The following is a 55,478-nucleotide window of genomic DNA, read 5'->3' as shown; positions in this document are numbered from 1 at the left end:
GCCGCTCGCCGACGTCTTCGTTGCGCTGCCTGCAGGCGACGACGCAGCCGCCGTGGCGGTCGGTGCGGCGCCGGTGCCGGACGGGTTGGCGGCCGCGTTGGTGGTGGCGAGCGGGGTCTGCGTGGCGGAAGAGAGATCGATCTGCATCATGTCGGTCCGTAATGAGTGTGTGCGACTCGCGTCGGTGAACAGGGAAAACCTTGCAACCGGTTTACGGTATTCGTCGGACAAAACTTTAGTCTCGCCTTCTGCGGTGCGCCGGCGCGGCCGCGCAGCCAGCGCCGCGCGCCATTGTCATGCGCAGGCTGCGGATTGCTGCGAAGGGGCCAGAATGACCGGCCATCCGCGCTGGTAAAATCGCCGGCTGTTTTCGGCAAGACTTGCGGGCTACCCCCGCACCGGCGCGCGCCCGATCGGGCGCGACACGCGACGCCGTCCGGCGCCGTCGCCGCGCGAGCCCCGCGCCCGCAGCGACACGACGACGCGACGGCTTCGGCGCGCATCCCCTTCATCACCCACTTTGAGGAATTCACGATGGCCCGCATCGGCGCCTTCTGCCTGACCACGTGGCTTGCGGCCGCGATTCTCTATTTCGGCCAGCATTCGGTCGCGATGATTGCGCTCAGCGGCGTGGTCGTGTTCGGCGGGTTCGATCTGCTGCGTCCGTAACGAGCACCGGTTCGTTGCAGGCGCGGCGGGCCCGTCACGAGCATCGGCGCCGCCTCCCCGCACACCCTCATCGCAAGCCAGCCAGCCCCATCCGCATCGCCAACGGCGACCCCGCAACCGCCCCACCCGCGCCACACATCAGCGCGGCAACGTCCGCAACGACGACGGCCCGCCCGACAGCGCGATCCGCTTGCCCGTATCGCGCAACTGGCCGCCTTCCACCGCATACAGCGCGAGCTGCCGCTCGACGTTGAACTGCACGATCACGTGCCGGCTGTCGGCGGTGAATACGATGCCCTGCGCGGCTTCGCCGCCCGGCACTTCACTCGTCTGCACCGCACGGCCGTTGCGGATCTCGAACAGCACGACCTTGCCGAGCTTGTGGCGGCCCGGGTTGTCGGCCGTGAGGTTCGAGCCGTCCATCGCCTGCACGGCGATCCACTTCCCGTTCGGCGAGATCGCGACGCCTTCCGGCAGCGACGGCACGTTCAGGTACTGGACCGTGCGGAACGGCGTGCGCGACACGTCGATCAGCGCGACCGAATCGGCATCGCCCGCGAGCGTGCCCGTATAGCCCGGCAGCCCCGCGAGCCCGACGTTGCTGACGACGGCCCAGTGATTGTCGCTCGACACGTCGATCGTGTAAGGCGCGACGCCCGTGCTCAGCCGCGCGCCGCTGTCGGTCACCTTGCCGTCGTCGACATTCAGCACCGCGACGCCCTGCTCGTCGCGCAGCGACACGAGCGCATGCTTGCCGTCGTGCGTGAAGCTGATCCCGGCGAGCCGCTTCTTGCCGATCTTCAGGTTGCCGTCGAGCGTCACCTGCGTGCCGTCGATCCGCAGGATCGACACGCTGCCGTCGACATTCGCCACCAGCGCGACGCGACCCGACCGGTCGATCGCGATCCCCTGCGGGTGCGTGCCGAGTTCGATGCGCGTGATCGCCGCCGGCGACGCATCGAGATTCACGACCTGCAGGAACGTGTCGTACACGAGTTGCTTCGCGCTCGTGTCGTAACGCGTCGGCGCGCCGACCAGCGCGAGTTTCGCGTCGGGCGTGATCGCGACGGCCTGCGGCGGCCCCTGGATGCCGTTCTCGACGTCGACCTGCAGCGCGACCTTCGGCGGGAACACGCTCGCATCGAGCAGCGTCAGCGTGTCGGCGGGCGGCGATGCAAGAAAGGTGTCGCGGCCTTCGACGCGCTGGTACTTGCCGTCGTTGCCGGACACGATCCAGTCGGCCGCGTGCGCGGCGACGGCGGTGGTGGCAAGCGTCAGCGCGGCGAGCAGACGGGCGCGACGAAGGCGAAAAGGATTCGAATGCATGACGGACGGTTCTCCGGATCGGTTGCGGACGCAAGGAATCGCACGACCCTGCTGCTCGACGGGTCGATGCCATCGCATGATGCCCGAAAGCACGCGAAACCGGTGTGTCGCGGCCGCCGGTCAGCGAGTGCGCGGCCCCGCGCCTTCCCACTGACGGACGTCGTCGAGCGGATACACGGGCCGCGCGAGCCGCTCGTAGCGGAACAGCTCGAAGTCCGACCCGGTCACGCCGCGGCTGTCACACTCGACGAGTGCGGCCGCGATCGGCACGAACACGGGCCGGCAATACATGCGCGACTTCAGCAGCAGGAATCGCGCGCGGCGTGGATCGATGCCGACGCTCTCGAACACGCCGAGATCCCACGGTTCCTGCGTGCGCTCGGTGACGACCAGCGTCGCCACGCCGATATCGAGCACCGCCGCGCGGCCCATGTAGGCGCGCTGGCCCGTATAAGTCGGCCCGGTAATCACGTATTCGCCGTCGGTGATGGCGCGCACGATGCCCGTCGCGCGAAACGGTGCGCGCCGCGCGCCGCCATGCGACGGCATCCGGTTGCCGACCAGCACCGTGACGGTCGCGCCCACGCCCGCGTCGATCAGCGCCGCGACGGCTTCGGGGTCGCACAGCGGCCCGCTGACGATCCCGTCGAGCCCCTGCGCGAGCGCGGCCTCGAGCAGGTCCATCGTGTCGCACGCGCCGCCCGACATGCAGTTGTCGCCGTGATCGAGCATCAGCACCGGACGGTCCGCGCCGCCCGCCAGCGCCGCGGCCTGCGCGACCGATTCCGCGAGCGGCGCGCTGCGGTACACGAACGCGTCACGCGCGTCCCAGATCTGCCGGGCGATGTGTTCGGCCACCGCGTCGGCTGCCGCGCGGTCGCCGTCGGCGACCACCACGACGCTGATACACGGCGCGGGAATATCCGCGAGCGAGAAGCCGGGCAGCACCGACACCGCGAGCATCCCGTCGGCCTCCGCCGCGCGCGCGGCCTCCACCGCGAGCCGCATCGCGCCTTCGGCGCTCGCGCTGCGCAGCGTCGACGTCATCAGCGGCGGCTGGCGCCATGCGAGCACGGGCCGCGCGCGGCCGTGCAGCCGGTCGAGCAGCACGCGTGCCGCATGCTCGCCCGTCTCGTACATGTCGACGTGCGGATAGGTCTTGAAACTGACGATCACGTCCGCGTGGTCGATCATCTTCTGCGTGACGTTCGCGTGCAGGTCGAGCGCCACCGCGATCGGTGCATCGGGCAGCGCGGCGCGCACGCGCGCGAGCAGGTCGCCCTCGCCGTCCGCGGATTGCTCGGCGACCATCGCGCCGTGCAGGTCGAGCATCACCGCGTCGCAGCCTGGCGTGGCCGCGACGATCGCATCGCAGATCGCCGCATACGCATCGGCCGCGACCGGGCCGCTCGGGTTGGCGGCCGCCGATACGGGCGTCACGATCTCGGCGCCTTCACGCTCGGCCGCATCGATGAACGCGGCCATCGCGGTGCGCATCCCGTGATTCGCGCGATACGCGTCGTCGCCCCAGTCGGGGCCGTTGCGGCCGAACGCGGCGAGCGGCGTCGGTACCGGCGAGAACGTGTTCGTTTCGTGATTCATCCGGGCGATCAGGATTTTCATCGTGCGCGGCCCTCCGCGACCCCAGCGGCGCCCAGCATCGCGTGCAGCAACACGTTGCAGCCTGCCTCCAGATGCACGGGATCGGCCTCCTCGATCTCGTTGTGACTGATCCCGTCCTTGCACGGCACGAAGATCATCGCGGTCGGTGCGACGCGCGCGAGATACACGGCGTCGTGGCCCGCCCCGCTGATCACGTTCATCGACGACAGCCCGAGCGTGCTCGCGCCCGCGCGAACCTGCTCGACGAGTGCCGTATCGAACGGCTGCGGCGGGAAGTACACGACCTGCTCGACGTCGATCGGCATGCCAGCCGATGCGCCCAGCTCGGTGCACGCCGCGCGCAGTTCGGCATCCATCGCCGCAAGCGTCGCATCGTCGGCCGCGCGCAGGTCGACGGTCAGCGTCACGCGGCCCGGAATCACGTTGCGCGAATTCGGGTGCACGTCGACCCAGCCGACCGTGCCGCGTCCATGCGGCGGATGCGCGCACGCGATGGCGTTCACCTTGCGCACGAGATCGGACGCGACGAGCAGCGCGTCGCGCCGCAGCGCCATCGGCGTCGGGCCGGCGTGCGCCTCCATGCCGTGCACGGTCACGTCATACCAGCGCTGCCCGAGCGCGCCCTCGACCACGCCGATCGTCGTGTCGTGCGCCTCCAGTACCGGGCCCTGCTCGATATGAGCTTCGAAATACGCGCCGACCGGATGAGCGCCCCGCCCGTCGCCCGCATCGCCCGCATAGCCGATCGCGGCCAGCGCGTCGCGCACCGACACGCCGTCGCGGTCGCACTGTGCGAGCGCATGGTCGAGCGTGAACGCGCCCGCGAACACGCCGGAGCCCATCATCACGGGCACGAAGCGCGAGCCTTCCTCGTTGGTCCAGACCGCGACCTCGAGCGGCGCCCGCGTGCGCACGCCCGCGTCGTCGAGCGTGCGCAGCACTTCGAGGCCCGCGAGCACGCCGTAGTTGCCGTCGAACTTGCCGCCGGTCGGCTGCGTGTCGATATGGCTGCCCGTCGTCACGGGCGGCAGGTCGTCGCGTTCGCCCGCGCGCCGCGCGAAGATGTTGCCGATCGCGTCGACCCGTACCGTGCAGCCGGTTTCCTTCGCCCATGCGGTGAACAGGTCGCGCGCCTCGCGATCGAGTTCGGTGAGCGCGAGGCGACACACGCCCCCTTTGTCGGTCGCGCCGATCCGCGCGAGACGCATCAGGCTGTCCCACAGCCGCGCGCCGTCGACGCGCAAGCCGGACGCCGCGACGCCCGGTGTCGAATCCTGAACTTGCATCGATGGAATTCCTCGCAATGAAAGGGCGCGGCGCTTACGCGACGCCGACGCCCAGGTAACGGTCCTTCACCTCGTGATCGGCCGCGAACGCCGCGTTGCTGCCTTCGTAGACGATCACGCCCTGTTCGATCACGAAGTGGCGATCCGCGAGCTGCGTGCACACTTCGAGGTTCTGTTCGACGAGCAGGATCGCGACGCCGGCTGCCTTGATCTGCTTCAGCTGCGCGACGATCTCCTCGACGATCACCGGTGCGAGCCCCTCCACCGGCTCGTCGAGCATCAGCAGCCGCGGGTGGTTCATCAGCGCGCGGCCGATCGCGAGCATCTGCTGCTCGCCGCCCGACAACTGCGCGCCGCCGTTGCGGCGGCGCTCCTTCAGGCGCGGGAAGATCCGGTAGATGTCGTCGAGCTGCCACGGCGAATCGCGGCGCGCGCCGAGCCGCAGGTTCTCCTCGACCGACAGCAGGCGGAAAATCCCGCGATGCTCGGGCACGAAGCACAGGCCGCGCGCGGCGATCCGGTGCGCGGGCTGCCCGGACACCGGCCGGCCCGCGAACGTCACCGTGCCGCCGGTCGGTGCGACAACGCCTGCGATCGTCTTGAGCGTCGTCGACTTGCCCGCGCCGTTGCGGCCGAGCAGCGTCACCGTCTCGCCTTCGTTCACGTTCAGCGAGATGCCCTGCAGGATGTGGCTCTTGCCGTAGCAGGCATGGACCTCCTTCACGTCGAGCATCATGCGCGGCCTCCCGTGATCATGTTGCCGAGATACGCGCTGCGCACGCGCTCGTCGCCGCGAATCGCATCCGGCTTGCCTTCGACCAGCACGCGGCCCTGCTGCATCACCGTAATCGTGTCCGAGATGTCCATCACGATGCCCATGTTGTGTTCGATCAGCACGACCGTGTAGTCGTCGCGCAGGCCACGGATCAGCGCCTTCATGTCGTCGAGATCGTCGATCCCCATGCCCGACGTCGGCTCGTCGAGAAAGATCGCGCGCGGCCGCGCCGCCAGCGCCATCCCGACCTCGAGCCGGCGCTGCTGGCCGTGCGACAGCACGCCGGCCGCCGTATCGGCGAAGGGCTGCAGGCCGAGCCGCTCGAGCACGTCGTCGACGATGCCGTCGTGCGCGAGCGCACCGCGCGGCGGCGCCCACGGATTCAGCGCACGCCGCGATTCGACACCCTGCGCGGCGACGCGCAGGTTCTCGCGCACGCTCAGGTTCGAAAACAGGCTCGTCACCTGGAACGAGCGCGCGATGCCGCGCCGCACGCGCTTGTGGTCGGGTTCGCGCGACACGTCGTGACCGTCGAACAGGATCGAGCCCGCCGTGATCGGCAACGTGCCCGTCAGCGTATGGAACAGCGTCGTCTTGCCCGCACCGTTCGGCCCGATCACCGAATGCACGGTGCGCGGCATGATCCGCAGATCGACACCGCCCAGCGCCGTGAACTTGCCGTAGCGCTTGACGATGCCGCGCGCCTCGAGAATCGCTTCGCTCATTGCCGCTCCCCGGTCGTCGCTGCCGTGCGTCCGCCGCGCCGCAGCGACGCCGCGACACGTTCACCCAATCCCCACAACCCGCGCTGCATGAACAGGCTGACCGCGATCAGCACGAGGCCGAGCAGCAGCAGCCAGCGCGGCCACAGCGTCGACAGCCAGTCCGCGAACAGCACGTAAAACGCCGCGCCGAGCACCGACGCGAACAGGTTGCCCGTGCCGCCGATCACCGTCATCACGAGGATCATCTCGCTCGTGTGGTAGTCGATGTTCGACAACGGCGCGATGCCCGTCATCAACGCGTGCAGCGCACCGGCGAGGCCCGTGACGGCCCCCGAGATCACGAACGCCGCGAGCTTGAAGCGCTTCACGTCGTAGCCGGCCGCAGCCGCGCGCGCCTCGTTGTCGCGGATCGCGAGCAGCGTGCGGCCGAACACCGAGCGCGACACGCGCAACAGCAGCCAGAACACCACGACGAACAGCACCGCGACGAAGCCGTAGTAGCGCCACGGCGAATCGAGCGGAACAAGCGGATGCCCGAATGCGGACAGCACGGGGCGCGGGATGTCGAGCAGCCCGTTGTCGCCGCCCGTGAGGTCCGGCGTCGTGTAGGCGAGAAAGTAGAACAGCTGTCCGAACGCGAGCGTCAGCATCACGAAGTAAGTGCCGCGCTGCCGGATCGAGAACCAGCCGACGAGCGCGGCCGCGACGGCACCGAGCACGGTGGCGGCGACCAGCGCGGCGGTCACCGACGCGACGCCGTGCGTCAGCACCAGCCCCGCCGCGTAGCTGCCGAGCCCGAAGAAGATGCCCTGCCCGAACGACAGCAGCCCCGTGTAGCCGAGCAGCAGGTTGCAGCCGAGCGCGGCGAGCGCGAACACCAGCACTTCGGTCGCGAGCGAGCCCGAGGTCAGTGCGACCGGCAGCACGCACACGACGGCCACCGCGAGCCAGCCTTCCGGCCGCTGCAGCGCGCCGCGCCGCGGCTGCGGGCGCGACGTGGCCGCCGTCCCGGGCGGCAGCGGTTTCGACGATTCGATCATGCGGCCCTCCCCAGCAACCCGTTCGGACGCAGCAGCAGCACGGCCGCCATTGCGACATAGATCATCAGCCGCGCACCTTCCGGCCACAGCGTGCTCATCAGGCTCTGCACGATGCCGACCAGCAGCCCGCCGACGAGCGCCCCGAGAAAATTCCCCATCCCGCCGACGACGACCACGACGAACGCGATGCCGAGCGCCTCGATGCCCATGAACGGGTCGACGCCGCGGATCGGCGCGGCGAGCACGCCTGCGAGTGCCGCCGTCGCCGCGCCGAGCGCGAACACGAGGCTGAACACGCGCGTCACGTTGATGCCGAGCAGCGACACCATCTCCGACGATTCGCTGCCCGCGCGCACCGTGCTGCCGAGCCGCGTGCCTTCGAGCACCCACCACAGCAACACGGCGAGCACGGCCGTGAACGCGATCACGAACAGCCGGTATTTCGGGTAGACGAAGCCGCCCCAGATCACGACGCCGTTCAGCGCGTCGGGCGGCGGCACGTTGTCGCCGAGCGGGCCCCAGGCGAGGATCGCGCACTCCTGCAGCACGAGCGCGAGCCCGACCGTCGCCAGGATGTGGAATTCGTGCTGCTGCGCGTACACGTGACGCAGCACGAGCTTTTCGACGCCCCACGCGAACGCGCCGACGACGAGCGGCACGACCGCGAGCGCGACCCAGAAATTCGCCGACCATTGCAGCGCCTGGTAGCAGAGATAGGCGCCGAGCAGGTAGAACGCGCCGTGAGCGAAATTCACGAAGCGCAGCAGGCCGAACACGATCGACAGGCCGACGGCGAGCAGGAAATACAGCATGCCCACGCCGATGCCGTTGACGATCTGCAGCAGATAGACGTTCATGGCTTCCGTGTCAGAAAGGAAGGTAACGGACGCCCGCGGCGCACGACGGCCGCGGGCGCATGCACTGCGTCACGCGAGCTTGCAGTTCGTCTTGTCGACCGGCAGGAACGACTGGCCCGAGCTGACGATGTCGGCGTAGTCGTCCGCGTTCTTCATCCGGCTCTTCGGCTTGCCCTTCAGCAGGTAGTAGTTCTTCAGCACCTGGTGGTCGCCCTTGCGGATTTCCTCCGGGCCCGTGAGGCCGTCGTACTTCATGCCCTCCATCGCCGCGACGACCTTCTTCGGATCGGCGCTGCCGGCCTTCACCATCGCGTCGACCAGGATCTTCGAGCAGATGTACGAGCCCGCGAGGCTGTAGTTCGGGTTCGCCTTGAACGTGGCGTTCGCGCGCTTCACGAGGTCGCGGTTCAGCGGCGAATCGATGTCGTGCCAGTACTGCGCGCCGAAATACACGCCGTCGCAGATGTCGGGCCCGAGCGCCTCGAACTGCTCGAGGCCGGACGCCCACGCGAGCAGGATCGTGCAGTTGCGCTTCATCCCGAAGCTGACGGCCTGGCGCAGCGTGTCCGACGATTGCGAGCCGAAATTCAGGATCAGGAGCACGTCCGGCTGCGCGGCCGCCGCGTTCGTCAGGTAGCCGCTGAACTCCTTCTCGGCGAGCGAGTGGTAGCTGTTGCCGACATGCTCGATGCCCTTCTCCTTGAAGATCGCCTTCGCGGCCGACAGCAGGCCGTCGCCGAACACGTATTGCGGCGTGATCGTGTACCAGCGCTTCGCCTTCGGCAGCATCTGGGTCAACGGGCGCACCGTCTGCTCGATCGCGCCGAAGGTCGGCACCGACCAGCGGAACGTCGCGGCATTGCAATCCTTGCCGGTGATCTCGTCTGCGCCGGCCGTCGTGATGAACACGCCGCCCGCCTTCTGGACTTCCTTGCCCATCGCCAGCGATTCGGACGACAGGATGCCGCCCGCGAAGAAACGCACGCCCTTCTGCTGCGCGATCTCCTGCACGCGCCGCACGGCGGTCGCGGGCTTGCCCTCGGTGTCGAGCGCCGTGTAGGCGAGCGGCGCGCCGAGCACCTTGCCGTACTGCTGGACGACGAGCTTCATGCCGAGATCGGCGTACTTGCCGTTGGCGGCGAACGGCCCCGACATCGGCACCGGGCACGCCAGCTGGATGGATGAACCCTGCGCGAACGCGGCACGGGACGACATGCTGCCGAGCGCACCCGGCACGGCCGACAGCGCGGCCAGTTTCAACAGTTCTCGGCGATTCAAGTTGACGCTCCTGATAAAGGGGGACACACGCGATGCGACCGACTGCCAAACCGTGCCCACGCCCTGCAGGATGCGCGCCGCCGGTTGATCCTATTTATCATGATAAATAGAATGAACCTGATGCTAAAGTTGATCAAAATTGGTGTCAATCAGGCAAAATTCCGTACCCGCGCCGGAACGGATCGTCGACGATGACGCGGCGCGCAGTCAGACAAAGGAGTCGTGAAGATGGTCATGGACCGAGCCAGGGCGGGCCTCGCGGTCGAAATCAAGCAGCCGAAGCGGGCCGACCTCGTCGCCGAGGAGATCAAGCGGCTGATCACCGAGAAGGACCTGAAGCCGGGCGACCGCCTGCCGCGCGAAGCCGAGCTGCAGCAGCTCTACGCCGTGAGCAAGAGCACGATCCGCGAGGCGTTGAAGTCGCTCGAGGTGCAGGGGCTCATCAAGGTCACGACCGGGCCGTCGGGCGGCGGGATGGTCGTCGAGGTGCCGCTCGACCGCACGCTGCAGCTCCTGCAGAACTACCTGTTCTTCAAGGACGTGACGATCGACGACATCTACACCGTGCGCAAGCTGCTCGAACCCGAGCTGGCGGCCGGTGCCGTGCCGCACCTGACCGAGCGCGACTTCGCGGCGCTGGAGGCGAACATCGCGTGCTGCGACGGCGCGTCGGGCGTGCACGACCGCGGCCATATGCTGCGCCAGCGGCAGGAGGACACGACGTTCCACGACATCCTCGCGGCCGCGAACCCGAACCCATTCCTGCGCTTCAGCTGCGAGCTGATCAACGAGATGATCCGGCAGCTGATCGAGTTCCGGAACGATACGCCGCTCGTGGAGCACAAGCGCTTCGGCGAAGCGAACGTGTCGATCCACAAGGCGATCCTGCAGGCCGCGCGCGAGCGGGATGCCGAACGCGTCCGGGCGCTGATGGTCGAGCACATGACCGAGGCACCCAAGCATGTGAAGCGGATGAAGGGCAAGCTGCGCGGGCGGTTGATCCTCGATTCCGAGATCCGCAGGCGGGCCGCCGCGGCCGTTGCGGGACCCGATGCGGGCGCACCGGATCCCGACGACGACTGATTGCCCGCGGGCGCGGCGTCGGCTCGACGCCGCGTGCTGCGCCGCGCACGGGATCGTCAGCCGCGTCGCGGATGCCGAGGCGGCTCCGGGTCGTTACGGTTGTCATGGCCGTGACGGCCGGACGCCGCGAGCGGGGTCAACACCGGCGAGTACGCATCCGGGCCTCGCTTTCCCCGGGCGGCCGGGATCATCATCTCCCGCACGCTCACGCGTACCCCGTCGTCCCCTTCGTCTCCAGGTATTCGACGAGCCCGAACTCCGCATACTCGCGGCCGTTGCCCGAGCGCTTGTAGCCGCCGAACGGGGCGGCCGGGTTCCACGGCGGGTAGTTGATGTGGACATTGCCGACCCGCAGCCGCGCCGCCACCCTGCGTGCGCGATCGAGATCCTTCGACTGCACATAGGCCGCGAGCCCGTAGACCGAGTCGTTCGCGAGCGCGATTGCCTCGTCCTCGGTCCGGTAGGTCATGATCGCGAGCACCGGCCCGAAGATCTCCTCGCGCGCGATCGTCATGTCCGGCGTGACGTTCGAGAACACCGTCGGCCGCACGTAGAAGCCGTCAGCGAGCCCCTCTGGCCGCCCGGGGCCGCCGGCGACGAGCGTCGCGCCTTCTTCGATCCCGAGCCGGATGAAGTGCTGGATGCGGTCGAACTGCGTGCGGCTGACGACCGGTCCGATGTCCGTTTCCGGCGAACGCGGATCGCCGACGACCGTGCGCGCCGCCTCGGCACGCGCCGCTGCCTCGGCCGCGGCCAGCTGGTCGACATGCACGAACATCCGCGTCGGCGCGTTGCACGACTGCCCGCTATTGCTGAAGCAGCTGCGCGCGCCGCGCGTGACGGCATCCTCGATGTCGGCATCCGGCAGGATCAGGTTCGGACTCTTGCTGCCGAGCTCCTGATGCACGCGCTTCACCGTGTCGGCGGCCGCCTTCGCGACCTCGACGCCCGCACGCGTCGACCCGGTGAACGACACCATGTCGACATCCGGATGCCGCGACAGCGCGTCGCCGACTTCATGCCCGTAACCGTGCACTAGGTTGAACACGCCCGGCGGCACGCCGGCCTCGTGCAGGATCTCCGCGAACAGCACCGCGCTGAACGGCGCGATCTCGCTCGGCTTGAGCACCATCGTGCAGCCGGCCGCGAGCGCCGGCGCGACCTTGCAGACGATCTGGTTGATCGGCCAGTTCCACGGCGTGATCAGCGCGCACACGCCGATCGGCTCGTGCGACACGAGCAGCGAATCTGTCTGCGTGCTGAACCGGAACGCCTGCAGCGCACGGATCGTCTGTTCGAGATGCGCGGTGCCGACCGCGGCCTGCATCGCGCGCGCGAACGCGATCGGCGCACCCATCTCCTGGCTGATCGTGTGCGCGACTTCGTCGTAGCGGCGCTGGTAGATCTCGAGCACGCGCCGCAGCAGCGCGACACGCTCGTCGACCGTCCAGCGCGAGTACGTATCGAAGGCCTGCTTCGCCGCGCTGACCGCCCGGTCGACGTCGGCCGGCCCGCCGATCGCGAGACGCGCATATGGCCTGGCGGTCGCCGGATCGATCACGTCGATCGCGCGCGCGTCGACCGGGTCGACCCACTGCCCGGCGATATAGCTCTGTTGCGAGGTTCGCATCGAATGCTCCTGGGATAACGAATGCCCGTGCCGTGCTCAGCGCGTCGCACGTGCGTAGGTATCGACGAGGATGTCGCGGATCTGTGCGACGAACCACACGATCTCGTCGCGCGACATCACGAGCGGCGGCGAGAACTGCACGATCGGCGTGCCTTCGTGATCGACGCCCGCGCGGCACAGCAGCCCCGCTTCGAAGATCGCGGGCGCGAGCAGCGTCGACACGAAGGCCTGCGCGCCGATGCCGGCCGCCCAGCGGCGCGCGGTCTTGTCGGTCACGAGTTCGAGCGAGTAGTGGTAGCCGTCGCCGCGCACGTCGCCGACGCACGGCAGCTCGAGCAGGCCGTCGAGCGTCTGGCGGAACACCGCTTCGTTGCTGCGCACGTTCTCGAGCACGCCTTCGCGCTCCATGATCGCGAGGTTCGCGAGCGCGGCCGTGCATGCGACCGGGTGGCCGCCGTACGTCGCACCGTGCAGGAACATCTGCTGCGGGCCGTCGAGCACGGTGTCGACGACCGCGTCGCTCGCGATCACGCCGCCCAGCGGCACGTAGCCCGACGCGATGCCTTTCGCGAACGTGATGATGTCCGGCTTCAGCCCGTAACGCGTCGACCCGAACCATTCGCCCAGACGCCCGAACCCGCAGATCACCTCGTCCGCGACGAGCAGCACGCCGTGCCGGTCGCACAGTGCGCGCAACCCTTGCGCATAACCGGCCGGCGGCGTCAGGCTGCCGCCCGCGTTCTGCAGCGGCTCGACGACGATCGCGGCGACGGTGTCCGGCCCTTCCTGGACGATCAGCGACTCGATCTCGTCGAGCAGATGGCGCGTGAACTGCGCTTCCGTCTCGCCTTCCGGCCGCCCGTAGCGCTTCGTGTTGCTCACGTGCCGCACGCCCGCCATCAGCGGCTCGAAATGCTTGCGGAAGTTGGTCATTCCGTTCAGCGCGAGCGCGCCGAACGACGTGCCGTGATACGCGACGCGCCGCGCGATGAACTTGCGCCGCTGGGGCTCGCCGCGCGCCTGGTGGTACTGGCGCACCAGCTTGATCGCCGACTCGTTCGACTCCGAGCCGCTCGACGTGAAGAACACGCGGTTCAGGCCGTCCGGCGCGAGCGCCGCGAGCTTGTGCGCGAGACGGATCGCCGGTTCGTGGCCGTAGCCCCAGTTGGTCGCGAACGGCAGCCGCACCATCTGCTCGCGGATCGCGTCGCCGATCTCCGCGCCGTGGCTGTAGCCGACCTGCACGCAGTACAGCCCGGCCAGCGCGTCGAAGTAGCGCTTGCCGTTGCGGTCGACGAGCCAGCAGCCTTCGCCGCGGTCGAACACCGTCAGCGCCTGCTCGCGATAGGCATCGGCGTGCGTGAAGTGCATCAGCAGGTGGCGCTTGCCGAGCGCTTGCAGGTCCGCATCGAGATTGACGTCAACACCGTTCATGGGTCACTCCTCCTTTTTGCGTTGCGACGCCGGCGACCGGACGCCGCCGGCCGGTCATTCAGTTCATCGACAGCGTCGGCGCCGGACGCGTGAAACCGCGCGTGAGCCACAGCAGTTGGCAAAGCCCGAGCGCGAGCCAGCCGAGGCCGACGTAGAAGGTCTGGCGCGACAGGCCCGACCACAGCCATACGTTCATCGCGAAGCCGAGCGCGGGCACCACGCCGAACTTGATCCAGCACGCGAAGCGGCGGTGTTCCAGGCGACCGAGGTAGCTGCGCATCACGCACAGGTTCACGACCGCGAACGCGACGAGCGCGCCGAAGCTGATCATGGTCGACGCGAGATCGAGCGTGATGAACAGCGCGGACAACGACACGGCGCCGACCGCGAGCGTCGCGCGCACCGGCGTGCGCAGCCGCGCATGCAGGTGGCCGAACACGCGCTCGGGCAGCACCTGGTCGCGGCCCATCGCGAACAGCACGCGCGTCACGCTCGCCTGGCCGGCCATCGCGCTCGCGAAGCAGCCGGCCACGTAGACCGCGACGAACGGCGCCGACAGCGTGCCGCCGCCGATGCGTCGCATCAGTTCGAGGCTCGCCGAATCGAGATCCCTGAATGCATGCCAGTCCGGAAACACCACCTGCCCCGCATACGCGATCAGCATGAACAGCAGGCCGCTCGCGAGCGTGCAGAGCAGGATCGCGCGCGGCACCGTACGGCGCGGCTCGTGCGTTTCCTCCGACAGCGTCGACACCGCGTCGAAGCCGAGGAACGACAGGCACAGGATCGCGGCCCCGGCGAGGATCGCGCGCGCGTCGCCCGACGATGGCAGCGCGAGCGTCGTCGTCAGCCCCTCGCCGGCCGCGACATGCGCGGCCGCCGCGACGAACACCGCGATGAACACGAGCTGACTCGCGATCAGGATCAGGTTCACGCGATTGACGAGCCGGATGCCGACGATGTTCAGCCCGGTGATCAGCGCGATGCTCGCGACGATCCACACGCTCGCCGGCACCGCCGGAAAGAGCTGCTTCATGTAGATTCCGATCGCGAGGTAGCTGATCATCGGGATGAACAGGTAGTCCATCAGCAGCGCCCAGCCGACCATGAAACCGGCCGACGTGCCGAAGTTACGGCTCGCGAACGTATAAGCGGAACCGGCGCTCGGCATCAGCCGCGCCATGTGGCCGTAGCTGTGCGCGGTCAGCAGCATCGCGACCAGCGTGACCGCATACGCGATCGTCAGATGGCCGTTGGTCTCGCGCGTGACGATTCCGTAGGTCGTGAACACCGTCATCGGCAACATGTACGCGAGACCGAAGATCACCAGCGTGAACAGCCCGAGCGAGTGCGCGCTGCGTGGTCCCGCCTGGGCGTGCCCGTTCGCATGCGTTTGCACATCGTCTGTCGCGGCGCTGGGCGCGCGCTGCTCCGGCCTCGTGTCTTTCATGCTGTCCTCGCGTGGATGTCGTCCATGACGTCAACACTCGTGTCGTCGGCAATGCCGCCATCGCAGGCATTGCGCGATTCGGAAACGAGTGTGGTGCGCCAAAAAATCGACGACGAATGAGAAAAGCGGACGTAATCGGGGGATATTTGCGGACGTGCGACCGGCGGCATGTCGCGAGCGGGGAAGGCCCGCTGGCGTTTCGCGGGCATTCCCGCTATGTTCTATGCGAACCCCGTCGTCGCCCTCGCACCATGGACAGCAAGTCCCATCGACCTCAAAGCCGCGCCGAACGCAGCCTGCGTTCGGCGCTCGGCCTCGCGCGTCCCGCCGGCCGCCAGGAGGACATTCCCGCCACCGTGCACGCGATCGCGGCCGCGCTCGACGAGTGCCGCGTCCGACATATCGATGGCGCGGTGCTGCTCGAAGGAACCGGCCTCGGCGCGGCAGAAGTCGCGTCGCCGAGCCTGCACGTGAATCGCGGCCAGGAGCAGCGCTGCTTCCGCAATCTGCTGCGCTGCACCGGCTTGCCGTCGATCGGCCTGTCGATCGGCGCGCGGCTCCATGTGTCGACGCTCGGCCTCGCCGGCTACGCGATGCTGATCAGCGGCTCCGTGATGCAGGCGTTCCGGTGCATGAGCCAGTTTCCGTTGTTCATGGGCTTGTATTTCGACGTGCGCGTGCACGCGCATGCGCAAGGCATGAGCGTGACGATCGATCGGTACAACGGCGAACCCGACATCGAGGTGTTCCAGACCGACATGTGCCTGTCGAGCCTGCGCCTGATCGTGTCCGACCTGGTCGGCAAGCCGGTGTGGCCCGCCCGGTTGCATCTCGCGCGCCGCGCGCCGCGCAACGGCGCGGACTACGCGCATCACTTCGGCTGCCCGGTGGCGTTCAATGCCGGCGAGAACCGGCTCGTGTTCACGAGCGTGAACGGCACCGAGGTCCCGCGGCTCGCGAACGAAGTCAGCTTCAATGCGCTGCACGGTCAGTGCGAAGCGCTCGAGCGACAGTGGGCGGCGTCGATCGGCACGCGCTTCGCCGACCGCGCGAAGGAATTGATGGCGCGCGACCTCATGCGCTTCAAGTCGATGACGTCGCTCGCGAACGCGCTGCATCTGACCGAGCGCACGTTGCGCCGCCGGCTCGAGAAGGACGGCATCACGTTTCAGTCACTATTGGACGACGTGCGCCGTCAGGAGGCGGTGCGGCTGCTCGACGAGCCGGACCTGAGCGTGGCCGCGATCGCGGAGCGGCTCGGCTACAGCGAACCGCGCAGCTTCCGCCATGCGTATAGGCGCTGGACCGGCAAGACGCCGCGCGCGAGCGCGGGTTCGGACGGCGACGGCGACGCATTCAGCGGCGTGGCCGCGCACACACCCGATTCCAGCGGCCGTAGATGCCGCACGGGGTGAAAATCGCCGCGCAGCGTGTCGAACCGGTCGTCCGGCATCATCATGTCGTGCTGCGGGTAGTCGTCACGGCTCACGCGTTCGAAATGCGCGGCTGATCCATCCGGACGCCGATGCATTCTGCACGGCGCGCGCGAACGATCGCACTGCACACGCCGCGCGCTCGGCTCACGCATCCGCCAGCACTTCGAAACGCAAGCCAGCATGCCGCTCGAGACGTTCGACGAAGCGCGTGTCGAACATCGTCGCGGGCGTCCAGAACCCGCCGCCGCGCCCGATCTTCGCGCCATCTCGGCTGCAATCCAGCGCGAGGCTGAGCGCGGCCTGCCCGAGCATCTTGCCGGTCGAGCCATAACCGGGATCGCGATCGCCGGTGACTTTCACGCGCAGCGTCCGCCCGTCTTCGGCACGCCCGAAGAAGCGCAGATCGTAGCGGCCGGCCAGCTGCGCGGCGACGCTCGGCCCCTCGCCGGGCTTCGGCAGCAGGAAGCGCTCCATCAGGCCGCGCACCGGCGGGATGAGCACGCCCGCCATGAACGCGCCGAGGCCGGCCACCATCGTCAGCGCGGCGAGACGGCCCTTCAGGCCCGTGCCCGTGATGACCGCCTCGTCATAGGCGAATCGGGTTCCGTATGCGTCGCCGGCGAGCGCGTTCGAGCGATGCACGACGCGCTCGTTGATGGCCGCCATCACGAACGGCGCGATCCACGTGCCGCCGTCGCGATCGAATTCCGCCGACCGGACCGCGTGCTGCCGCACCGTGAAGCGATGATCCGCCGGACACAGCGCATACGGATCGAGCAGTTCGCGGCGCAACGCGGGATCGGCCGCGGCTTCGCGCACGACGTTGATCACGCTCGCGACCGTTCCGCCCGACGCGCCGCCCTTCAGCGTCTTCACGCGCATCTTCACCTGCGTGGCCGGCACGCCCCACTGCCGCCTTGCGTGCTGCTGCAGGAACAGCACGCCGATATCCGACGGCACCGAATCGAAACCGCAGCAATGCACGATGCGCGCACCCGATTGCCGGGCGGCCGGCTCGTACCGTTCGATCATTCGCTTGATCCACTGCGTCTCGCCGGTGAGATCGCAGTAGTCCGTACCGGTTTGCGCGCAGATCCGGACCAGCGGTTCGCCATACAGCGCGTACGGCCCGACGGTCGACACGACGACGCGCGTGCGTGCGCACAACGCCTGCAATTGCGTGTCGTCGGCCGCATCGGCGACGATGATCGGCAGCGTCTGCCATGCGGCGCCGAGTGCCTCCCTGACGTGCCGGAGCTTCGCGTCGGAGCGGCCGCCAATCGCCCAGCGCAGCGTTTCGCCGCTGCCCGACAGGTATTCGGACAGGTAGCGCGTCAGGATCTGCCCGACGAAGCTGGTGGCGCCGAATACGACGAGATCGAGATCATGGGTCGGCTGGGTCATCGACGCTTCCTCTGAAAGGGGTTGGCTAACGGCAGCCACGCTCATCGGACACCTTCAATGGCGTCGGCAGGTTCAGCACGAGCTGCGCATCCTGGACCACGTCGAACCGCGCGACGGCGGACACGCCCAGCCCGTCGAGCAGCGGGCTCAGCGGGCCGCCATGCCGCACCAGCTCGACGCCGCACGGCAACACGCACTGCGCGAACGATAGCGTATTGGTCTGCACCCAACTCTGGTGCCATACGCCGTCGACGAGATTGATCATGATATTCGTGCCCATGCGCGACTGGGAAGGCATGTCGGTCAGCGCGGGCGTCGGCGCGTTCAGCGTCAGGTCGGGCCGACCGTCCGCTCGAGCCGATGCACATGCCTCTATCCGCTGCGTATGACCTGGCCGCGCGAATGATCGGGAATCCCAAGAGCCGGAGCGCGTAACGATGCCCGCGCACCCGGCCGCGCGCCCCGCTTCATCATTCGAGTTCGACGCCCTTGAGCTCGGGGCTCAGGAACAGTGTCGCGACCATGTCGAGCACGTAAAGGCCGGCGAGCAGCGCGATCGCCGTCTGGAGCGAGTAGCGCGCGGCCAGCGCGCCGACCGCCACCGGCCCGAATCCGCCGACCGCGCGTCCGATATTCCCCAGCACGTTCTGCGCGGTCGCGCGCGGCGGTCGGATAGCCGTCGGACATCAGCGTCCCGTAGCCGCCGACCATCCCGTTGACGAACATTGCGCACACAGAAAGCGCCGCGCGCGCCCGCTTCCTGGAACGGAAACGGGCAGCGGCGGTAATGAATTTGAAAGGTATCGGAGCCGGCGATCCCGCCATCAGGCGGGACACCGAAGAACGGGATGAAGCGGGTGTGGCGCGACCGGCGTCACCGCCGGCGCGGGCCGAACGGCACCGCGGCGGTGCCGGTGCGGCATCAGCCCTGGTCGTCCCCGGGCCACCAGGTTCGGGCCTCGCGGTCGACGAGCAGCGTGTCGAGATCCTTGCCTTCGAGCCATTTGGGTCGCGGGCCGCGGCCGGACCATGAGCGGCCGGTCGTCGGATCGTAATACTTGGCAGGCGCCTTGCGTTTTCGCTGGACGATGTAGCCGAGGGCGCTCAGCACTTCCTGCTGCGTGATGCCCAACAACTCGACCTGCTCCTTGAATGCCGCGAGTGCGGCTTGCTTCTCCTTCTGCTTGGCATCCGACAACTTGATGTTCAGGTCCCGAAGTTGTGCTTCGAGTTCCTGCAGGGCCTGGGTCATGTATTCATCCTCTTTGGGTATGTTTTTATTCAAAAAACCTCCGATGGCCGAACCTATCACGAAGTTCCGCCAATCTGTGTTGCGATGTGTGAATTCGCCCGGACCTGCAAGGCTTTCGCAGTATGCCGCAGGCAATGCGATCGTCGAAAGCCGCATGGCATCGGCACGCAACACGGGGCGCGTCGCGCTCGAACGCGCGGCGCGCCGCCTGGGTGGCGACCTCCTCGCCACCGGCGCCGCCCCCTTGCACGGGCGCGGCAGCATGGCGCGAATGATAGCAGTGCCCATCCCTCGTGTTTGAGGACTTTTGCGGCCCGGCGCAGCCCGGGCTTCGCCGGACCTCGCGCGTCGACGCCTGCGCGGCGATTTACGCGCCGACGCTGCACCCGTCCCACGCGATCCGGGCGAACAGCGCATGCAGCTTCGCGCCGCGCGCGGCGTTCAGCGCGCGTGCATGGGCGACGCGTCCGGCCAGGTATGCGCGGAAATCCGGGTGCGCGGCACGATTCTGCGACGCCGGTCCGTGGCGGATGCAGTTGGTCAGGATGGCCTTCAGGACATCGAACTCGTCGCGCGCCAGATTCGGATGGCGATTGACGACCACGCCGGCCAGTTGCTGCCGCACGCCCCGCGGCATCACGCGCGTCTTGCGCAGCTGCAGCGCGAAGCCGTCCTCGAGCGCGATCGCGGCGACCCGCGCCTGCAGCCGCCCGGCCTCGCGGGCAAGGGCGCCGCCGCCCGAGAACGCGAGATCGTCCGCATAGCGCGTGTAGGTCGCGTCGAGCGAACGCGCGAGCCCGGCGAGCCGCATGTCGAGGCGGAACGCGCACAGGTTCGCCAGCGCCGGCGAGGTCGGCGCGCCCTGCGGCAGATGACGGTTGCGGTAGCGCTGGCGGCCGGTCCAGTCGAACCGGTCGCGCAGGTCGGCCTCGAGCAGCCGCGCCGACGGCACGCGGTTGGTGCACAGCGCGGTCAGCGTGCGCGCGACTTCCGCCGGATAGCCGAGCGTCACGAACAACGCATGCACCCGCGCCGCGCGCACCGACACGAAGAAATCCGCGAGATCGAAGCGGACGACGACGTCGCGATCCGCATGCGGGGCCGCGAACGACACGATCCCGCGTCCCTTGCGAAAGCCGTGCGCCGCGTCGTGCGGCGGGATGCGATCGAGCAGACCGTGCAGGATGCGGCGCTGCGCTTCGCGCAGCCGGCCCTTCGGGATCTCGATCAGGCGGCAGCCGCCGCGACGCTTGTCGTAGCCGGTGTACGTGTAGTGATGCAGCGGCGAGTCGCTGGCGCGTGCGTCGACGCGCCAGCGCTCGGACAACCAGTCGAGCTCGGGCGCGCTCACGCCGAGCCAGCGTGCCAGGTCGCCGCACGTCGGCCATTGCGGCACGTCGGCGCCGGCGAGCCGCGCCGGCAAGTGCCGCTGCACCGGCGGCCGGCGCACGATGCGCATCACGACCGGCCGATCGCGGCCGTACCACGCGATCATGAACGCCGACGTATCGGCCAGCGCGCTGGCGAGCAGGTCGGTATCGACGTCGGCCCAGTGCGTGCCGAAGTGCGCGATCGCGTGATCCACGAGCTCGTGCGACCACGACGGTGCGGCGCCGAGCACGGTCGCGATGCGCTCGAGCATGCCGCCACGTTCGGGCGGGCCGGCCAGCATCGCTTCGGCAATCATGCGGGCTGTATCGAACCGGGATGCGTGCATGGCAAGGAATGGGCGGGACGATGAGTCAACGTGACAGGTACTGCGAGAGCAGTCGTTGCGCAACGCGCAACCTGCGCTCTTGCGACGCATCGGAGTGTCGGTCTCATCCACGGGGTAGCCCCGTGGTCCTGGAACATCGGCTGCCTGTTCCGGGGGTGTGCTTGACCCACCGCCCCGCGACGCGACTTTAATGGCCGCGCGCGCGGGGTGTCAAATGGCGGGTCGCGCGGCGCTCATGCCCGTCGCGCGAAAAACTCGCCGAACGGTGTCGGCGACACGCGGACGCCCGGCCATGCCGCTCAGCATCGTCGCGCGGGTCGCGTGCGCGATCGAGTCCGGTACGTCGGTACGAAGACGTGTCGGCATGGACCCGATCTCGCTCTCTTGCTCTCGTGCGTTGTTCGAATGCGTCAGCGCATCGGCGAACCGGGCGTTTCGGACTTACGGCAGCGGCGGCGCGTCCCGCAACACGGCTTGCAGCCCGGTCGCGAACGGCGTCGCATGCTCGATCCCGAGTGCACGCACGCGCGCCGCATCCAGATGGCAATCGTACGGACGCGGCGTCGCATCGGCCGGCGTGTCGATCCGCGCGAGCGCGGCGTCGATGCCGAGCGCGGCCGCGATCCGCTGCGCGATGTCGTACTTCGTCATCGGTTCCTCGGCCGACCAATGCCGGATGCCGGTGACGGTCGAACCCGCGAGATGGCGCAGCGTCAGGTCGCGGATGACCTCGGCGACGTCGGGCGTGTAGGTCGGATAGCGAATCGCCCACGCGTCCATGCCGACCGCGTCCGCGCCCGGTCGTGCGGACGCGACGATCGCCGGCACGAGGCTCGTGACGGCCGACTCGCGCCAGTCGACGATCGGGCCGTAGAGCAACGGCAGGCGCAGCACGCAGGCAAGCGGCGACGCGGCGAGCAACGCGGCCTCGCCTTCCAGCTTGGTTCGGCCGTAGATGTTCAGCGGGTTCGGCGCGGCGTCTTCGCGGTACGGCGCGTCCTTGCCGTCAAATACGTAGTCGGTGGAAATGCCGAGCGTCCACGCGCCGTAGCGCGCGGCGAGCGCGCCGATGCGGGCCGGCGCGTCGACATTGATCGCACGTGCGGCCGCGGGGTCGCGCTCGCAGACGTCAGGGCGCCGCTCGGCGGCGCAGATGATCACGGCGGCCGGTCGCCGGGTGTCGAACAGGTGTTCGAGCGCCGGCTGATCGAGGACGTCGAGCCGCGCGACGTTTTCCGGCGGCAACGCGAGGCGGCGTGCGCCCGCGGTGTCCGGGTTCCGGATGGTTGCGAGCTGCGTCAGCGACGATTCGCGGGACAGCGAAGCGGCAACCGCACGGCCGAGCAGGCCGGACGCGCCGATGAGAAGGATGGTCGGATGCGACACGGTAGCCAACGACGAAAGGGAAAGAGGGCCCCAAATCTATACGAGAACCGGCACCGATGTCGATTTCGCTCGCACGTCGACGACGTGCGCGTAATGAAACGAGGCCCGGTGCGCGATTGCGCGCACCGGGCCTGTCGTGCGGCACGAAGTCTCGCGCCCGCTTACTTCCGGTCGAACGAATACCGTCCCGGCCCGCTGACCGCGAGCAACAGCAGCCCGCCGATGATGCTGATGTTCTTGTAGAAGTTGATCATCGCGAGGTACTGGTCCATGCCCTGCAGCGCCCAGTAGCGATGCCCGATCAACGCGGTTGCGAGCGTATAGACCGCGAACACCAGCGCGAGCGGACGCGTGTAGAAGCCGACCGCGATCAGCGCGCCGCCGACCAGCTCGACCGCCACCGCGATCACCGCCGACAGCTCGGGCGACGGCGCCCCCGTCGACGCCATGTACGCGACCGTGCCCGAGAAGCCGTTCAGCTTCTGCCAGCCGAACAGCACGAACAGGATCATCATCAGCACGCGACCCGCCAGCAGCAGCTCGTCCTTCTTCGAATCCAGCGAAACGTAACGCATAGCAATCACCTTGAATGGATGGTTTGACGCATTCGGTGCCGACGGCCGCCGCAACGGCGAACCCAAAGATCGACAACGAACCCGCCTCGCACGATCGAACCGCGGGCCGGTCGGCCCGCTGCCGAAGAACCCGTCCGGTCGCGCCGTCTTGGCACGCTTCGGATCGGTTCTGGCGAAGCACGGGTGCAGTCTACTGTCTCACCGAAAATCATCAATCCGTCGAAACAAGATTCGTTGTCTCGATTTAGTGGACAATTGTCACGTAACAAACGTGTCGTATGCGGCCGCGGGGGCATGGCAAATCTGCTGCGCGGCGCCGAGCGCGACGACGCGGTGCCGGCGCTGCCGCAAGCATCGGAGGGCAAGGAGATTGTCACCGACTGTCGCGCGATGGGCTTTACCCTCGACCGGCATCCGCTGGCGCGCTGCGCGATCGGCTGGCTCTTGATCGCCTACAGTCGGCCGAGCAGCTGCAGCCGTTGCGTAGCGGCCAGCTCGCGCGCGCGTGCGGATTGGTCACGGTCCGCCAGCGCCCGGGCACGGCCAATGGTGTGCTCTTCATGACGCTCGAGGACGAGACGGGCCACGTGATTCTGGCCCGGTCTGCTGGAGAAGTTTCGGAACGAAGCGCTCGGCGCTGGGCTGCTCGCCGTCCATGGCGTCTGGCAGGCCGAAGGTAAAGTACGGCATCTGATTGCTAGCAAGCTCGTCGACCGGACCGAACTCCTCGGGGCGCTGCCGACGACTGCACGGGAGTTTTGCTGAAAAGACACGGCGCGTGGCAGGTCGGCGTCCTCTACAGGTGCCGGTCCACGTCCATGCGTTGATGCAATACCCGAATCACGTCCAGGCTGTCGGCCGTTTCCCGATAGAACACCACGTGGGAACCGACCATGTAGCGCCAATAGCCGTTGCCCGCACGACTCGGTCGCCCTCTCCACTCGCGCCGCGCGAGACGCTCGAACGCCGAGGCCAGCTCGCCCACATAATGCTCGGCCTGCTCAAGCGACCAGCGTTCGAAGGTGTAGGTCCAGATGTCCTCGAGATCGGCCTCGGCCAGCGGCGTCAGCCGCACCAGACGCGCCTCAATCGGCATGCTTTTTCCGCATCCGCTCCAAGAACGCCTGGCTGTCAAAGGCAGTCGGCTCGCCCGAGGCCTCGCCGGCCTTCAAGGCCTCCTGCAGCGCCCGCAACTCGGTTTCCTGCGTTTCGAGCAGCCGCAGCCCCGCCCGCACCACGTCGCTGGCCGAGCCATAGCGACCGGATGCGACCTGCGTGTCGACAAACTGGGTGAGGTGGTCTCCCAGCGAGATTGAAGTGTTCCGTGCCATCGTGCACCTCCTCATGATGGCACCATCATATACCAAATTTTGGTATCGGCCCCGGGTCCCACGGCATCGATGGATCTGCCAAGGGCGTTATCAGATGCAGTATTTCTGGCCCCCTGAGTGCCAGCCGGCGTCGACCATGAAAAAACCCGGCGGAAGCCGGGTTGTGAGATACGTGACCGTAGGTGGAACAGGCTATTTCGCAGCACCGCTTCGCGACGCGAGCACTACGGTGCTGGCCGCTAGCCGGTCGGCTCCGCGCGCCGCGATCTGCGCCACTCCGGCAGCGTGGGGAGCGGCAGTCTGGCGGCCCGATCGCCCTCAGGCGGGCGGCCACGGCGAAAGCACACTGTCCCAGTACTCGAACGTCAGTTTGCCGGCGACTTCGTCACCGACGTAATCCAACGTATAAGCGGTGGCCAGGCTCAGCACGCCTTGGTCGGTGCCGTTGTCGTCGACCACCCAGGTCCTGGCCTTATCCAGCGTAACAATCGATACCTGCGTGCCCTGGCCGAGCGCGGTCTTGGTAAACGAGAAGCGCGCGTGATTGAGGGTATTGTCATCCGGCGGCTCAACGGCCGAATATGGGATCAATTTCGTCGGATCGTCCAGGCTTTGCATGATCCAGTTACCCTCCACATCGCTAAATACCCCCATCGTCGGATTCATGGTGAACATGCAGAACACATCCGGGGTGTCTTTGCACGCCACGTAACAATCTCGACCGTAGAAGCTAGTAACCAGCGATATCCACTTTTTGTTGTACACCGACCTGAACGCAATGCCCTGCAGAGACAATCCCATGCTTGCCACTCCTCGTAATGATCAGTGATCGGCAACACGCTCCGCCGCGGACGTGGGCTCTTTTCCAACGCGAGCGCGGAGAAGACTCGGCCCTCGATTGCCGAACGCTCAATATAGGTGATTCGGCGCGAATTCATATGACGAAAACCACGTCTTCAGCTTGCTTGGTCACGTTAATGCGCAAGGCCGTGTCTCACGTGGTAATCCACGATGTCGATCAAAGCACCACACTGGCCCAGGTTCGGCACTCGCGTCGGCGTCGCGGAAACTACCCAATGGCGCGCACTTCCGGAATCATCGCTGCCTGACCGCAGTGATTCCCGGCGGAATCGGTGAGTTGCCACACCGTCGCGTGATCGATCCAGAAGCGTGTGCCGGACTTCGTGATGCGTATCCCGCGATATCCCGATACGAAGCCGTCTCGCGCGACTTTCTCGAGAAACGACTGGCGTTCACTCCGCTCCATCGGCTCCGCCGAGAACCGTGAAGGCAGTGCGGTCAGTTCATCCCAGTCATAGCCGAAAATGGCCTGCGCGCGCTTGTTGCCGTAGACGAACACGGGATCGACCACTACACCATGCGCGAGAATCCCGAAAGGCGCTTCCTCGTACAGCCATGTCGCGGCTTCGGACGTGCCCATCCCGGCAGGAACGAGCGACTTGTGGAGCAGTCGCTGGTAGCTGTCCGCAAGGACGCGGAAGAAGTGAACGTCGATGGGCGATGACATTGCAGAAAGCTCCGGAGAAGGATTTCGAGCGCAATAGTATGACGATTTCGGACGCACCGTCATGGACGCACCGTCATATTGCCGCCCGCCATCCGCCGTCGTCCGATCAGGATGCCTCTGCCGGTGCCGGCGACATGTTTCGCGGGACAAATTCAATTGCCACTCGGAAAAACCGAACGGACAAGAAAGCCATAAAAACTCGATTTGCCAACAGACAGCCGACACGCGTATCGGCCCGCCGTCCCGCCGAATCACATGAGGTCGATCGGAAGCGTCTTGTCGAGCTTGTCGTGCCACGCGCGAATGGTCTTCGGCACCGTCTTTTTCCACGCCGGCACGTTCGAGTAGTAGCGCATCCGCACCTTGTCATGCGCATCGAACACGAGCAGCCCGATCCACAGATCGGTGCCCCGTTGCATCACGATCGCGGCGTTCGTCGTCGCGATGCCGCGCACCCAGTACGACGTCACGCTGGCGTTCAGGCCGTCGAGATCCTTCTCGTCCACGCTGGTGTTGATCATGTCGACGAGCGTCTGATAGTCGGCGCCGAGCAGCTTGTGCGCGACCGCGTTCTGCCGCGCGTCGGTCAGCACCTTCAGGGTCACGAGATCCGGTGGCGGACTCGCCTGCGCCTTCGATGCCGTCACGTAGTCGCCCGAATACGTGACGCCCGAACCGGCGCCGCAATCGCCATCGCTGCCCTGCTGCGCAACCTGCACGCGTGAGCCCTTTCGGCTGAAATCGAGCCGGCATTGATCCTGGCGAAACGTGCCGCGGTCGCCGTGCAGTTCGATATCGCCGCCGAGTCCGCCGGTATTCGCACCGTTGTTGCCGCTCAGTTCGAAGTGCAGGCGCGGCGCCGTGCCGGTGAACGTCAGCACGCCGCCGAACGACGGGTTGTCGCTGCCGCGATACCACGTCTGCTGCCACCGGTCGGCTGCAAGCGGCGCACCGTTCAGGCTCGCGAGCCGCTCGCGATAGCGATCGCTGACGCACAACACGTCGTTGCCGCAGCGGTCGCGCTGCTTGAGCCATTGCAACTGCGCGGCCTTCAACGCGGCCGTATCGCCGCCTTTCGCAAGCGCCTTCTTCCACGCCGCGGCCAGCTGACCGTCGAGCGACGACAGCGCGGGATCCGCGCAGATCGCCTTCTCGGTCGGCGAAGCGGCTTTCGTGCAGTCGAAGCCGGCCGCGTGCGCGGCCATCGGCGCCATCATCAGGACTGCCAAGATCATCGCGGATCGCAGGTTCGCGCGCCGCGCATGCCGGCCGTGCATCACGGTTTGCCCTCGCTCGCCGGCGCGAGCATTCGATCGGTTTTTCATTGTCATTGGACTCGTCGTGGATCGCAGCGAGTAGAAGCTACGTGCTCGATGCGATGTGAGGTAAAAACGCCCGGCCCGGCATGCGCTGCGGACCGTCGGCCCCGTCGAAGCCTAACGCGAATGCGCGCCGCCGATCAATCGCGTCCCCTGCCCTTTACCTCCGCACGCCCAGCCGCTCCGCCAGAAATCCGATGAACGTGCGCAGCGTGACGAACCCTTCCCGATGCTGCGGAAATACCGCGTTCAGCGTGATCGGCGACGGCGCATACGCGTCGAGCACCGGCACGAGCGCGCCGCTGTCGAGCGCCGCGCCGACGATGAAATGCGGCAGCAGCGCGATGCCGAGCCCCGCGATCGCCGCGTCGCGCACGACTTCGCCGTTGTTCGCGACGAGCGGCCCCTGCACGTCGAACGTGCGTGCCGCGCCGTCGATCCGGAATTCCCAGCCGACGCGCCGCTCTCGGCCGTATAGCAGGCACGTGTGCGCGGCAAGATCGGCCGGCGTGTCGGGCGTGCCCTGCCGCTTCAGGTAAGCGGGGCTCGCGCACGCGATCATCTTCCACGCACCGAGCGGGCGCGCGATCAGCGTCGAATCCTCGAGCGCGCCGATCCGCAGCACGAGGTCGAAGCCCTCGCCGATTAGATCGACGCGCCGGTCGGTCAGGTCGAGGTTCAGCCGCACGGCCGGATGCGCGGCCAGGAATTCGGCGATCAGCGGCGACACGTGCGTGATCCCGAACGACAGCGGCGCGCTGATCTTCAGCGAGCCATGCAGTTCGGTGCTGCGCACCGACATCGCCTGCTCGGCGTCGGCGACCTCGGCGAGGATCCGCTGCGCGCGCGCATAGAACTCCTGCCCCGATTCCGTGACCGCGAGATTGCGCGTATTGCGATGCAGGAGGCGCACGCCGAGCGACGCCTCCAGCGCCATCGTGCGCCGGCTCACGAATTGCTTGGACAGCATCAGTTGATCGGCCGCCGCCGTGAAGCTGCCCGCATCGACGGTCGACACGAAGATCCTGAGGTCGTTGAGTTCCATATTGTCCACCTGAAAGTGACAGTCATTATCTATACAACCATTTATTTGTCAAATCGATTGACCTAAGATTCATCTCAACGAACGGCCGGGCCCACTTTCGAGGTTCGGCGACTTCCAGGACAAAATCATGATCGAGACTCGTGCAGCAAACCAACGTGGCCACGCCGAGCATGGCTGGCTCAGCTCCCGTCACACGTTTTCGTTCGCGAACTACTACGATCCGAAGCAAGTCGGCTTCTCCGACCTGCTGGTGATCAACGACGACCGCGTCGCACCGGGCCGCGGCTTCGGCACGCACCCGCACCGCGACATGGAAATCCTGTCGTACGTGCTCGACGGTGCGCTGGAGCACAAGGATTCGATGGGCACCGGGTCGGTGATCGTGCCGGGCGACGTCCAGTTGATGAGCGCGGGTACCGGGGTGCGTCACAGCGAGTTCAACCACTCGCACGAGACGCCCGTCCACTTTCTGCAGATCTGGGTCGGACCGTCCGAGAAGGGTGCCGAGCCGCGCTATCAGCAGACGAATGTCGCGGAGGCCGACAAGCGTGGCAGGCTCACGCCGATCGTGTCGCCCGACGGTAACGGTGGCTCGCTGAAGATCCGCCAGGACACGCGGATCTACGCGGGCCTGTTCGACGGCGACGAGCGCGCCACGCTCGAACTGGCACCGGGCCGCTTCGCCTACGTGCATGTCGCACGTGGCAGCGTGACGGTCAACGGCGTGACGCTCGGCGAAGGTGACGGCGCCCGCATCCGCGACGAACAGGTGCTCACGTTCGCCGACGGCAAGGATGCCGAGGTGCTGGTATTCGACCTGCGCCCGGTCGAAGTGACGGCCGAATGGGCGTGACGCCCGTTCGGAAAACCAGGCCCCGCTGACCGCGGGGCCTTACCTTATCAATCGGAGATTCGCATCATGGCCAAGGTACTCGTTCTTTACTACTCGTCCTACGGGCACGTCGAAACGATGGCGCAGCACATCGCGGAAGGCGCGAAATCGGTGCCCGGCGTCGAGGTCACGCTCAAGCGCGTGCCGGAAACCATCCCCGCCGACCAGGCGAAGGCCATCGGCGTGAAGGTCGATCAGGCCGCGCCCGTCGCCACCGTGGACGAGCTCCCGAACTACGACGCGATCATCTTCGGCACGCCGACCCGCTTCGGCAACATGGCCGGCCAGATGCGCACGTTCCTCGACCAGACCGGCGGCCTGTGGATGAAGGGCGCGCTCGTCGGCAAGATCGGCAGCGTGTTCGCGTCGACCGGCACGCAGCACGGCGGCCAGGAAACGACCATCACGTCGTTCCATACGACGCTGCTGCACCAGGGGATGGTGATCGTGGGCGTGCCCTACGCCTGCAGCGGGCTCGTCAACATGAGCGAGATCACGGGCGGCACGCCGTACGGCGCGACCACGCTCGCGGGCGCGGACGGCAGCCGTCAGCCGAGCGCAAACGAGCTCGACATCGCGCGCTACCAGGGCAAGCACGTCGCGGAACTGGCCGTGAAGCTCGCGTCGTAACGCGGGTGCCGCCGGCCCCGGCAGGCCCGGGACCGCGGCACGCACACGAACGAACGGCGCCGGTCGAACCGGCGCCGTTCGTCATTGCGCGAACACCGGCCGTTACTGGCCCGATGCCGGCGCGGCAGGAGCGGGAGCGGGCGCCGCCTTCGTCGCGGGCGCCTTTTCGACCGCGTTCTGCGGGTAGTTGCTCTGGTCGTTGGTCAGCCGGTAGCCGCTGCCCGTGCCGATAGCGTTCAGGTCCTTCGCATGGCGCGCGCGGGCTGCCTTGCGGGCGGCCTTCTTCTGCGCCTTGTCGAGCTGCTTCTGCGTCGGCGCGGACGCCGGATCCTGCGCGTATGCCGCCGGCGCCGCGGTCAACAGCAGACCGAACGACGCCGTTACTGCCACTGCCACCGAAACCACGCGAAACTTCGTCATCGCCGGTTCTCCTTGTCGATTGTTGGATGTGGGTCGAACGCCGGCACGCACGCGACGGGTGTCGGCGTGCGACGACGGCGCCGATGCAACGTTAGCCGATCGTCGCACGAATGTCCGTGCCGGTTCCTGAATTCTCCTGATAACGGCAGCGATACGTGCGCGGCAGGCGCCCGGCCGGCCGGCGCGGCGCACGCGGCCATCAGGGAAACCGATAGTCTCGCGCGCGGACGGCGCGTGCCGCCGCTCAGATCCAGCGCGACAGCACCGGCAGCAGGATCGGCACGACGAACGCGGTCAGCACGCCGTTCAGCCCCATCCCGAGCCCCGCGAACGCGCCGGCCTCCTCGCTGACCTGGAACGCGCGCGCGGTGCCGATCCCGTGCGATGCGACGCCGAGCGCGAAACCGCGCACGGCCGGCTCCTCGATACGCAGCACGTTCAGGATTCCGCGTGCGCACACGGCGCCGAAAATCCCCGTCGAGATTACCAGCACCGCGGTCAGCGACGGAATCCCGCCGATCGCCTGCGCGACGGCCATCGCGATCGGCGTGGTCGCGGATTTCGGCGCGAGCGACGCGATCGTCTGATGCGACGCGCCGAACAGCGCGGCAATGCCGACCGCCGATACGATCGCGGTCAGCGAGCCCGCCAGCAGCCCGACGAGCAGCGGCACCGCGGCGCGCCGCAGCTTCGACCACTGGCGGTACAGCGGCAGCGCCAGCGCGACGGTCGCCGGGCCGAGCAGGAAGTGGACGAACTGCGCGCCCTCGAAATACGTCGGATACGGCGTGCGCGTGATCGTCAGCAGCACGACGATCAGCGCGACCGCGATCAGCACCGGGTTCGCGAGCGGGTTGAAGCGTGCGCGTGCATAGACGGCCTGTGCAATCAGGTAGGCGATCAGCGTGATCGTCAGGCCGAGCAGCGGGGTCGCGGCGAGGTAGACCCAGATCGCGCCGAGTTTCGGGAAGGCCGTCACGGCGTGCCCTCCGCCGCGCCGTGCCCGCGCCGCTGGCGGCGCAGCAGCGCGCGCGTGACGAGCGCCGTCACGGCGATCGCGAGCGACGTGCTGACCGCCAGCGCGACGACGACCGCGAGCGCATCGCCGCGCACGCGGTCGGCCGACACCATAATGCCGACGCCGGCCGGCACGAACAGCAGCGACAGATGGCGCAGCAGCTCGAGCGTGGTCGGCTCGATCGCGTCGGCCAACCGCGGCCGCAGCATCACGAAGCCGAACAGCAGCAGCATGCCGATCACGGGGCCCGGCACCGGCAGGCCGAACAGATAGGACACGCCTTCCCCGAGACACTGGAAGGTCAGCAAGACCGCGAACGCCTGCAGCATGAACCGCTTCTCCCGAACGTGGCCGCGCTACTGCGGTACCGGGTAGCCGCGCGGCCGATGGACCGGCTGTGAACGACGCCGGCGTGGACGATACGCGCGATCGTACCAACATTGAATGCCGCGCGGACGGCGGGACGTCATCGAGCCGGGGCGCAAGGGGGTCAGGATTCGTTGATCCCGTCGCCATGCGCCGAGCCGCGCGCCACCGCCCGCCCCGACGCGACCGAATGCGAGATGCACGACGCAGCCGATGCGTGCGGGACATGCGACCGCCCGCCCCGCCCGCGTCACAGCCGCACGATCGTCGATTTGAGCTCGGTGTATTTGTCGAGCGCGTGCAGCGACTTGTCGCGACCGTTGCCCGACTGCTTGTAGCCGCCGAACGGGAAGTTCATGTCGTCGCCGCCGTCGCCGTAGCAGTTGACCCACACCGTGCCGGCACGCAGGCGCCGCACGACCGTATGCGCCGTCGCGAGGTCGGCCGACCACACGGCCGCCGCGAGCCCGTACTCGGTATCGTTGGCGATGCGTACGGCCGTATCGACGTCGTCGAACGCGATCACCGACAGCACCGGCCCGAAGATCTCCTCGCGCGCGATCGTCGCCTGCGCGTCGACCTCGAACACGGTCGGCTCGACATAGAACCCGCCGGTGTCCTCGCGCACGCGCGCTCCGCCCGTCACGAGGCGTCCTTCCTCCCGTCCGATGCCGATGTAGCGCATCACGCGCTCGAGCTGCACGCGATCGACGATCGCGCCCATCGCCACCGCGGGATCGAGCGGATGCCCCGGTGCGAAGCGCCGCGACGCGGCGACCAGCCTATCGACGAACGCCTCCTTGATGTCGCGATGCACGAGCAGGCGCGAGCCCGCCGTGCACACTTCCCCCATGTTGAAGAAGATCGCATCGGCCGCCGCCTGCGCGGCGCGATCGAGGTCCGGGCAATCGGGCAGCACGAGGTTCGGCGACTTGCCGCCCAGTTCGAGCCAAACGCGCTTCAGGTTCGATTGCGCGGCGCACGCCATGATCTGCTGCCCGGTGCGCGCCGAGCCGGTGAACGCGATGCAGTCGACGTCGCGATGCAGCGCCAGCAGTCGTCCCGGCTCGGCGCCGCCGGGCACGACGCTGAACACGCCGGGCGGCACACCGGCGTCGCAGGCGAGCTGCGCGACGCGGATCGCGGTCAGCGGCGACTTCTCGGACGGCTTGAGCACCACGCTGTTGCCGGCCGCGAGCGCCGGCGCGAATTTCCACGCGGCCATCAACAGCGGAAAATTCCACGGCACGACCGCCGCGACGACGCCGATCGGCTCGCGCGTGACGAGCCCGACGAGATGACGGTCGGCCGGCACGACCTCGCCGCCGACCTTGTCGATCGCTTCGGCGTACCAGTCGACGCAATGCGCGGCGGCCGGCACGTCGATGGCCGTGGTGTCGGCAATCGGCTTGCCGGTGTCGAGCGTCTCGAGCAGCGCAAGTTCGTCGCGATGCTCGCGCATCAGCGCCGCCCAGCGCTGCAGCACGGCCTTGCGGGCACGCGGATTCATGCCGGCCCACGCCTGCGCGTCGAACGCGCGGCGCGCGGCCGCCACGGCCGCATCGACGTCGTCGGCGCCGCAGTCGGCCACGTGCGCGAGCACGCGGCCGTCGATCGGACTCACGCACGCGAACGTCGCCCCGCTGTGCGCGTGGCACAGGTCGCCGTTGATGAACGCGCGCGCTTCGATCCGCAGCACGGCCGCGCGGGCCTGCCAGTCTTCGAATGTGAATGGATTCATGGGTGTTCCCTTCCGGTCAAAAGTCGGTCATCACGATCCGGTCACCGGATCGATCGGCGTGAACGTGCCGGCGCGCGCCTCGATCGCCTCGCCGGCGGCGAGGCACAGCGCCTCCTGGAAGCGCCCGGCGACGAGTTGCACGCCCGTCGGCACGCCGTCGCGCACGCCGGTCGGCACCGACAGTCCCGGCAGCCCGAGCAGCGCGGTCGCCAGCAACGGCCCCTGCATGGCGACGATGTCGCGCATTGCGTCATCGCCGTGCTGGTCGGCATCGATCGCGAACGGCTGTGCACACGACACCGGCATCAGCAGCAGCGGGTAACGCGTGAAGAACTGCTGCCAGTCGCGCAGAAGAGCAGTCCGCCGCGCCAGGCCGTTCATGTAGCCGGCGAGGTCGAGCGGCGACGCGAGGCTGCGCTGGCTCGCGAACGCGGTCCGGATCGCCGCGTCGCCGTGCTGCATGATCACGTCGCCGAGCCCACCGCGCGCTTCGTTCGTCACGAGGTCGAGCCATAGCGCGCACGCTTCGGCGATCCGCGGCGGTTGCGCTTCCTCGACGACGCAGCCCGCCTCTTCCAGCCAGCGCGCGGCCTGCCGGACCGCTTCGACGACCACCGGGTCCGACGGCACGCCCGGCAGCGCCGGACACACGGCAACCCGTACCGGGAACGTCGCGTCGCGACCGGCCGGCGCGACCGGCATCCACCACGCGTCGCGCGCGTCGCCCACCGCCATCGCATCGAGCGCGAGGCGCAGGTCGCCGATCGTGCGCGCCAGCGGCCCTTGCACGGACGCGAGCTGCACGGCGAGCGTACGGTCCTTCGATTGCGTCGCGTTGTAGGCCGGAACGCGGCCGGTGCTCGGCCGCATCCCTGCGACGCCGCATGCGTAGGCCGGGTAGCGGATCGAACCGCCGAGGTCGTTGCCGTGCGCGATCGCGCCGATGCCGGCGGCGACCGCGGCGGCCGCGCCGCCGCTGGAGCCGCCCGGCGTCAGCGACGGATTCCACGGATTCGACGTGCGGCCGTGCAGCTCGTTGTCGGTGAACCACCGGTACGAAAACGCCGGCGCATTGCTGCGCCCGATCACGATCGCACCGGCGTTGCGCAGGTTCGCGGTCACCGGGCTGTCTTCCTGCGCGAGCAGACCGGCAAATGCGCGCACCCCGTTCGTCGTCGCGTGGCCGGCCGTGTCGACATTGATCTTTACCGTCACCGGCACGCCGTGCAGCGGGCCGACCGGCGCGCCTCGCGCGATCGCGGCATCGGCTTCGGAAGCCGCCTGCAACGCGCTGTCGGCTAGCACGTCGACGATCGCGTTGATGACGGGGTTCACCTGCTCGAGCCGCTGCAGGCAGCTGTGCACGAGTTCCGTCGACGACACGTCGCGCCGCGCGACGTACGCGGCCATCTCGGCCGCGCTCAGACGCCACAATTCCTGGGTCATGGGATGCTCCTCGTTGATGATTGGATCGGGTTGACTCGGCCTCGCGCTACGCGCGCGACGGCTCGGCCTGCGGCGCATGCGACGCGTAGATCTTCCGGCACGTCTCGACGACCTCCCACGTGCCGCGAAAACCCGGCGGAATCACGAAGCGGTCGCCGGCGCGCAGCACGCGCTCGCCGCCGTGCGCACCGCGCACGATCGCGACGCCGCTCAGCATCTCGCAGTACTCCGACTCGTCGTAGTCGATCGTCCAGCGTCCGGGCGTGCATTCCCAGATCCCGCAACTGAACTGCCCGCACGGGCTGATGTAGTGATGCGACAGTGTCTGCATCGGATTGCCGTCGAGCAGCAGCCCGGCCGGCACGCGGCTTTGCGTGAGCCGGGCCGGCGCCTGCATCAGGTCGACGAGACGGGTGACGTGGGTCATGAATGCCTCCAGCGCATGAGTGAATGGTTCAAAACGATTCATTGCCGCGCGCTCGAGCAAGCCGCGCCGCACGGGTCAAAGCAGATCCATCGTCCGGTGCCATGCCATCGCGAGCGCCAGCATCGGCGTGCGCAGCGCGCGGCCGCCCGGAAAGTCGCGATGGCGAATGCGGCCGAACAGGTCGAAACGCGCAGCCTGTGCGTCGATCGCTTCCGCGATCAGCCGCCCCGCGAGACCGGTCACGTTCACGCCGTGCCCGGAGAAGCCCTGCGCGAAATACACGGTCGGCTCGAGCCGCCCGAAATGCGGCGCGCGATTCATCGTCGCGTCGATCAGGCCGCCCCACGCATAGTCGATCCGCACGTCGGCGAGTTGCGGGAACGTCTTCAGCATGTCGCGCCGCATCGCCTTCGCGAGATCGCGCGGGGTACGCGTCGAGCTGCTCGCCTTGCCGCCCCACAGCAACCGGCGATCGCGCGTCAGCCGGAAATAGTCGAGCGCCGAATTGCAGTCGCTGATCGCCGCGTCGGCCGGCATCGTTTCGGCCGCGCGTGCGTCGCCGAGCGGCTCCGTCGCGATCACGTAGGTCGCCACCGGGATGATCTTGCGTGCGAGCGCCGGCGCCAGCTGCCCGAGGTACGCATTGCCGGCCAGCACGACGTAGCGGGCGTCCACGTGGCCGCGCGCGCACCTGACGCGGTGATACGGCGCGGCACGCTCGAGCGCGAGCGCCGGCGTGTCCTCGTGGATCGTCACGCCGGCCGCGCGCGCCGCGCGTGCGAGGCCGAGCGTGTAGTTCAGCGGATGCAGGTGGCCGCTGCCTTCATGACGCAGGCCGCCGACGTAGCGGTCCGAAGCGACGAAGCGCCGCATGTCGGCACGTTCGACGATGTCGTAGCCGCGATAGCCGAAGCGGCTCACCGCGGTGTCGCGCCATTTGCGCAGCGCGTCGATGTGGCGCTTCTTGTTCGCGGCCGTCAGATAACCGAGGGTCAGGTCGCAATCGATGCCGTGGCGCTCGACCCGCTGCCGGACGAGATCGACCGATTCGAGCCCCATCGCCCATATCTGCCGCACGTCGTCGGCCGGCAGATAGGCCGAGAACGTATCGATGTCGCACGAGTACCCGGCGATCAACTGGCCGCCGTTGCGACCGCTGGCGCCCCAGCCGATCCGCGACGCCTCGACGAGCACGACCGAATGGCCGCGCTCGGCGAGATCGAGCGCCGCGGTGAGACCGGTGAGCCCGCCGCCGATCACGCACACGTCGGCCGACACGGCTCCATCAAGCGCCGGATGGCGGGTTCGGTCGTTGGCGGTATCTGCATAGTACGACTGAATATGTTGCTGATTTTCGAACTTGAGCATGAGTGACAATCGCTAACGGCGTCGCGTCAGAACGCGTAGATGAGTTGGGTCGCGAGCAGGTCGTTCGACTTTGCATACGACCCGTCGTGACGCAGGAATACCTTGTTGCTCGCCCAGTCGTGCCGATACTCGACCTTGACCGTCACTTGCTGGGTCGGATAGAACAGCAGGTCGAATGCGGCCGCCTGCCGCGTCGCGCCCTTGCACTCGAAGCCGACGCCGCCGTTCGCCTTCGACATCGCGAGGCAGTCCGCGTCGATGCCGAAGCCGTTGTACGGATCCATCCCGTTGCCGTTCAGGCCGATCGACGATCCGCCGCCGCCGTTCCTGCGGTTGACGAGCAGGTCGTAGCGCAACGTCGCGCCCATGCGGCCGACCACCGGCACGTTGAACTTGCGATGCGCGAGCAGCGACAACCCGAACCACTGCGCAAGCCCGCCGTTGAACGCGCCGTGCTGCTGCTGGCCGTAGTCGAACTCCGCGTTGTACTGCGCATCGGCGAGCGTGTAGGTCGCATCGGCTTCCGCGAAGAAAAACGTGCCGTATGCGCCGGGCGCATTGCCGCCCACGCCGTAGTGCACATTCCCGGTGGCCGGGTCGATCGCACTCGGCAGCGTCTGGCGGCCGATGTTGATCGACCCGCCGATATCGAGCGCACTGCCGCGCATGTAGTCGACGCGCGCGGTGAAGGTGGGCACCTTGTTGCTCGTCGTGATCGGATCGCCGAGTGCGTTCACGCCGGTCTGCGTGACGGCGCCCGCGCTGCGGAACTGCTCGTTGCCGACGAAGAACTTCCACGCCCACTGCCCGCTCGGGCTCAGGTAGTTGATGCCCGCGCCGATCGACGAACCCGGATCCGAGAAGTCGTACAGCAGGTTGTGCGTGAGCGTGAGCATCTGGTTCGACTGCTGGTACTCGTAGCCGCCGAAGCCGAGCACCAGCCCGCCGATGAACGCGGTCGTACCCGACAGCGGCACCGTGACGACGGCCGTGTTCACGATGTCGAGACCGCTCGCGCCGCTGCCCGTCATCATCGACAGGCCGGCGCCGCGGTTCGGCATCAGCGTGATTTCAGCGGACGGCGCGCTCGGCCCGACGCCGAACGTCTTCTTGATGTCGAGGAATACGTCGCCGAACGTGCTGTTGTAGTAGGTGTACGCGCTCTCGTGGTTCGCGAACTGGAACGACGACGTGCCAGCGCCCCGGTTGTACACGTAGGTCGGATCGAGGTAGCCGGTCACCGACAACCCGGCGATCGGGCCGGTGCGCGCGGCGTCGGTGAGCGAGTCGACCTTCAGCTGCTGGTTCGCGACCTGTTGACGGATCTCGGTCACGTCGTCGTTGGTCAGCACCGCAGGCGCGTGCCCGTAGCCGGACGCCGACGGGTCGGCCGCGGGCGTACTCGCCGCCGCAGCCGACGAAGCCGGCGCGGCCGCCGGTTTCGCGGCGAGTTGCGATTGCAGCTCGCTCATCTGCCGCTGCAGCACGGCGAGCTGCTGTTGCAGCACCCTGATCTGCTCGGCGCTCGAACTCGCGACGGCCAACCCCGGCAACGCACCGGCAATCAGCGCGCACAGCATCTTCTTTTTCATCCAACGTCTCCTTGTCGTTCTTCACTTCACGGGATGCGGTGCGGGGTCGCGGCGCGCGTGCACGGCCGACGCGCGAGCGGGCGGCAAGACCGTCGGTGCAGACGGTGCGTCCGGCGCGCAGGCCGCGTGCCACGCACGGGCGTCGCGGGCTTGCCGTCGCTCGCGCGCCAGCATCGAGCGGTTCACGACGACGACGCCGATCGTCACGACCGTGATGAACACCGTCGCGAGCGCGTTCATCTCCGGGTTCAATCCGAGCCGCACGCGAGAGAACACGACGAGCGGCAGCGTCGTCGAACCGGGGCCCGACAGGAAGGCGGAAAGAATGACGTCGTCGATCGACACGGTGAACGCGAGCAGCCAGCCGGACACCAGCGCCTGCGCGATCAGCGGCAGCGTGATCACGAAGAACACTTTCAGCGGCCGGGCACCGAGGTCGAGCGCGGCTTCCTCGATCGAGCGATCGAGCTCCTTCACGCGCGACTGCACGATCACCGCGACGAACGACAGGCACAGCATCACGTGGCCGATCCAGATCGTCAGCCAGCCGCGCCCGGCGGGCCAGCCGAAGGTCTGCTGCATCGCGACGAACAGCAGCAGCAGCGAGATGCCCTGGATCACTTCGGGAATCACCAGCGGCGCGTTGATCATTGCCGCATAGAGCGTGAAGCCGCGAAAACGCCCCATGCGGGCCAGCACGAAGCCGGCCCAGGTGCCGATCGCGACCGACGCGGTCGCCGTCAGCACCGCGATCTTCAGCGACAGCCACGCGGCCGTCAGCAGTTCGTCGTCGTGCAGCAGCGCGCCGTACCAGCGAAACGAGAAGCCGGACCACACCGTCACGAGCTTCGACGCGTTGAACGAATAGACGACGAGGCTCGCGATCGGCACGTACAGGAACAGGAAGCCCACGCCCAGCACGCAGGCGGACAACAGGCGATTCGCGCGGGTCATGAGCGCCCCTCCGCTTCGGCCTGGCTGTAATGGAGCAGCGCCATCGGCACGAGCAGCAGCGCCACCATCGTCACCGTCACCGCGGACGCCATCGGCCAGTCCATGTTGTTGAAGAACTCGTCCCACATGACGCGACCGAGCATCAGCGTGTTCGCGCCGCCGAGCAGTTCCGGGATCACGTATTCGCCGACGGCCGGGATGAACACGAGCAGGCTGCCCGCGACGATTCCGTTGCGCGACAGCGGCAGCGTGATGCGCCAGAACGCGGACCACGGCGTCGCGCCGAGATCGTGCGCGGCCTCGAGCAGCGTGAGATCCATCTTCACGAGATGCGCATAGAGCGGCATCACCATGAACGGCAGGTACGAATAGACCATCCCGATGTAGACGCCCGCGTCCGTGTGATAGAGGCGCAGCGGTGTCGCGATCACGCCGAGCGCCACCAGCGCGCGATTCAGCAGGCCGTCGTCCTTCATGATTCCAACCCATGCATAGACGCGAATCAGGAACGACGTCCAGAACGGCAGCATCACGGCCATCATCAGCAGGTTGCGGCGTGCCGGCGCCGCGCGGGCGATGCAGTACGCGATCGGATAGCCGGCGAGCACGCACATCAGCGTCGACGCGGCGGCCATCTTCAGTGAACTGACGTAGGTTTTCAGATACAGGTCGTCCTGCAGCAGCAACGCGTAATGCTTCAGCGACAACACGAACTGGACCGTGCCGGCTTCGAGCCGTGCGAGCGCGGTATACGGCGGAATGCCGAGCATCTGGTCCGCGAAGCTGATCTTCAGCACCAGCACGAACGGGAGCGCGAAGAAGATCGTGAGCCACAGGAACGGCACGCCGATCGCGACGCCGCGGCCCGACGGCAGGAAGCGCGACAGCGCGGCGAAGCGGCCGGCGCCGGCGTTTGCTGCACCGGCGGAAACCGGCGCGGACGGAGTGGAAGCGGAAGTTCTGATCATGTCGTCCTCACTGCGTCAGCACGACGCCGCTGGCCGGCGACCACGACACAAACACGTCGTCGTTCCACGATGGCGCGCCGTCGTGCAGCAGGTGCGAGCTCGACAGGTTCGACACGACCGTCTTGCCGCTCGGCAGCCGCACGTGATACAGCGAGTAGCTGCCCATGTACGCGATGTCGGTCACGACGCCGCGCGCCCAGTTGTGATGCGAGCCGGGCTTGTCGCGCGACACATGCACGCGCTCGGGCCGCACCGAGATGCCGACGGGCATCCCCAGCGGGCCGGTCACGCCGTGGCTCACATACATGCGCGCCTCGAGGTCGTCGCTCTCGACGAAGATGTGATCGGGCTCGTCCTCGACCACGCGCCCTTCGAACAGGTTGGTCGAGCCGATGAACTCGGCCGAGAAGCGGCTGTTCGGGTATTCGTACACTTCGCCGGGCGTGCCGATCTGCACGATTTTGCCTTCGCTCATCACCGCGAGGCGGCTCGCCATCGTCATCGCCTCTTCCTGATCGTGCGTGACCATCACGCAGGTCACGTCGACCTTCTCGATGATGTTCACGAGTTCGAGCTGGGTCTTCTGGCGGATCTTCTTGTCGAGCGCGGACATCGGTTCGTCGAGCAGCAGCAGCTTCGGCCGCTTGACGAGCGAGCGAGCCAGCGCGACGCGCTGCTGCTGGCCGCCGGACAACTGGTGCGGCTTGCGCTTCGCGTACTTGCTCATCTGCACGAGCGCGAGCGCGTCGGCCACGCGTTCCTTGATCTCATTCTTCGGCGTGCCTTCCTGCTTCAGCCCGAACGCGACGTTCGACTCGACCGACATGTGCGGGAACAGCGCGTACGACTGGAACATCATGTTCACCGGGCGGCGGTACGGCGGCAGCGACGCGAGGTCTTCGCCGTCGACGAGGATCTTGCCGGAGGTGGCCGTCTCCAGCCCGGCGAGCATGCGCAACAGCGTGGACTTGCCGCAGCCCGAGCTGCCGAGCAGCGCGAACAGCTCGTTCTTCGCGATCGTCAGGTTCACGTTGTCGACGGCGGTGCTGTCGCCGAATTTCTTCACGACGTTTTCGATGCGCACGAACGCATCGTGCGCGGGCCGGCTGCGATGGCCGGCGGCGGCCGGCCGGGCGTATACGATGGAATCCATGATCGTCGCCCTCAACCGCCTGACTTCAGCTGCAGCCACAACCGGTTCTGCATCCGCGCGATGTCGGCGCTGCGCGGCATCGCGAGCGACGTCTTCGCGAGCGTGCCGTCCGGCAGGTAGATGCCCGAATCCTGCGCGATCGCCGGCGTCACGAACGATTTCGCGGCCTTGTTCGCGCTCGGATAGAAGATCTCGTTCGTGATCGCCGCGTTGGTCTTCGGCTCCTCGATGTAGTTGATCCACTTCAGCGCCGCTTCCGGGTGCGGCGCATCCTTCGGAATCGCCATCACGTCGAACCACAGCAGGCCGCCTTCCTTCGGATTCACGTAGCGGATTTCGTACGGACGCTTCGCGTCGAGCGTGCGCCGACGCGCGACGCTAACGTCGCCGGACCAGCCGAGCACGACGCACACGTCGTTGTTCGCGAGATCGTCCGCATAGCCGGCCGAGCTGAACTGCGTCACGTACGGGCGGATCTTCTTCAGCACGTCGTAGGCGGCCTGGTAGTCGGCCGGATTCTTGCTCTCCGGATCCTTGCCCAGGTACTGCAGCGCGGCCGCGAACGCGGCATCCGGCGCATCGAGCAGAGATGCCGCAGCCTTTGAGCTTCGCCGCGTTCGCGGGATCGAACAGCAGCGCCCAGCTGTCGGTGGGCGCGTTCTCGCCGAGCCGCTTTTTCACTGCGTCAACGTTGTAACCGATGCCCGTCGTGCCCCAGGCCCACGGCACGCCGTACTGATTGCCCGGATCGGCCTTCGCGATCATCTTCATCAGCACCGGATCGAGATTCGCGAGATTCGGCAGCTTCGACTTGTCGAGCTTCTGGTACACGCCGGCCTGGATCTGCTGGGCGAGATAGTTCGACGTCGGCACGACGATGTCGTAGCCCGAGCTGCCCGCGAGCAGCTTGGTCTGCAACGTGTCGTCGCTGTCGTAGCTGTCGTAGCGCACCTTGATGCCCGTCTGCTTCTCGAAGTTGGGCACCGTGTCGCTTGCGATGTACTGGGACCAGTTGTACACGTTCAGGTTGGCGTCGCCCGCATGGGCGGACCGGCTGGTCGCGAGGGCCAGCCCCGCGGACGTGACGAGCGCGGCGCACAGGGCCGCGCGACGACGGGAACGGATACGCATGGGGATTCTCCTTGTGATGGGTATCGGCCCTGGCGCCATGTCCGGGTCCGGACTCGCGTCAACGCCGTCAAGCGGTGTTCAGCACAAGGGTCAATGTAGAGATCGCGGCCCGCACCGTCAGTCGTGAAAACCGGGACAAACGTCATCGCCGTTCGCGGTCGTTTGGGTAGATTCCCGCGTAGGCAGTCGAAAATATTCGTGATACCTGTAGCGCCACCTGACTTCTTCGACATCCGACGCCATGAGCGCTGCGCTTTCCACCCCCGATCTCCCGCTGAGTCACGTCGCATTCGTGACGGATACGCTCGGCGATATCGCGCAAGCGATCGGGACGCCGCAGTTCATGCGCGCCGTGTACGACACGCTCGTGCGCTACGTCGATTTCGACGCGGTACATCTCGACTACGAACGAAGCGCGGCGTCGGGCCGGCGCAGCGTCGGCTGGATCGGCAGCTTCGGCCGCGAGCCGGAGCTCGTCGCGCAGGTGATGCGCCACTACTACCGAAGCTATGCGAGCGAGGACCTCACGTATGCGGCCATCGACAGCGAAAGCGACACGCAATTGCTGCAGGTGTCGTCGCAGCGGGTCGCGAGCGAGCTGCGGCACCTGTTCTTCGACGCCGGCGACATTCACGACGAATGCGTGATCGCGGGCGTGACGGGCGGCACGCGCTACTCGATTTCGATCGCGCGGTCGCGGCGGCTGCCGCCGTTTTCGCTGAAGGAACTGAGTCTGCTGAAGCAGCTGTCGCAGGTCGTGCTGCCGATGGCGTCCGCGCACAAGCGGCTGCTCGGCGCTGTCTGTGCGGACGAAGGGCCGCGCGACGAACTCGATCTCGACCGCGTCGCGCAATGGCTGCCGGAACTGCAGGACCGGCTGACCGCGCGCGAGATGCATGTGTGCGCATCGTTCATCCAGGGCATGACGTCGGCGGCGATCGCGCAGTCGATGGGGCTCAAGACGTCCACCGTCGATACCTATGCGAAGCGCGCGTTCGCGAAGCTCGGCGTCGATTCGCGCCGGCAGCTGATGGCGCTCGTGCTCAGGAATGCATCGCGTCGGCACGATGCGTGAGGGCCCGGCAAGCGCGCCGCCGTCAGGTTGCGCACGCAACTATATGGCGATACGCCGCCCCGCCTCATAACGATCCGACAATTTATTGGTTCCCTTGACGATGCGCCGTCCGTATCGTTCACCGACTCGTCAGACCTATCGACCAACGGGGGAATCCAATAATGAAACGAATCCGGACATTCGCGCTGCTCGCCCTGCCGGCCTCGCTCCATGCCGCCGGCGCGCACGCGCAAAGCAGCGTCACGCTGTACGGCATCGCCGATGCGGGTATCGCCTACGTGCACAACGTGCGGAACGCGAACGGCAGCAATGCGTCGAACCTCGTCAGGTTCAGCAGCGGCAACCTGTCCGGCAGCCGCTGGGGGCTGCGCGGCATCGAGGATCTCGGCGGCGGGCTGTCCGCGCTGTTCCAGCTCGAGAACGGCTTCAACCTCGGCACCGGCGCGCTCGGCCAGGGCGGCCGCGAATTCGGCCGCAAGGCCGTCGTCGGCCTCGCGAGCAACACCTACGGCACCGTGACGCTCGGCCGCCAGTACGATCCGGTCGTCGATCTCGTGCAGGGCCTCACCGAGGACAACTACTTCGGCGGTGTGTTCTCGACGCCGGGCGACCTCGACAACTACGACAACAGCCTGCGCGTCAGCAACTCGGTGAAATACACGAGCCCGTTGATCTCCGGCTTCCAGTTCGCCGCGCTGTACGGCTTCGGCGGCGTCGCGGGCGCGACCGGCAACGGCCGCACCTACAGCTTCGGCCTGAGCTATGCGAACGGGCCGCTGTCGCTCGGCGCCGGCTACTTCTTCGCGAACGGCGGCTCGACGGTCGCGAGCGGCGTGCGCACGTGGTCGAGCAGTTCGGACACGCTGTTCAACACCGTGATCAACCAGGGCTTCTCGAGCGCGAAGTCGATCCAGATCGTGCGCGTGGCCGGCCAGTACGTGGCCGGGCCGGCGACCTTCGGCCTCGCGTATTCGAACACGCAGTACGGCGCGGACACGCTGTCGGCCTTCACGCAGAACGCGAAGTTCAACAACGGCTCGGCGTTCTTCAACTGGCAGTTCTCGCCGGCGCTGCGCGCGGGCGTCGGCTACAACTACACGTCGCTGACGGGCCCGGCCTCCGCGCACTACAACCAGGTGAACCTCGGCGCGGACTACGCGCTGTCGAAGCGCACCGACCTGTATGCGCTATTCGGCTACCAGAAGGCGAGCGGCAATACGTTGAATGCGAGCGGCGCGATCGTGAAGGCCGCGGCATCGGTCGGCTCGTATGGCGTGAACTCGGGCACCGATACGCAGGAACTCGCGATCGTCGGCATCCGCCACAAGTTCTGACAGCGCACGTCGCCTCGCGCCGCGCCGGTGGACGCACGTTGCGATGTGCGTCCGCCACGCGCCGTGTTACTCAGGTCTAATGCCGTCGCATCCCGCCGAATCCGTGGCCGCCGCCTACGAAGGCTGGGCCATGGTGAAAGCCCGCGCCCATCGGAACGCCGACGTGGCCATGCCCGACCCCGTCGAAGTGACTGAAGTGACCGAAGTGGTCGAAGTGATGGCGATGATGGAAGCGGTCGATGAAGACGAAACTCACGCCCGTTCCGACGAAAACCGCCGGCCCCCAGTACCACGGGTCGGTGTACGGATAGGCGGTATCCGGATACCACACGATGCTGCCGTCCGGGCTTTGCACCATCTGCCAGGTGCCGTCGCTTTGCCGACACGCGCGCCCGACGATCTGCTGTTCCGTGCCGTCGATTTCCGCCTGCGCGACGACCGCACGACAACGGGCGCCTTCGTCCGCCGAGTCGTCGCCGTACGTTTGCGCAAGGACGCACACCGAACACCCGAGACAGACTACGCCCATCCCGAACCGAAACAAGTTGCACATGATCGGCTCCTGCATTATTGCCCCCGACCATTCGACCCTTGGCGTCACGCACGGCGCCGGCTTCGTATAGGGTCACCCGACGATTGAACGACTGGGTATGGCGAATTATTCCAGGGGTCGTGATGCGAAAGCGCGACGCGGCAACCGCCGTCGATCAGGCGCGCGGCGAGCGCCGCACGATGCAGTAGACGCCCGCGGCGGTCACGCCGAAGGCCAGATGGGCGACCAGCGTGATCGCGCCGCGCACCGGAACGAACCACGGAAAGATCGCGGTGAACGCGTGCAGATTGACGCCGTAGAGAACGAGTCCGAACACGCCGCCCGCGAGCAGCGCGGCGCCGGCCGACAGGTTGCGGACCAGCTTCGCCAGCACGGCCGCATAGGCCAGCGACAGCGCGGCGTGCACCAGCGTCGCCACGCCCATGATCAGCGGATCGAACCCCGAGGACGCGCCGAGCACGGCTCGCCCCATCACGATGGCGGCCGTCAGGCGCGCATCGCGCAGCAGGTTGTGAATCGCATCCTCGCCGGCGATCGGCCAGAGCATCAGCTCGATGACGGTCGAGCCGACCGCCGCGCCGAACGCGGCCCACAGAATCGGCACCGGACCGTTCCGTTTCAAGCGTCCTCCGCGATGGCCACTCGCCGCAAGGCGGGGCCTACAACGGACGTTCGCAGTCCGTCCAGTACGCGAACGGATCGCGATGCTTCGGATAGTGCTCGTCGAGCCATTTCAGCAACGTCGCACGCGCGTTGTCCATGTCGGCCTTCGACGACGACGTCGTCAGCTCGTGCACCTCGACGGACTTTTCCCGATCCATCACATAGCAGTTCCAGTCCGGGCCGTCGCCATCCGGATCGTCGGACGCCTTCGACGACTTGCCCCAGCCGAACCCCTTGCGCGCATCGATGTAGTAGCGCGGATGCACTTTCAGATACGACATCTCGCCGCCCTGCAGGCTGCTTTCCGCGCGCAGCACGTCGCGCTCGTCGACGATCTGCGTGACGTCCGGAAGCCGGCGCGAGCGCCACCCGGCCGGCAGCGTCGCCGTCGCGCGGACCGCGTCGTACGCACCCCACGTGAGGCCCCACGCTTCGGCCATGCGCTTCATGAACGCATCCGCGCCCGGATAGCCGCGCAGCTGGATCCGCGTCGACAACGTGACTTCGACCCGGCCGTCGGGGCCGGCGGGGTCGCCTGCCGCTTCGAACGGGTTGCCCGGACGCGACGCGCGCTGCTGCGCGTCCGCGGGCGCCATGCCCGAAAACAGCTGGTCGAGCGCCGCACGCGCTTTCGACGACTTGTCTGGTCTATTCATTACTCACTCTCTCCCTCTGCATCCGTACGTCTGCAGAAACTGTCGATTCTCATTCATTATCGGATTTCGCGTTTTTCCGCGATCGCATTGTCAATCATCCGGCATCCCGGGTCGAGCCGCGGCGACGTCAGGCGCCCTTCGACGCGCGCGCCGGCGGCTGCACCGCCTGCCCCAGCGCCGCCCGCATCCGCTCCATCAGCGCGAGCACCTCCGGACGATTCTCGCCCTTCGCATGCACGAAGTGATACTTGAGCGGCGACTCGACCTCATGCCGGCTCACGCGGACGAGCGCGCTGCGCTCGAGATACGCATCCGCGAGCGGCATCCGCGCGAGCGCCACGCCGAGCCCAGCTTCGGCCGCCGCGAGCACCAGGTTGTAATCCTCGAAGCGGCGATCCTGCGCGCGCGGCTTGAACGGAATGCCGAGCGCGTCGAACCAGGTACGCCAGCCGGTCACGTCGGAATCGTGCAGCAGCGGCATCTCGAGCAGCGCGGCGTCGCCGCTTCGACGGCGCAGCGCGGCCAGTTGCGCGGCGAGCCGCGGATGCGCGACCGGATGGAGCGTCTCCGGCATGAACTCGCGGGTTTCGAGCTGACGCCAGTTGCCGCGCCCGTAGCGGATCGACAGATCCGCTTCGCCGGCGGCGATATCCACGTTGCGCACTTCGATACCGAGCTCGATGCGCAACGCGGGCACTTCGCTCTCGAGTGCATGCTGCCGCTCGAACAGCCAGAGCTGCGCGAATGCCGGCACCACACTCAGCTTGACGAGGCGCGGCGTACGCGGCGAGCGCCACTGGTCGGCCGCGCCGTCGATGATCGTGAACGCCTGTTCGATCCGGCCGACGAAGCGCTGGCCGTCCGGCGTGAGGCGCACGCCGCGCGCATGGCGTTCGAACAACGCCATGCCCAGCCAGTTCTCGACGGCGGCCACGCGCCGGCTGATCGCGCCGTGCGTGACGCCGGACACGTCGGCGGCCGCCAGAAACGAACCGTGGCGCGCCACCATGCAGACAGTCTCCAGGCTCGCCAGCGGCGGCCGCGAGCCGGGTGCCGGCGTGACGGCCGGCAGCGCGTCCGCCACACGCCGAGACGTGCGCGCCGAGCCGTCGGCCCGGCGCCGCACCGAGCTGTGAGCCATATTCATATTCGGATGTTGATCTGTGCGCTAGCTTAACATCTCGCCAGCCCGCAGCATTGTCGCATGAACACCCTTTCCTCCTCGTCGCGCAGCGCGCGACAGCCGCTCGTCGCGGCCGGCGCGGTGGCGTTCACGATCGTCTCGTGGGCCTCCGCTTTCCCGTTCATCCGGATCGGCCTGCACGGGCTGGCGCCGCTGCAACTCGCGGCCGGGCGCTTCGCGACCGCGGCCGTGCTCGTGATCGCATGGCTGGCGTGGCGGCGGCCCGCGAAGCCGTCGACACGCGACGCGTTGCGCTTTCTCGTCTGCGGGTTTCTCGGCATCGCGCTCTACAACGCGCTGCTCAATACCGGCGAGCAAACCGTGTCGGCCGGCGCGGCGAGCTTCATCGTCAATACGCTGCCGATCTTCACGGCGCTGCTGGCCGCGGTGTTTCTGCACGAACGCTTCAATCGCTGGGGATGGCTCGGTTCGCTGCTCAGCCTGGCCGGCATCGCGGTGATCGCGCACGGACAGCCCGGCGGGCTCGTGCTCGGCTCGGGGAGCACGCTGATCCTCGGCGCGGCGCTGTGTTCGGCCAGTTATTTCGTGCTGCAGCGGCGGCTGATTCCCGTGTACGGCGCGCTGCCCTGCGCCGCGTATACGCTGCTGGCCGGCGCGCTCCTGCTCACGCCATGGTTGCCCGGCGCACTCGTGTCGCTCGGCGGCGCGTCGCATGACACGATGCTGGCCGTGCTGGTGCTCGGCGTCTTTCCCGCCGCGCTGGGTTACGCAACCTGGACTGTCGCGCTCGGCTACTTCGGCGCGGCGCGCGCCGCCAATTTTCTCTATCTGACGCCGGCGGTCGCGACGGCATTGTCGATCGTGCTGACCGGCGAGCGGCCCGGCATCGAGACGGTGTGCGGCGGCCTGCTGGCGATTGCGGGCGTGATAGTCGTCGCGTTGCGTGGGCGGATGTAGGCTCACGATTTCGTCGAACGGCAAAGACCGATCCGAAGAACGATCCGACGAACGATCTGACAGCGGTCCGGTCATGCCGGGCCCGGTTGTCTGCAAAGCTGAACGCACACGCCGCTCATATCGACCCGCACCAATTCGCCGACGCGGCCCGACTTGACCGTTAGTTGCATCAAACGAATGGCGATGAAAGTGTGCAGACAAACCGACCGAACAGTTCGCGATTGATTGCATCGCACTGTCCATGGCCATCGGCATCCGCCCGGTCGAATAATCGGAGCAATCGACAGCGGCGCGAAACGGCCACCAACCTGCACGACGGGCCGGCGCAACAACGGCGCTATCGCCTCACATTTGCGCAAGGCTACGCAATTCGGCGCAGCGGGCGCATACGCGTTCGGATATATTCATACCAATTGCGTGTCGTCTGACGAAAGCATCCCGCTCGCTCGGGAACCGCTCGGCGCCGGCGTTTTCGTCGACGTCGAGAGCCGGCGGCATGCAAGCCGGCCCCCTCACGGGTCATGGAAATTCGTCCGGCACGTCGATCGCCTCACAAGGGCGCGCAAGCGGCCGGACGGCGCTAGAAATATCAATCAACGGAGATGGCAGATGGAACGAAGCACTGTCGGCATGCGCTGCAAACCCCTGATCACCGTCGCACTGGCAGCCGCCGCATTCGCGGCCGCGTCGGGCGCGATGGCCGACCAGGTCGTGAAGATCGGCAGCGTCGAACCGACGACGGGCGGCATTTCGCACCTGGGCAAGGACAACGAGAACGGTGCGCGCCTCGCGGTCGAGGAAATCAATGCGAAGGGCCTGACGATCGGCGGCAAGAAGATCACACTGCAGCTCGACGCGCAGGATGACGCGGCCGACCCGCGCCAGGCGACGCAGGTCGCGCAGAAGCTCGTCGACGACAAGGTCGTCGCCGTCATCGGCCACCTGAACTCGGGTACGTCGATCCCGGCGTCGAAGATCTACAGCGACGCGGGCATCGTGCAGATCTCGCCGTCGGCCACGAACCCGACCTATACGCAGCAGGGCTTCAAGACGACCTACCGCGTGGTCGCGACCGACGCGCAGCAAGGCCCGGCGCTCGCGAGCTACGCGCAGTCGAAGGGGGTGAAGAGCGTCGCGGTGATCGACGATTCGACCGCGTACGGCCAGGGCCTCGCGAACGAATTCGAGAAGAAGGCGAAGGCGCTCGGCCTGAAGGTGCTGTCGCACGACGCGACCAACGACAAGGCCGTCGACTTCCGCGCGATTCTCACGAAGGTCAAGGGCGAGAACCCGGACGCGATCATGTACGGCGGCATGGACGCCACCGGCGGCCCGCTCGCGAAGCAGGCAAGGCAGCTCGGCCTGCGCGCGAAGATCCTGTCCGGCGACGGCGTGTGCACCGACTCGCTGGCCGAGCTGGCCGGCCCGGCCGCCGACAACGTGCTGTGCTCGCAGGCGGGCGCCGCGCTCGAGAAGATGCCGGGCGGCGCGGCATTCCTCGCGAAGTACCAGAAGCGCTTCAACCAGGGCATCAAGTTCGATGCGCCGTTCGCGTACGACGCAGTTTACATCGCGGTCGACGCGATGAAGCGTGCGAACTCGACCGACCCGGCGAAAGTGCTCGCCGCGATGCCGTCGACGAAGTACGAAGGCGTGATCGGCACGACGACGTTCGACGCGAAGGGCGACCTGACGCACGGGATCATCTCGATCTACGGCTACAAGAGCGGCAAGAAGACCTTCCTCGACCAGGTGAAGATGTAACCCGCGGCGACGCCGGCACGACGGGCACGCCACCCGTCGGCGCCGGCGCCGCCCGGGTCGATTCGCGTTTTGCGGAGATGAAGCGACATGTGTGCAATGGCGTATACGGAATTCCAACAGGAGTTGAAGAAAGCGCAGTTGACGGCGCGGGAATTCGCCCGTCTGATCCGGATGAACGAAAGTTCCATCACGAACTATTCGAGCAAGGGCACCGTCCCCTCCCACCTTGCGGTCATCGCGACACTCATCGGCGCGCTCGCCGCGCACGAGATCGATTTCCGGCACGTGATCGGCAACACGGCGATCGAACCGAAACGCCCGCGCGGCGTCGGCTCGTTTCCGGCGGCGGGCAGCACGCCGGCCGGGAAAAAGAATCGCGGCGCGTCGTGATCGGCCACGCCTGACAGCGGCGCGCCCGATCGGCGCCGCGACATCCGGCGCGGCCTGGCGCAAGTAAACGGCGCTCCATTGTTGCGGGCCGCGCGCGGCCCGCATCGCAATGCGTACCCGTCAGGCAGCGGTCTGATCCTTCTCGAGCAGCGCAGCCAGCGCTGCCCGTTCCGACCAGTTGCTGCGACCGTCGCGTCTGATTACCGGCGATGCCGCTTGCATCGTCTCCACGTGTCGTCTCCTGAGTTTTCTTCTAGGCGATTCGTTCGGCGGTTGATGCAGATGCCTCCCGCTTCACCGCACCGCCGTCGGCCGACGCCGGCGGCTCGCCGAGGATTTCGCGCAGATGCGCAAGCACCTCTGCGCGATGAGAGTCGATGAAAAAGTGCTCGCCGCCGAACACCCGAACGCCGACCGGCAACGATGAATACCGTTGCCATTCGCCCAGATCGTCGAGTGCGACCAGCGCATCGTCGGCACCGGCGAGCACATGGATCGGGACCGGCACCGCGCGAATCGCCGCGCGCCAGGTTTCCCGGCACTCGAGGTCCGCACGGATCGTCGGCAGGAATAGATCGATGAACGCATCCGCATCCAGCATCCCCGCGGGCAGCCCTTCCAGCAGATTCAGTTCCTGCACCAGTTCGTCGCGGGGCAAATCATGCAGCCGGCGCCGACGTCGCGACGGCAGATGCGGCGCCGCGCATCCGGACACAGCCAGCGCCGACGGCGGCATGCCGACGTCGACGAGCCGGCTCGCCAGCTCGAGCGCCAGCGCGCCGCCCATGCTGTGTCCGAACAGCACGACGCCCGCGTCGGCAAGGGGAAGCAGGCTTGCCAGGACATGGTCGGCGAGCGCGCCCATCGTGCGCAACGGCGGCTCGCGGAACCGCGCGCCGCGCCCGGGCAGTTCGACAGCGCACACTTCGACGTCGTCCGGCAACCCGGCATGCCAATGGGCGTACGCGGAAGCGTTGCCGCCGGCGTACGAGCAGCACACAAGCCGGATACGCGGCGCGCGGACCGGCATGAAGACTTTCAACGCTGCGGTCGGAGTCATGAGTGTTGGGGTGGGGAGGTCGGGTTCATCGGTCGATCAAGCGCCGGCCACGCGCCGGACGCGTACGTCAAGCAGGCGAGCCGGTATGCCGGCGCGCTTCCCACAGCGCTTCCATGCGCGCGGTAACGGCCGGCAGCTGATCGCGCGTCACGCAATACCTGACCGTACGCAGCGGCGTGCGCAGGATCGGCAGATCGAACACGCCCTCTCCTTGCGCGTCGATGCCGAGCCGCGCCTTGACCCGATTGGCGCCCACGTTGTCGGCCGGCGACTCGAACCGGATCGAATCGAGCGAGAAACGCGCGAAGAATGCCGCCATCGCCTTCACGTACGACACGATGCCGATGCCGAGCCGCCGATGTTCCGGGCTCCAGATATGCGCGTGCATGACGCCGCTCACATACTGCCCCGGCGCCGCCCCGGCACGCGGCTCGAGATGCGTGAGTTCGTGCACGCCGACGGTCTGTCCGTTCAGCGCGACGCTCAGGATCGCGTTGCGCGGCATGTCGGCGCGCGCGTCCCGCTCGATGTTGAGCGCGAGCATGTCGCGCATCTGGCGGCGGCCGGGCAGCCGCGCCGGGTCGACGCCCATTTCGATCAGATGGCTGTCGCCGCTGTCGTACCAGTACGCGATGAAGCCGTCGATGTCGGTGCTGTCAAAATTTCGTACCTCAATATCCGCTACGTCGATCACGCCACGCTCCATTTGTCGCTTCGCCGCGGTCGACCGGGCCTTTCGTGCCCGCGTCGGGCCATGCCGTGAAGCGGCCGGCCAATCCGTCTGTCGCGATGATGCAGATATCCGGCACCGACCGTCAGCTGTAGTTTTTTGCAGGATCAAAGGAATTGCGCGTCGCCACGGTTAGTCGCAGAATGTCTTCCAAATCCAGCCATTCATGGCATCGAGTCCGCACGGTTGCATCGCAGCGGATGGCGCGGCCTCATGGCCTTTTTGGTATCCGAACCAATCCCGTCCGGATCACCGCGATTCAGCCGGATCACCTCCGGCATCACACCGCACATTGTCGCGCCAACGGCTACTTCCCGCCGCGCGATCCGATCCGTTCCGCATCGATGTTGTTCCGCTTCCGGCCTGCCGTGGCGACGCCGCGCGGCCAGTCGTCCGCCCATGTTTGAAGGTAACGGTCGTCATTCGCGCGCGATGCGCGCATCGGCCGGGACACACGCCAAACAAGGAGGTTGCTCTTGGATCTGAAACCGGACGGACATGCGATGCCGGCTTACTTCGACACGTGTTCGCACGACGGATATGTCCGCGTGCCCGCTACGCAGCTCGCGTCGATCACGCTCGCGCTGCTCTATGCAGCGTGCGACGAACGCGTACTGAGCGACGCATGGGATCTCGGCCTTCCCGCGTGCCACGCCGGCCATTGCGAATGGATCGATACCAACTGGCGCCCGCCGATGACCTTCGGCTGGGCCTGGTTGACGGATCGCGATCGCACTTGCCGAATGTTTCCGAACAGCGTGACCTCCAACGTGATGATCGTGTGCGCAAGAGGCTACGACGTCGGGCCCGACCACACCCGCTCGCTGCTCGCGGACTGGATCAATACGCTGCCGTGGACCGTTAGTGTCCGCGCGCATCTCGCACTGCCGGTCCTGTAAAAAGTTGCAGTTTCGACGCGTCCTCCATTTCGCATTTAATGCGTACGTCCATTGGAGTTCGCACATGCACCAAACCACTATCGGAAACGCGTCGCAACTGTCCGCATCGAACCTTGCGGCACTCGCGTCGTATCGACACGCAATCTTCATCGAGAAGCTGGGCTGGCAGCTTCCGGTAGTCAATCAGCAGGAGTTCGATCAATTCGATCGACCGGACACGATCCATATCTTCGGTCGCGAGGATAGCGGCGCGATCTGCTCGTGCGCCCGACTGCTGCCGACGACCCGGCCGTACCTGCTGAGCGAGATTTTTCCCGGGCTGATGGGCGCGGCACCGGTGCCGAATGCGCCGGATATCTGGGAACTCTCGCGCTTTTCGTCCTACATCCTCGGCGCCGATTCCGGCGGCCTCAAGCGCGCGCATGCGAACACGCGCAGATTGCTGGCGGACGTCGTGGAATTCGCGCGCTCGAACGGCGTTCGACGGCTCATCACGGTGTCGCCGCTCGGCGTCGAACGGCTGCTGATGCGTCTGAAGGTTCACGCGCACCGCGCCGCGCCCCCGCAGATCATCGACGGAAAGCCGGTGTTCGCGTGCTGGATCGAGATCGATGAAATCACGTGCGCGTCGCTGGGCATCGAATGTCCGCGCACGACGACGCCAAGCTGAAAACGAGCCGACTTCGGTCCCAACGCATGCCGTCCCGCGCGACGCGGCGACGCCCTTCCTTCCCTACGATATTCGTCCCATGCAGCGAGAGACCATTCCGGCCTTCGACGGTCGGCCCCTGCGAGTGTTTCATACGGAACGCTCGACCGGCCGACGCAACCTGATGCTCGTTTTGCCGTTCGGCGTGCGTCATGCGATGGTCGAACGACTGTGCAACGCGCTCGAGCCGCACTTCAACGTGATCACGTGGGAATCACGGTTCGTGCTCGACCTGCAGGATGATGCGACCGACGACGCATTCGACGTCGAATACCACGTGCGCGATCTCGTGACGGTTGCCGCGCATGCGAACGACCGCGTCGGGCACGACGGCCCGATCGATGTGATCGGCTATTGCTCGGGCGCCGGCGTCGGCCTGCTGGCCGCCGCGCGCTACCCCGACAGCGTTCGCCGGCTCGCGCTGGTGTGCGGCGAATTCATGCTGAAGCCGTCGGTCTGTCCGCCGAGCAGCTTCCAGCGCGAAGTGGACGTGCTCCTGCCGGTCGCGGCGACGAGCAAGGAAATGGCCGGCATGCTGTTCGACAAGATCTCGTCCGGCCGCAGCGCGCCCCAATCCGAATTTCATTCGTTCATCTCGGTGCCGTTCTCGAGCGCGGCGCACCTGCACCGCTACGGACTGAACTACGTCGCGTACCGGCGCACCGACTTCCTCGACGAAGCCGCCACCGTGACGCAGCCCACGCTCGTGATCGCGACGCGAAGCGATCGACAGGTGCTCCCGGAAAGCGCACACATCATCGTGGCGCACCTGCCGGATGCGAGTGGCGTGCACGAATTCGACGGCGACCACTACGAGCTGTGTCGCGCGCAGCCGGCCATGACCGACACGCTGCTGCAATTCTTCGGAACGCAAGCCAACCGATCGGAACCCGTTCAATGAACCACTCGACCATCGACGGCCGCTTCGCCGAGCAGGTGCGCCGCACGCCGGAGCGCATCGCACTGGAGGGAACGGCGCACGTGCCGCCACTCACCTACCGCGAACTCGACCGGTGCGCGAACCGGCTTGCCGCGGTGCTTGCCCGGCATGGCGTCACGCAGGGGGCGCCCGTGCTGCTGATGCTGCCGCGCTGCGCGAACGCCGTGATCGCGATGCTGGCGATCGTCAAGCTCGGCGCGATCTTCGTCCCGCTCGATCCGAACTACCCCGCCGCGGTCAAGCACGCGTACGCACGTGACAGTGCGGCGCGGCACGCGATCGCGGCCGCCGGCGACGACACGCTGCGCGAGTCGGGACTGTCGGTCATC

At 67.4% G+C, this 55,478-nt stretch carries 57 protein-coding genes and 4 pseudogenes (2 of these 61 cut by a window edge); 17 read left to right on the top strand and 44 right to left on the bottom strand.

The window, feature by feature from the left end; genetic code table 11:
- Positions 1-147, bottom strand: the 5' portion of a protein-coding gene (locus tag SB771_RS30890) for a hypothetical protein (RefSeq protein ID WP_175662262.1). The gene continues 309 nt to the left of window position 1, outside the view; 147 of the gene's 456 nt are visible here — the first part of the coding sequence; the start codon lies at positions 145-147; its stop codon lies beyond the left edge, outside the window.
- Between the two features lie 387 nt (positions 148-534).
- Here SB771_RS30890 and SB771_RS30885 point away from each other — a divergent pair, with 387 nt between their 5' ends.
- Positions 535-669: a hypothetical protein gene (locus SB771_RS30885; RefSeq protein WP_006750603.1), complete on the top strand. Its 135-nt coding sequence runs from the start codon at positions 535-537 to the stop codon at positions 667-669.
- 138 nt (positions 670-807) lie between these two features.
- Here SB771_RS30885 and SB771_RS30880 read toward each other — a convergent pair whose 3' ends face one another.
- From SB771_RS30880 to SB771_RS30845, 8 genes are all read right to left on the bottom strand, one after another.
- Positions 808-1,995, bottom strand: coding sequence for a YncE family protein (locus SB771_RS30880; RefSeq protein WP_175662166.1), 1,188 nt, complete (start codon positions 1,993-1,995; stop codon positions 808-810).
- Between the two features lie 120 nt (positions 1,996-2,115).
- Complete coding sequence (locus SB771_RS30875; protein ID WP_410721839.1) at positions 2,116-3,618, bottom strand: M81 family metallopeptidase; 1,503 nt, start codon at positions 3,616-3,618, stop codon at positions 2,116-2,118.
- On the bottom strand, positions 3,615-4,904 hold the full coding sequence (locus SB771_RS30870; RefSeq protein WP_175662168.1) for a Zn-dependent hydrolase: 1,290 nt from the start codon (positions 4,902-4,904) through the stop codon (positions 3,615-3,617). Before SB771_RS30870 ends, SB771_RS30875 begins: the two co-directional genes overlap by 4 nt.
- 34 nt (positions 4,905-4,938) lie before the next feature.
- The gene (locus SB771_RS30865) at positions 4,939-5,640 is read right to left on the bottom strand and encodes an ABC transporter ATP-binding protein (RefSeq protein WP_105830183.1); all 702 of its coding nucleotides are present in this window, start codon (positions 5,638-5,640) and stop codon (positions 4,939-4,941) included.
- On the bottom strand, positions 5,637-6,404 hold the full coding sequence (locus SB771_RS30860; RefSeq protein ID WP_175662169.1) for an ABC transporter ATP-binding protein: 768 nt from the start codon (positions 6,402-6,404) through the stop codon (positions 5,637-5,639). Before SB771_RS30860 ends, SB771_RS30865 begins: the two co-directional genes overlap by 4 nt.
- Positions 6,401-7,444 (bottom strand): branched-chain amino acid ABC transporter permease, encoded by a 1,044-nt coding sequence (locus tag SB771_RS30855; RefSeq protein ID WP_175662170.1) that lies wholly within the window; start codon positions 7,442-7,444, stop codon positions 6,401-6,403. Before SB771_RS30855 ends, SB771_RS30860 begins: the two co-directional genes overlap by 4 nt.
- Positions 7,441-8,301: a branched-chain amino acid ABC transporter permease gene (locus tag SB771_RS30850; RefSeq protein WP_175705178.1), complete on the bottom strand. Its 861-nt coding sequence runs from the start codon at positions 8,299-8,301 to the stop codon at positions 7,441-7,443. Before SB771_RS30850 ends, SB771_RS30855 begins: the two co-directional genes overlap by 4 nt.
- Before the next feature lie 69 nt (positions 8,302-8,370).
- Entirely contained in the window at positions 8,371-9,579 is a 1,209-nt protein-coding gene (locus SB771_RS30845; protein WP_105830180.1) for an ABC transporter substrate-binding protein, read from the bottom strand.
- A gap of 228 nt (positions 9,580-9,807) precedes the next feature.
- Here SB771_RS30845 and SB771_RS30840 point away from each other — a divergent pair, with 228 nt between their 5' ends.
- A complete protein-coding gene (locus SB771_RS30840; protein WP_126224206.1) occupies positions 9,808-10,662 on the top strand; it encodes a FadR/GntR family transcriptional regulator in 855 nt (284 codons plus the stop codon).
- Between the two features lie 205 nt (positions 10,663-10,867).
- Here SB771_RS30840 and SB771_RS30835 read toward each other — a convergent pair whose 3' ends face one another.
- The 4 genes from SB771_RS30835 to SB771_RS30820 are packed head-to-tail and all read right to left on the bottom strand — an operon-like array spanning position 10,868 to position 15,385.
- Positions 10,868-12,292 carry an aldehyde dehydrogenase family protein gene (locus SB771_RS30835; protein WP_175662172.1) on the bottom strand — a complete coding sequence of 475 codons (1,425 nt, stop codon included), beginning with the start codon at positions 12,290-12,292 and terminating at the stop codon, positions 10,868-10,870.
- 36 nt (positions 12,293-12,328) lie between these two features.
- The gene (locus SB771_RS30830) at positions 12,329-13,726 is read right to left on the bottom strand and encodes an aspartate aminotransferase family protein (RefSeq protein WP_175705177.1); all 1,398 of its coding nucleotides are present in this window, start codon (positions 13,724-13,726) and stop codon (positions 12,329-12,331) included.
- A 58-nt stretch (positions 13,727-13,784) separates the two neighbouring features.
- Entirely contained in the window at positions 13,785-15,176 is a 1,392-nt protein-coding gene (locus SB771_RS30825) for an APC family permease (protein ID WP_175662174.1), read from the bottom strand.
- Positions 15,173-15,385 (bottom strand): hypothetical protein, encoded by a 213-nt coding sequence (locus SB771_RS30820; RefSeq protein ID WP_175662175.1) that lies wholly within the window; start codon positions 15,383-15,385, stop codon positions 15,173-15,175. The genes SB771_RS30825 and SB771_RS30820 overlap by 4 nt, the downstream gene beginning before the upstream one ends.
- Positions 15,386-15,427: 42 nt before the next feature.
- Between SB771_RS30820 and SB771_RS30815 the strand changes: the two genes are divergently transcribed.
- Positions 15,428-16,591 (top strand): AraC family transcriptional regulator, encoded by a 1,164-nt coding sequence (locus SB771_RS30815; protein WP_175662176.1) that lies wholly within the window; start codon positions 15,428-15,430, stop codon positions 16,589-16,591.
- A gap of 165 nt (positions 16,592-16,756) precedes the next feature.
- Here the strand turns inward: SB771_RS30815 and SB771_RS30810 are convergent, their stop codons facing one another.
- The 4 genes and pseudogenes from SB771_RS30810 to SB771_RS30795 form a co-directional block, all read right to left on the bottom strand.
- Positions 16,757-18,016, bottom strand: a complete 1,260-nt coding sequence (locus SB771_RS30810; protein WP_175662177.1) for a saccharopine dehydrogenase family protein — start codon at positions 18,014-18,016, stop codon at positions 16,757-16,759.
- A 25-nt stretch (positions 18,017-18,041) separates the two neighbouring features.
- Positions 18,042-18,374: pseudogene (locus SB771_RS30805) on the bottom strand (acetoacetate decarboxylase); the annotation flags it as partial.
- A gap of 112 nt (positions 18,375-18,486) precedes the next feature.
- Positions 18,487-18,754 (bottom strand): annotated as a pseudogene (locus SB771_RS30800) (MFS transporter); the annotation flags it as partial.
- Positions 18,755-18,938: 184 nt separating this feature from the next.
- The gene (locus SB771_RS30795) at positions 18,939-19,268 is read right to left on the bottom strand and encodes an H-NS family nucleoid-associated regulatory protein (RefSeq protein ID WP_006750598.1); all 330 of its coding nucleotides are present in this window, start codon (positions 19,266-19,268) and stop codon (positions 18,939-18,941) included.
- Between SB771_RS30795 and SB771_RS30790 the strand changes: the two genes are divergently transcribed.
- On the top strand, positions 19,267-19,569 hold the full coding sequence (locus SB771_RS30790) for a hypothetical protein (RefSeq protein WP_146125631.1): 303 nt from the start codon (positions 19,267-19,269) through the stop codon (positions 19,567-19,569). The two genes, SB771_RS30795 and SB771_RS30790, sit on opposite strands and share 2 nt — an antisense overlap.
- A 66-nt stretch (positions 19,570-19,635) precedes the next feature.
- On the opposite strand, the gene SB771_RS30785 is transcribed toward SB771_RS30790, so the two are convergent.
- From SB771_RS30785 to SB771_RS30775, 3 genes are all read right to left on the bottom strand, one after another.
- Positions 19,636-20,985 (bottom strand): reverse transcriptase family protein, encoded by a 1,350-nt coding sequence (locus SB771_RS30785; protein ID WP_175662178.1) that lies wholly within the window; start codon positions 20,983-20,985, stop codon positions 19,636-19,638.
- A 441-nt stretch (positions 20,986-21,426) separates the two neighbouring features.
- Complete coding sequence (locus SB771_RS30780; protein WP_175662179.1) at positions 21,427-22,371, bottom strand: dTDP-4-dehydrorhamnose reductase family protein; 945 nt, start codon at positions 22,369-22,371, stop codon at positions 21,427-21,429.
- A 161-nt stretch (positions 22,372-22,532) separates the two neighbouring features.
- Positions 22,533-22,946 (bottom strand): DoxX family protein, encoded by a 414-nt coding sequence (locus SB771_RS30775; RefSeq protein WP_012372199.1) that lies wholly within the window; start codon positions 22,944-22,946, stop codon positions 22,533-22,535.
- A gap of 300 nt (positions 22,947-23,246) precedes the next feature.
- Between SB771_RS30775 and SB771_RS30770 the strand changes: the two are divergent.
- Positions 23,247-23,711 (top strand): annotated as a pseudogene (locus SB771_RS30770) (error-prone DNA polymerase); the annotation flags it as partial.
- 31 nt (positions 23,712-23,742) lie between these two features.
- Here the strand turns inward: SB771_RS30770 and SB771_RS30765 are convergent.
- The 6 genes from SB771_RS30765 to SB771_RS30740 form a co-directional block, all read right to left on the bottom strand.
- Entirely contained in the window at positions 23,743-24,042 is a 300-nt protein-coding gene (locus SB771_RS30765) for a type II toxin-antitoxin system RelE/ParE family toxin (protein ID WP_011660961.1), read from the bottom strand.
- Positions 24,032-24,277 (bottom strand): type II toxin-antitoxin system ParD family antitoxin, encoded by a 246-nt coding sequence (locus SB771_RS30760; RefSeq protein ID WP_175662181.1) that lies wholly within the window; start codon positions 24,275-24,277, stop codon positions 24,032-24,034. Before SB771_RS30760 ends, SB771_RS30765 begins: the two co-directional genes overlap by 11 nt.
- 318 nt (positions 24,278-24,595) lie before the next feature.
- Entirely contained in the window at positions 24,596-25,078 is a 483-nt protein-coding gene (locus SB771_RS30755) for a hypothetical protein (protein ID WP_175662182.1), read from the bottom strand.
- A gap of 268 nt (positions 25,079-25,346) precedes the next feature.
- Complete coding sequence (locus SB771_RS30750) at positions 25,347-25,805, bottom strand: MEKHLA domain-containing protein (protein WP_175662183.1); 459 nt, start codon at positions 25,803-25,805, stop codon at positions 25,347-25,349.
- 251 nt (positions 25,806-26,056) lie between these two features.
- A complete protein-coding gene (locus SB771_RS30745) occupies positions 26,057-27,082 on the bottom strand; it encodes a lysozyme inhibitor LprI family protein (RefSeq protein ID WP_175662263.1) in 1,026 nt (341 codons plus the stop codon).
- Between the two features lie 202 nt (positions 27,083-27,284).
- The gene (locus SB771_RS30740) at positions 27,285-28,169 is read right to left on the bottom strand and encodes a LysR family transcriptional regulator (RefSeq protein ID WP_126224182.1); all 885 of its coding nucleotides are present in this window, start codon (positions 28,167-28,169) and stop codon (positions 27,285-27,287) included.
- 127 nt (positions 28,170-28,296) lie between these two features.
- Between SB771_RS30740 and SB771_RS30735 the strand changes: the two genes are divergently transcribed.
- On the top strand, positions 28,297-29,022 hold the full coding sequence (locus SB771_RS30735; protein WP_105830166.1) for a pirin family protein: 726 nt from the start codon (positions 28,297-28,299) through the stop codon (positions 29,020-29,022).
- A gap of 66 nt (positions 29,023-29,088) precedes the next feature.
- Positions 29,089-29,691 carry an NAD(P)H:quinone oxidoreductase gene (gene wrbA / locus SB771_RS30730; RefSeq protein WP_011660955.1) on the top strand — a complete coding sequence of 201 codons (603 nt, stop codon included), beginning with the start codon at positions 29,089-29,091 and terminating at the stop codon, positions 29,689-29,691.
- Between the two features lie 102 nt (positions 29,692-29,793).
- Here the strand turns inward: wrbA and SB771_RS30725 are convergent, their stop codons facing one another.
- From SB771_RS30725 to SB771_RS30670, 12 genes and pseudogenes are all read right to left on the bottom strand, one after another.
- Positions 29,794-30,111, bottom strand: a complete 318-nt coding sequence (locus SB771_RS30725; RefSeq protein WP_006750589.1) for a hypothetical protein — start codon at positions 30,109-30,111, stop codon at positions 29,794-29,796.
- Positions 30,112-30,355: 244 nt separating this feature from the next.
- Positions 30,356-31,090: an LrgB family protein gene (locus SB771_RS30720; protein WP_175662184.1), complete on the bottom strand. Its 735-nt coding sequence runs from the start codon at positions 31,088-31,090 to the stop codon at positions 30,356-30,358.
- Entirely contained in the window at positions 31,087-31,458 is a 372-nt protein-coding gene (locus SB771_RS30715) for a CidA/LrgA family protein (RefSeq protein WP_175662185.1), read from the bottom strand. The genes SB771_RS30720 and SB771_RS30715 overlap by 4 nt, the downstream gene beginning before the upstream one ends.
- Before the next feature lie 287 nt (positions 31,459-31,745).
- Complete coding sequence (locus SB771_RS30710; RefSeq protein ID WP_175662186.1) at positions 31,746-33,236, bottom strand: aldehyde dehydrogenase; 1,491 nt, start codon at positions 33,234-33,236, stop codon at positions 31,746-31,748.
- 30 nt (positions 33,237-33,266) lie between these two features.
- Entirely contained in the window at positions 33,267-34,682 is a 1,416-nt protein-coding gene (locus SB771_RS30705; RefSeq protein ID WP_175662187.1) for an amidase family protein, read from the bottom strand.
- 46 nt (positions 34,683-34,728) lie between these two features.
- Positions 34,729-35,109 (bottom strand): cupin domain-containing protein, encoded by a 381-nt coding sequence (locus SB771_RS30700; RefSeq protein WP_175662188.1) that lies wholly within the window; start codon positions 35,107-35,109, stop codon positions 34,729-34,731.
- 75 nt (positions 35,110-35,184) lie between these two features.
- Positions 35,185-36,477: an NAD(P)/FAD-dependent oxidoreductase gene (locus SB771_RS30695; protein WP_175662189.1), complete on the bottom strand. Its 1,293-nt coding sequence runs from the start codon at positions 36,475-36,477 to the stop codon at positions 35,185-35,187.
- Between the two features lie 26 nt (positions 36,478-36,503).
- Positions 36,504-38,069, bottom strand: coding sequence for a DUF3138 family protein (locus SB771_RS30690; protein WP_175662190.1), 1,566 nt, complete (start codon positions 38,067-38,069; stop codon positions 36,504-36,506).
- 21 nt (positions 38,070-38,090) lie between these two features.
- Entirely contained in the window at positions 38,091-39,023 is a 933-nt protein-coding gene (locus SB771_RS30685) for an ABC transporter permease subunit (protein WP_175662191.1), read from the bottom strand.
- Positions 39,020-39,988, bottom strand: a complete 969-nt coding sequence (locus SB771_RS30680; protein WP_175662264.1) for an ABC transporter permease subunit — start codon at positions 39,986-39,988, stop codon at positions 39,020-39,022. The genes SB771_RS30685 and SB771_RS30680 overlap by 4 nt, the downstream gene beginning before the upstream one ends.
- A 10-nt stretch (positions 39,989-39,998) precedes the next feature.
- Positions 39,999-41,144, bottom strand: coding sequence for an ABC transporter ATP-binding protein (locus tag SB771_RS30675; RefSeq protein WP_410721229.1), 1,146 nt, complete (start codon positions 41,142-41,144; stop codon positions 39,999-40,001).
- 11 nt (positions 41,145-41,155) lie between these two features.
- Positions 41,156-42,275: pseudogene (locus tag SB771_RS30670) on the bottom strand (polyamine ABC transporter substrate-binding protein).
- 241 nt (positions 42,276-42,516) lie between these two features.
- Between SB771_RS30670 and SB771_RS30665 the strand changes: the two are divergent.
- Both SB771_RS30665 and SB771_RS30660 read left to right on the top strand, forming a co-directional pair.
- Positions 42,517-43,350 (top strand): helix-turn-helix transcriptional regulator, encoded by an 834-nt coding sequence (locus SB771_RS30665; protein WP_175662192.1) that lies wholly within the window; start codon positions 42,517-42,519, stop codon positions 43,348-43,350.
- A gap of 161 nt (positions 43,351-43,511) precedes the next feature.
- A complete protein-coding gene (locus SB771_RS30660; protein ID WP_175662193.1) occupies positions 43,512-44,684 on the top strand; it encodes a porin in 1,173 nt (390 codons plus the stop codon).
- A gap of 76 nt (positions 44,685-44,760) precedes the next feature.
- Here SB771_RS30660 and SB771_RS30655 read toward each other — a convergent pair whose 3' ends face one another.
- From SB771_RS30655 to SB771_RS30640, 4 genes are all read right to left on the bottom strand, one after another.
- Complete coding sequence (locus SB771_RS30655; protein WP_175662194.1) at positions 44,761-45,237, bottom strand: hypothetical protein; 477 nt, start codon at positions 45,235-45,237, stop codon at positions 44,761-44,763.
- Positions 45,238-45,391: 154 nt separating this feature from the next.
- Positions 45,392-45,859, bottom strand: coding sequence for a hypothetical protein (locus SB771_RS30650; RefSeq protein WP_006749735.1), 468 nt, complete (start codon positions 45,857-45,859; stop codon positions 45,392-45,394).
- Positions 45,860-45,896: 37 nt separating this feature from the next.
- Complete coding sequence (locus SB771_RS30645; protein WP_006749736.1) at positions 45,897-46,556, bottom strand: hypothetical protein; 660 nt, start codon at positions 46,554-46,556, stop codon at positions 45,897-45,899.
- 127 nt (positions 46,557-46,683) lie between these two features.
- Positions 46,684-47,703, bottom strand: a complete 1,020-nt coding sequence (locus SB771_RS30640; protein WP_175662195.1) for a LysR substrate-binding domain-containing protein — start codon at positions 47,701-47,703, stop codon at positions 46,684-46,686.
- Between the two features lie 57 nt (positions 47,704-47,760).
- Here SB771_RS30640 and SB771_RS30635 point away from each other — a divergent pair, with 57 nt between their 5' ends.
- The 3 genes from SB771_RS30635 (at position 47,761) to SB771_RS30625 (ending at position 50,811) form a co-directional block, all read left to right on the top strand.
- Entirely contained in the window at positions 47,761-48,657 is an 897-nt protein-coding gene (locus SB771_RS30635) for a DMT family transporter (RefSeq protein ID WP_175662196.1), read from the top strand.
- A gap of 609 nt (positions 48,658-49,266) precedes the next feature.
- Positions 49,267-50,421 carry a branched-chain amino acid ABC transporter substrate-binding protein gene (locus SB771_RS30630; protein WP_006756574.1) on the top strand — a complete coding sequence of 385 codons (1,155 nt, stop codon included), beginning with the start codon at positions 49,267-49,269 and terminating at the stop codon, positions 50,419-50,421.
- Between the two features lie 87 nt (positions 50,422-50,508).
- Positions 50,509-50,811 carry an XRE family transcriptional regulator gene (locus SB771_RS30625; protein ID WP_175662197.1) on the top strand — a complete coding sequence of 101 codons (303 nt, stop codon included), beginning with the start codon at positions 50,509-50,511 and terminating at the stop codon, positions 50,809-50,811.
- Positions 50,812-51,064: 253 nt separating this feature from the next.
- Here the strand turns inward: SB771_RS30625 and SB771_RS30620 are convergent, their stop codons facing one another.
- Together SB771_RS30620 and SB771_RS30615 are read right to left on the bottom strand one after the other, a co-directional pair.
- On the bottom strand, positions 51,065-51,841 hold the full coding sequence (locus SB771_RS30620) for a thioesterase II family protein (RefSeq protein ID WP_244096865.1): 777 nt from the start codon (positions 51,839-51,841) through the stop codon (positions 51,065-51,067).
- 97 nt (positions 51,842-51,938) lie between these two features.
- Positions 51,939-52,565 carry a hypothetical protein gene (locus SB771_RS30615; protein WP_175662199.1) on the bottom strand — a complete coding sequence of 209 codons (627 nt, stop codon included), beginning with the start codon at positions 52,563-52,565 and terminating at the stop codon, positions 51,939-51,941.
- 179 nt (positions 52,566-52,744) lie between these two features.
- On the opposite strand from SB771_RS30615, the gene SB771_RS30610 reads away from it, so the two are divergent.
- The 5 genes from SB771_RS30610 to SB771_RS30590 form a co-directional block, all read left to right on the top strand.
- Positions 52,745-53,008 carry a hypothetical protein gene (locus tag SB771_RS30610; protein ID WP_175662200.1) on the top strand — a complete coding sequence of 88 codons (264 nt, stop codon included), beginning with the start codon at positions 52,745-52,747 and terminating at the stop codon, positions 53,006-53,008.
- 69 nt (positions 53,009-53,077) lie between these two features.
- The gene (locus SB771_RS30605; protein ID WP_175662201.1) at positions 53,078-53,500 is read left to right on the top strand and encodes a DUF4902 domain-containing protein; all 423 of its coding nucleotides are present in this window, start codon (positions 53,078-53,080) and stop codon (positions 53,498-53,500) included.
- A 64-nt stretch (positions 53,501-53,564) separates the two neighbouring features.
- Positions 53,565-54,170, top strand: coding sequence for an acyl-homoserine-lactone synthase (locus SB771_RS30600; protein WP_175662266.1), 606 nt, complete (start codon positions 53,565-53,567; stop codon positions 54,168-54,170).
- A 163-nt stretch (positions 54,171-54,333) separates the two neighbouring features.
- Positions 54,334-55,110, top strand: a complete 777-nt coding sequence (locus SB771_RS30595; protein WP_244096866.1) for an alpha/beta fold hydrolase — start codon at positions 54,334-54,336, stop codon at positions 55,108-55,110.
- Positions 55,107-55,478, top strand: the 5' portion of a protein-coding gene (locus SB771_RS30590; RefSeq protein ID WP_175662203.1) for an amino acid adenylation domain-containing protein. Its footprint extends 1,149 nt past the window's final position; 372 of the gene's 1,521 nt are visible here — the first part of the coding sequence; its start codon is at positions 55,107-55,109; its stop codon lies off the right edge, out of view. The genes SB771_RS30595 and SB771_RS30590 overlap by 4 nt, the downstream gene beginning before the upstream one ends.

Source organism: Burkholderia sp. SIMBA_051 (genome assembly GCF_046534915.1).
Classification (GTDB): Bacteria; Pseudomonadota; Gammaproteobacteria; order Burkholderiales; family Burkholderiaceae; genus Burkholderia; species Burkholderia ambifaria.
The sequence above is the reverse complement of the archived record's forward strand: the minus strand, read 5'-3'. Positions and strand labels throughout refer to the sequence as shown.

Excerpts from the sequence above, each read along its gene's own strand:
- SB771_RS30885 (WP_006750603.1), top strand. The coding sequence starts at position 535 with ATGGCCCGCATCGGCGCCTTCTGCCTGACCACGTGGCTTGCGGCCGCG.
- SB771_RS30880 (WP_175662166.1), bottom strand. The coding sequence starts at position 1,995 with ATGCATTCGAATCCTTTTCGCCTTCGTCGCGCCCGTCTGCTCGCCGCG.
- SB771_RS30875 (WP_410721839.1), bottom strand. The coding sequence starts at position 3,618 with ATGAAAATCCTGATCGCCCGGATGAATCACGAAACGAACACGTTCTCG.
- SB771_RS30870 (WP_175662168.1), bottom strand. The coding sequence starts at position 4,904 with ATGCAAGTTCAGGATTCGACACCGGGCGTCGCGGCGTCCGGCTTGCGC.
- SB771_RS30865 (WP_105830183.1), bottom strand. The coding sequence starts at position 5,640 with ATGATGCTCGACGTGAAGGAGGTCCATGCCTGCTACGGCAAGAGCCAC.
- SB771_RS30860 (WP_175662169.1), bottom strand. The coding sequence starts at position 6,404 with ATGAGCGAAGCGATTCTCGAGGCGCGCGGCATCGTCAAGCGCTACGGC.
- SB771_RS30855 (WP_175662170.1), bottom strand. The coding sequence starts at position 7,444 with ATGATCGAATCGTCGAAACCGCTGCCGCCCGGGACGGCGGCCACGTCG.
- SB771_RS30850 (WP_175705178.1), bottom strand. The coding sequence starts at position 8,301 with ATGAACGTCTATCTGCTGCAGATCGTCAACGGCATCGGCGTGGGCATG.
- SB771_RS30840 (WP_126224206.1), top strand. The coding sequence starts at position 9,808 with ATGGTCATGGACCGAGCCAGGGCGGGCCTCGCGGTCGAAATCAAGCAG.
- SB771_RS30835 (WP_175662172.1), bottom strand. The coding sequence starts at position 12,292 with ATGCGAACCTCGCAACAGAGCTATATCGCCGGGCAGTGGGTCGACCCG.
- SB771_RS30830 (WP_175705177.1), bottom strand. The coding sequence starts at position 13,726 with ATGAACGGTGTTGACGTCAATCTCGATGCGGACCTGCAAGCGCTCGGC.
- SB771_RS30825 (WP_175662174.1), bottom strand. The coding sequence starts at position 15,176 with ATGAAAGACACGAGGCCGGAGCAGCGCGCGCCCAGCGCCGCGACAGAC.
- SB771_RS30820 (WP_175662175.1), bottom strand. The coding sequence starts at position 15,385 with ATGCCCGCGAAACGCCAGCGGGCCTTCCCCGCTCGCGACATGCCGCCG.
- SB771_RS30815 (WP_175662176.1), top strand. The coding sequence starts at position 15,428 with ATGGACAGCAAGTCCCATCGACCTCAAAGCCGCGCCGAACGCAGCCTG.
- SB771_RS30810 (WP_175662177.1), bottom strand. The coding sequence starts at position 18,016 with ATGACCCAGCCGACCCATGATCTCGATCTCGTCGTATTCGGCGCCACC.
- SB771_RS30790 (WP_146125631.1), top strand. The coding sequence starts at position 19,267 with ATGTATTCATCCTCTTTGGGTATGTTTTTATTCAAAAAACCTCCGATG.
- SB771_RS30795 (WP_006750598.1), bottom strand. The coding sequence starts at position 19,268 with ATGACCCAGGCCCTGCAGGAACTCGAAGCACAACTTCGGGACCTGAAC.
- SB771_RS30785 (WP_175662178.1), bottom strand. The coding sequence starts at position 20,985 with ATGCACGCATCCCGGTTCGATACAGCCCGCATGATTGCCGAAGCGATG.
- SB771_RS30775 (WP_012372199.1), bottom strand. The coding sequence starts at position 22,946 with ATGCGTTACGTTTCGCTGGATTCGAAGAAGGACGAGCTGCTGCTGGCG.
- SB771_RS30765 (WP_011660961.1), bottom strand. The coding sequence starts at position 24,042 with ATGCCGATTGAGGCGCGTCTGGTGCGGCTGACGCCGCTGGCCGAGGCC.
- SB771_RS30760 (WP_175662181.1), bottom strand. The coding sequence starts at position 24,277 with ATGGCACGGAACACTTCAATCTCGCTGGGAGACCACCTCACCCAGTTT.
- SB771_RS30755 (WP_175662182.1), bottom strand. The coding sequence starts at position 25,078 with ATGGGATTGTCTCTGCAGGGCATTGCGTTCAGGTCGGTGTACAACAAA.
- SB771_RS30750 (WP_175662183.1), bottom strand. The coding sequence starts at position 25,805 with ATGTCATCGCCCATCGACGTTCACTTCTTCCGCGTCCTTGCGGACAGC.
- SB771_RS30745 (WP_175662263.1), bottom strand. The coding sequence starts at position 27,082 with ATGCACGGCCGGCATGCGCGGCGCGCGAACCTGCGATCCGCGATGATC.
- SB771_RS30740 (WP_126224182.1), bottom strand. The coding sequence starts at position 28,169 with ATGGAACTCAACGACCTCAGGATCTTCGTGTCGACCGTCGATGCGGGC.
- SB771_RS30735 (WP_105830166.1), top strand. The coding sequence starts at position 28,297 with ATGATCGAGACTCGTGCAGCAAACCAACGTGGCCACGCCGAGCATGGC.
- wrbA (WP_011660955.1), top strand. The coding sequence starts at position 29,089 with ATGGCCAAGGTACTCGTTCTTTACTACTCGTCCTACGGGCACGTCGAA.
- SB771_RS30725 (WP_006750589.1), bottom strand. The coding sequence starts at position 30,111 with ATGACGAAGTTTCGCGTGGTTTCGGTGGCAGTGGCAGTAACGGCGTCG.
- SB771_RS30715 (WP_175662185.1), bottom strand. The coding sequence starts at position 31,458 with ATGCTGCAGGCGTTCGCGGTCTTGCTGACCTTCCAGTGTCTCGGGGAA.
- SB771_RS30710 (WP_175662186.1), bottom strand. The coding sequence starts at position 33,236 with ATGAATCCATTCACATTCGAAGACTGGCAGGCCCGCGCGGCCGTGCTG.
- SB771_RS30705 (WP_175662187.1), bottom strand. The coding sequence starts at position 34,682 with ATGACCCAGGAATTGTGGCGTCTGAGCGCGGCCGAGATGGCCGCGTAC.
- SB771_RS30700 (WP_175662188.1), bottom strand. The coding sequence starts at position 35,109 with ATGACCCACGTCACCCGTCTCGTCGACCTGATGCAGGCGCCGGCCCGG.
- SB771_RS30695 (WP_175662189.1), bottom strand. The coding sequence starts at position 36,477 with ATGCTCAAGTTCGAAAATCAGCAACATATTCAGTCGTACTATGCAGAT.
- SB771_RS30690 (WP_175662190.1), bottom strand. The coding sequence starts at position 38,069 with ATGAAAAAGAAGATGCTGTGCGCGCTGATTGCCGGTGCGTTGCCGGGG.
- SB771_RS30685 (WP_175662191.1), bottom strand. The coding sequence starts at position 39,023 with ATGACCCGCGCGAATCGCCTGTTGTCCGCCTGCGTGCTGGGCGTGGGC.
- SB771_RS30675 (WP_410721229.1), bottom strand. The coding sequence starts at position 41,144 with ATGGATTCCATCGTATACGCCCGGCCGGCCGCCGCCGGCCATCGCAGC.
- SB771_RS30665 (WP_175662192.1), top strand. The coding sequence starts at position 42,517 with ATGAGCGCTGCGCTTTCCACCCCCGATCTCCCGCTGAGTCACGTCGCA.
- SB771_RS30660 (WP_175662193.1), top strand. The coding sequence starts at position 43,512 with ATGAAACGAATCCGGACATTCGCGCTGCTCGCCCTGCCGGCCTCGCTC.
- SB771_RS30655 (WP_175662194.1), bottom strand. The coding sequence starts at position 45,237 with ATGTGCAACTTGTTTCGGTTCGGGATGGGCGTAGTCTGTCTCGGGTGT.
- SB771_RS30645 (WP_006749736.1), bottom strand. The coding sequence starts at position 46,556 with ATGAATAGACCAGACAAGTCGTCGAAAGCGCGTGCGGCGCTCGACCAG.
- SB771_RS30640 (WP_175662195.1), bottom strand. The coding sequence starts at position 47,703 with ATGAATATGGCTCACAGCTCGGTGCGGCGCCGGGCCGACGGCTCGGCG.
- SB771_RS30635 (WP_175662196.1), top strand. The coding sequence starts at position 47,761 with ATGAACACCCTTTCCTCCTCGTCGCGCAGCGCGCGACAGCCGCTCGTC.
- SB771_RS30630 (WP_006756574.1), top strand. The coding sequence starts at position 49,267 with ATGGAACGAAGCACTGTCGGCATGCGCTGCAAACCCCTGATCACCGTC.
- SB771_RS30625 (WP_175662197.1), top strand. The coding sequence starts at position 50,509 with ATGTGTGCAATGGCGTATACGGAATTCCAACAGGAGTTGAAGAAAGCG.
- SB771_RS30620 (WP_244096865.1), bottom strand. The coding sequence starts at position 51,841 with ATGCCGGTCCGCGCGCCGCGTATCCGGCTTGTGTGCTGCTCGTACGCC.
- SB771_RS30610 (WP_175662200.1), top strand. The coding sequence starts at position 52,745 with ATGTCTTCCAAATCCAGCCATTCATGGCATCGAGTCCGCACGGTTGCA.
- SB771_RS30600 (WP_175662266.1), top strand. The coding sequence starts at position 53,565 with ATGCACCAAACCACTATCGGAAACGCGTCGCAACTGTCCGCATCGAAC.
- SB771_RS30595 (WP_244096866.1), top strand. The coding sequence starts at position 54,334 with ATGCTCGTTTTGCCGTTCGGCGTGCGTCATGCGATGGTCGAACGACTG.